The organism is Streptomyces sp. NPDC051907 (genome assembly GCF_040681075.1).
In the GTDB taxonomy this organism is placed as follows: domain Bacteria; phylum Actinomycetota; class Actinomycetes; order Streptomycetales; family Streptomycetaceae; genus Streptomyces.
Genome location: NZ_JBFAYB010000009.1, coordinates 114,857 through 170,878 on the forward strand (window position 1 = coordinate 114,857; position 56,022 = coordinate 170,878).

Genomic DNA, 56,022 nt, shown 5'->3' on the forward strand with positions numbered 1-56,022 from the left:
GAGCATCGCGCCCCGGTAGCCGTAGCGAGGGGTGTCGGTGACGGTCCCGCCGGCGATCTGCCAGGGGCCCGGCTGGCGGGTGTCCTTCTCCACTGCGGCGGGCAGCAGCTGACGCAGCGTCTGGACGCCGTGGAAGAGCCCCGCGGGCTTGCGGGCCGTGACGGTGACCGCGCCGCGCGAGGACTCCAGGCGGTAGCCCTCCTCGCCCAGGGCGCCCTCGGAGGCGCGCAGCCGCAGTCGGATGCCGCCGGCGCCGTCGACGTCGGTGACGGGCAGGGCGTAGCCGGTGGAGGGGCGCAGGATGCCGGCGAGGTACGTGCCGATGGCGCGGGCCTCCCGGGACCCGTCGTCGACCCGGATCCGGGTGGCGGCGGTCAGGGTGTACGGCGAGCCCGAGGGCCGTACGGAGGCCGGGGCGGGGACGACCTCGCCGAGCGGACGGGCGGCGGGAGCGGGGGCGGCGCCGGCCGAGACCGCGGGCGAGGCGGCGGCGGTGATGCCCGCGGCCGCCACGAGCAGCAGCGAACCGAGCAGACGGGGAAGCGTTCTGGGCTGACTCACAGGCGGGTATCCCTTCGAGGGGCGTCACACTTGTGGTGCAGAGCAACCGAACGGTTGTCATGCGTACCGCGCGGCTCAACTCCGGTCAAGGTGTAGACCACTTACTCACTACGCCAATGCGAGAATCCCCGCATGGCGGAAATCATCCAGAAGGACGGAACGTGGACCTTCGACGGGGACACGGTGCGGATCGTGCCGGGGCGCGACAAGGGCGTGAGCCTGCTGCGCAGAACGCTCGGCGAGATCGCCGTGCCGCTGGGCGCGTTGGCGGGAATCTCCTTCGAGCCGGGCAGGAAGTCGGGGCTGCTGCGGCTGCGGCTGCGCGAGGGCGCCGACCCGCTGCTCCAGATCACCGGCGGCGGCCTGGATGACAATTCCTACCCCTACCGGCTGAACGTGGAGAACGACCGCGCCGGAGTCGCCGAGTACTTCGTGGACGAGGTCCGAGGCGCCCTGCTGCTGGAGGGGACGCCCGACGGCCCGGTCGACGGCTATCTGCTGCCCGGTCCGCCGCTGCCCATCACCGTGGGCGCCGGCGACGGCACGGCCTCCTTCGACGGCCGGACCATCCGCCTGGAGTGGACCTGGCACACGGACGACAAGAAGTCGGCGGGCGGCCCGACCACGCTCGCCCTCGCCGCTCTGCACGCCGTGGAGTGGCTGCCGGCCCGCGGACTGGAGAACGGCTATGTGCGCTTCGTCACCTCTATGAGCGCGCCGAGGATCCCGGCGGACCGCGATCCTCAGGCTGTCGAGCTGAACGGCTTCAAGAAGGACCCGCTCATGGCTCTGCTGGCGTCCGCCGTGGTGGCCCGGATGCCCCATCCGAACGCCCCGGCCCCCGCGGAGCCCGCCGCCCTGGCCCCCAGCGGCGACGATCACGACGCGCTGCTGCGGCGGCTGCGGGAGCTGGGCGAGCTGCATCAGTCGGGGATACTGACGGACGAGGAGTTCTCCACCGCCAAGCAGGCCGTCCTCAAGCGCCTCTGAAGCGCCTCCGCATCGCCTCTGAGGCACCTCTGAGCTCGTCGGCGGCGCTTTTTATGGCCTATTCCCGCAGTCCGTGCCCGGAATCGGGCAGGATTCTTGCAATCACGGTAGGCGACCCTTCAATATCTACGAGTGCTCGAACAACGCCCGCCCAGTCGCCCGTCGCATGACGACCTCGTCGACCACCTCGTCCGCAGCACCGCGCTGCAGCGCGGTGAGGCCGCCCGTGTGGTGCTGGACGTGCTGGCGTACTTCGACGAGACGACGGAGGAATTCGTCCGCCGCCGCCACCGCGAGCTGCAGTCCGGCGGCGAGGTGAACTCAGCGATCTTCGAGCGGATCGCGGCCGAGCTGCCGCACCGCGCCGTGGCGCCGCCGGAGCTCTCGCTCCGCCAGCTGCGCCGCATCGTCTACGGCTGACCACCGGCCGACGGCCCGCGGGCCGAGCACACACCTGAACTATGGAGGGGAAAGACAACCATGTGCGGAATCGTCGGATACATCGGCAAGCGTGACGTCGCTCCGCTGCTGCTGGAGGGGCTGCAGCGACTGGAGTACCGGGGGTACGACTCCGCCGGCATCGTGATCTCCAGCCCGAAGGCCGCCGGCCTGAAGATGGTCAAGGCCAAGGGCCGCGTCCGCGACCTCGAGGCCCGCGTGCCCAAGCGCTTCGCCGGCACCACGGGCATCGCCCACACCCGCTGGGCCACCCACGGCGCGCCGAGCGACGTGAACTCGCACCCGCACCTGGACCCCGAGAACAAGGTCGCCGTCGTCCACAACGGCATCGTCGACAACGCGCAGGAGCTGCGCGCCAAGCTGGCAGCGGACGGCGTCGTCTTCGCCTCCGAGACCGACACCGAGGTCATCACCCACCTGATCGCCCGCTCCCAGGCCACCACCCTGGAGGAGAAGGTCCGCGAGGCGCTCAAGGTCATCGAGGGCACCTACGGCATCGCGGTCATGCACGCCGACTTCAACGACCGCATCGTCGTCGCCCGCAACGGCTCGCCGGTCATCCTCGGCATCGGCGAGAAGGAGATGCTCGTCGCCTCCGACGTCGCCGCGCTGATCGCCCACACCCGCCAGGTCGTCACCCTGAACGACGGCGAGATGGCCACCCTCAAGGCCGACGACTTCCGCACGTACACCACCAGCGGCACGTCGACGAACGCCACCCCGGAGACCGTGGAGTGGGAGGCCGCCTCCTTCGACATGGGCGGCCACGACACGTACATGCACAAGGAGATCTCCGAGCAGCCCGACGCGGTCGACCGCGTGCTGCGCGGCCGGATCGACGACCGCTTCTCCACCGTCCACCTGGGCGGCCTGAACCTGGACGCCCGCGAGGCCCGCGGCATCCGCCGGGTCAAGATCCTCGGCTGCGGCACCTCGTACCACGCCGGCCTCATCGGCGCCGGGCTGATCGAGTCCCTGGCCCGCATCCCCGCGGACGCCGAGCCCGCCTCCGAGTTCCGCTACCGCAACCCGGTCGTGGACCCCGACACCCTGTACATCGCGGTCTCCCAGTCGGGCGAGACGTACGACGTGCTGGCCGCCGTCCAGGAGCTCAAGCGCAAGGGCGCGCGCGTCCTGGGCGTGGTGAACGTCGTCGGCTCGGCCATCGCCCGCGAGGCGGACGGCGGCACCTATGTGCACGCCGGTCCCGAGGTCTGCGTCGTGTCCACCAAGTGCTTCACCAACACCGTGGTCGCCTTCGCGCTGCTCGCCCTGCACCTGGGCCGCATACGCGACCTCTCCGTCTCCGACGGCAAGCGGATCATCGAGGGCCTGCGCAAGCTGCCCGCGCAGATCAGCGAGATCCTCGAGACGGAGGAGGAGATCAAGAAGCTGGCGGCCGAGTACGCCGACGCCAAGTCGATGATGTTCATCGGCCGGGTGCGCGGATACCCGGTGGCGCTGGAGGCGTCGCTGAAGCTCAAGGAGATCTCCTACATCCACGCCGAGGCGTACCCGGCGTCCGAGCTCAAGCACGGTCCGCTGGCGCTGATCGAGCCGGCGCTGCCGACGATCGCGATCGTGCCCGACGACGACCTGCTGGAGAAGAACCGCGCGGCCCTGGAGGAGATCAAGGCCCGCAGCGGCAGGATCCTGGCGGTCGCGCACCGCGAGCAGGAGAAGGCCGACCACACCATCGTGGTGCCGAAGAACGAGGACGAGCTGGACCCGATCCTGATGGGCATCCCGCTGCAACTCCTCGCCTACCACACGGCGTTGGCGCTCGGCCGGGACATCGACAAGCCGCGCAACCTGGCGAAGTCCGTCACCGTCGAGTAGTCGTACCCACTCGGACCCAGCCGGACCCAGCCGGACCCAGTCGGACCGCCCTTCGGGGCATGAGAACGCCCCCTGCGCGTGCCACCAGCGCGCAGGGGGCGTTCCCTTCTATAAGCCGGCGCCGCCCAAGCACCGGCTTGCAGCTGCCTCAGCCGGTGGCCGTCACTCCCCGGCCGGCAGCGCGCCCGGAGAGGGTCGGCCACTTGGCGAGCGCCGCGGTCGCGCCGTACCAGGCCGCCAGGCCCGCCACCGCGCCGACCCAGCCGCCCGCCTTGGCCAGCCCCTCGTTCTCCGCGAACGAGGCGATGCCGAGCAGGAGCAGCGAGACGAACAACAGTCCGTACACGCCCTGCCCGAACACGCCGCTCCCCGCGGAGGCGGCCGTCAGGGTCAGTGCGAGCAGCGCCCACAGCAGCAGGAAGAGCCCTGCCGCCTCGGCGGAGACCTCGGAGCCGACTCCGGTCCCCCAGGTGAACCAGAAGGCGCCGAGCCCGGCGAAGGCCGTGCCCGTGCCGGCGCTGCCGGCGCGGAGCTCGAGCAGTCCGACGACGAACAGCGCCACGCCGCCGACCCAGGTCGCGACGGCGGAGGCGTCGGACGCCGCGACGTTGTCGAGCACGCCGGTGTGGCCTATGCCGAACGCCAGCAGGGTGAGTCCGAGTGCGAGGTGGCCGAGAGTGGAAGTCGTAGCGCTTCCCGCGGAGACGTCTTTGTCCACGGCGGGCTCCCTTCGTGTCCTGTGCAGTTGTGCTGCTGCAGCTGTGCTGCTTCCCAGGACCCTTATGTACCCTTCACAAGCGCACAATCAACCACTACGCGTCGGTAGACTTCCGCACTCCGCCTACGAATTGACGCTGCCTCACCTGGGACGACGCCGGGATCACAGGACGGCCACGGCGGGACGAAAACGGGATAACGAAGAGCGGCGAGGCGTTTACGCCGGGCCTGTCGTGTCGACATGGCGCGCAGGTACCCTCCGTTGGAATCCGATGTCCTGTGGGAGGCCGGCATGAAAGCACTCGAGGGCCTCAGGAAGGCAAGGCAGCTGCTGGGGAGGAGCCCGGACCGAGGCAGGATGAAGATTCGCTGCGTCGACAGGGGCTGGGAGTTGGAGCGTGTGTGGCAGCCCGGCAAGGAGGAGTGGTTCTTGAACGGGGAGCCCATTTCCGAGCATGAGGCACGCACCCGTCTTCAGGAGGCGGGACTGGTCGATACGGTTCGCTGGTGAGTGCCCAGGAGCTGAACTCACCGACCGCGTCAGGACTGTGTTGAGCGGTGGTCAGGCCTACTCGAGGGCTGCTTCGACGATGGAGCGGGCGGCTTTCGCGTAGCGGACGGCGGTGTCCGCGCTCCGTCTCCCCAGCCGGCTCGTCCCTGCCCACGCACTGGGCGAGAGCCGGTAGCGGACCTTGTCGTGCGCCAGGCCCACCACCGATCCGGGGACCGATCACGACCACCGGCCCGAGAGAACCGCCCCTACGGGATCACGACCACCGCGCCGAGAGGCCCGCCGCTACCGGATCACGACCACCGGTCCGAGAGGCCCGCCGCTACCGGATCACGACCACCGGTCCGAGAGGCCCGCCGCTACGGGATCACGACCACCGGACGCTGCGCGCGCCGGGCCAGCCGGCCCGCCACCGAGCCGAAGATCCGGCCCACGATGCCCTGCGTCGAGCCGACGACGATCGCGTCCGCGGAGTACTCCCGCCCGACCTCCTCGAGCTCGTGGCAGATGTCGCCGCCGCGCTCGACCAGGATCCACGGCACCTCGGCCAGATAGTCCGCGCACGCCAGCTCCAGACCGAGCACCTCGGTCCGGTGATCGGGCACGTCCACGAAGACGGGAGGCTCGCAGCCCGCCCAGACGGTGGTCGGCAGCCGGTTCGCGACATGGACGATGATCAGGCCCGAACCGGACCGTCTCGCCATTCCGATCGCGTAAGCGAGCGCCCGCTCACTGGAGGTCGATCCGTCGAAGCCGACGACGACTCCATGCCGGAAGGCGGGATCGCAGGAATGACATGTCTCTTCCGCCGCTTGCAGGTCCGAAAAGGAATCGGCTACCTGCTTGCGGTCCGCGGGTTCGGGGAATTCGTGACCGGCCATCGGTGTCTCGGCGAAGAAGGTCCTCTTGGGAGGGATCGTCAAGGAAAGGTGCGTCTGTCGGCATGGCGGCGGAGCTGTGTCCGGGAATCATCTTCCCAAGCCCTTACCCCAAGGGTACGGCGACACTCCTCCCCTGCCCAGAGCCTGCCGCCCACCCGTCGCCGCCCATCACCCCGCCGTGGAGCGCTGCGCGCTACGGGCTCGGTTGCCGCGGCGTCCCAGGGAGCATGCCCCAGCCCGTCTCGTATGGCAATGCCACTTGGCGTCTACAGCCGTCTACGACCGGTGCCGCAAGCGGCCTGTGCGGACCGTCCGGGGGGCGTCGGCGGCCGTCCAGTGACCGCGGGGCCGCGCCCCTCGTTGGCACCTCGGTCCCCCCGCCGCCCCCAGGGAGCATCCGTGCCCGCACCCCCGTCCGAACCGACCCCTCCGTCGTCCGAGTCCGCGAGCGAGGTCGTGCGCTGGGCGGCCTTCAGCTGTCTGCTCGTCCCGGTGGTGCTGGTCGTGTACGGAGCGTCCGTGGGCGGGGCGGCGGCCGCGGCGCTGGGCCTCGCGGCCGTGACGGCCGCCTGCCGGGTGCTGCTGCGCCAGTCGGAGCGCAGCGCCGCCCGGGCCCTCGCCCACGCCCGCGCCGAGGAGTCGGCGCCCGGGCACGGCCGGCGCGCCAGACCCGCGCCCGCGGCGCGCAGGAGCCCCCGCCACGGCTCGGGAACTACGCCTGGGGACTGACGGGTTCGCACACCCGCACCCGTATGTTTTCAGCCAACTTCGGTCTACCGGCCAGTCCTTGTCGAAATGGCCTGCCAACCCCCTTGTCACCAGGAAAGAAAGGACTATTCGCGGCGTTCGCACCCTACGGGGACGGGCCATGCGTGCGAGGCGGCCTTCCCTGGGCGGCCCGCGAGTGGAACGCTTCGTGATCGAATGCTTCGCGCCAAGTTGCCATGTCGACATAGCGGGGCATGCCGAACTTGTCACGGCGGCGCCACCGGACGCAGTAGATTCGATCATGAGTATCGACGGCTGGGGACTCGTGCAAAACCGAGGGGAAACGTGCAGGAGCGAAAGGCCCGACAAGAACGGGGAGACGCGAACACCGAGGGGGGCTTAGCGTCATGAGTCAGGACTCCGCCGCGCCGGAGGCAGTACGGAAGCTCTCCGGGCGCCGGCGCCGGGAGGTCGTCGCGGTACTGCTGTTCAGCGGCGGCCCGATCTTCGAAAGTTCCATCCCGCTCTCAGTGTTCGGAATTGACCGTCAGGACGCTGGAGTTCCCCGCTATCGACTGCTTGTCTGCGGTGGCGAGGAGGGCCCGCTGCGGACCACCGGCGGGCTGGAACTGACCGCGCCTTACGGCCTGGAGGCAATCAGCAGGGCGGGCACCGTCGTAGTGCCCGCGTGGCGGTCGATCACATCGCCGCCGCCGCCCGAGGCGCTGGACGCGCTGCGGCGCGCACACGAGGAGGGCGCGCGGATCGTCGGCCTGTGCACGGGAGCGTTCGTGCTCGCCGCGGCCGGCCTGCTCGACGGCCGCCCGGCGACGACGCACTGGATGTACGCGCCGACGCTGGCCAAGCGCTATCCGTCGGTCCACGTGGATCCACGGGAGCTCTTCGTCGACGACGGAGACGTGCTGACCTCCGCCGGAACGGCGGCTGGAATCGATCTCTGTCTGCACATCGTGCGCACGGATCACGGCACCGAGGCGGCCGGGGCGCTCGCGCGCAGGCTCGTCGTGCCGCCGCGCCGCAGCGGCGGGCAGGAGCGCTATCTGGACAGGTCTTTACCAGAGGAAATCGGGTCGGACCCGCTGGCCGAGGTCGTCTCGTGGGCGCTGGAGCACCTCCACGAACAGTTCGACGTGGAGACGCTGGCGGCCCGGGCGTACATGAGCCGGCGCACCTTCGACCGGCGATTTCGATCGCTGACCGGGAGCGCGCCGCTGCAGTGGCTGATCACCCAGCGGGTGCTGCAGGCGCAGCGGCTGCTGGAGACCTCCGACTACTCGGTCGACGAGGTCGCGGGCCGCTGTGGCTTCCGCTCGCCGGTGGCGCTGCGCGGCCACTTCCGGCGGCAGCTGGGCTCGTCCCCGGCCGCCTACCGGGCCGCGTACCGGGTCCGCCGCCCGCAGGGCGACCCCGCCCCGGCGGCGGTCGTGGAGGCGGTGGTGCCCGCGCAGGCGTCCGCGATGAGCAGGCGAGCGGCGGCGGCCGCGGGTCCGGGCGGCCATACGGCCACCTCGTCCGCACCGGTGGAGCTGGGCATGACCAAGCCCAATTCCGACGCGTACGCGTCAGGCCATAGCCGCCCGAGCCTCCCCGGCCAGCGGAGTGCGCCATAAGGTAGGACGCATGAACGACCGCATGGTGTGGATCGACTGCGAGATGACCGGGCTCTCGCTGTCGGACGACGCACTCATCGAGGTGGCCGCACTGGTCACCGACTCGGAACTGAATGTGCTCGGCGAAGGGGTGGACATCGTTATCCGCCCCCCGGACGCCGCGCTGGAGACGATGCCCGAGGTGGTGCGCCAGATGCACACCGCCTCGGGACTCCTCGACGAGCTGGCGGGCGGAACCACGCTCGCGGCCGCCGAGGAGCAGGTCCTGGCGTACGTACGCGAGCACGTCAAGGACCCCGGCAAGGCCCCGCTCTGCGGAAACTCGGTCGGCACAGACCGCGGTTTCCTGCTGCGCGACATGCCGACGCTGGAGGACTACCTCCACTACCGGATCGTCGATGTCTCCTCGGTCAAGGAACTGGCTCGCCGCTGGTACCCGAGGGCGTACTTCAACAGTCCGGAGAAGAACGGCAACCACCGGGCGCTGGCGGACATCCGCGAATCCATCGCGGAGCTGCGCTACTACCGCGAGGCGGTGTTCGTGCCCCAGCCCGGACCCGACTCGGACAGCGCGAAGGCGATCGCCGCGAAGTACGTCCTGCCTGCTCAGTGAGGCAGGAGTGACACAGGAATGACGCAGGACCAGGGCCGAGAAAGGGCTCACGTCAGGGCCACGTAAACCCTGGCGCGAGCACCCTCTCGGACCCTGTACACTTTTTCTCGGCCGGTCGGAAACGACCGGTCGTGGTGGGTATAGCTCAGCTGGTAGAGCACCTGGTTGTGGTCCAGGATGTCGCGGGTTCGAGTCCCGTTACTCACCCTGAACGATCAGCCCCTGACCTGGGAAAACAGGTCAGGGGCTGATTTCATTCCGGCCTGGTTGGGAACGATGGCCGAACGGGGCCCGCGAATCGCCCGCACTCTCCCCCTCCACGGCGACCCGTCCGAAGGCACGCACACAGGGGCGTGAGCCGTATCTCGCTGGTCGGGTCCGTCTGCCAGGCAAGGGGCGCCCGGCGAGGCATCGTCGGCCCACCAGTCCGCAGGGCGAGCCGGGTCTGATCGTTCCGACCGGTCCGACAGGCCTTCAGGGTCGCTGCCCGACGCCGGTACGGCCGGTACTGCCCCTGGCAAGCGCCACCACATCCACCACCGTTCGTCACGTCGAGTGACGGGCTCTTGACGCGCTGCTCCGGCGACATGAAGGTGCGTAGAACAGCGTGGAATCCCTTCGCCCGAGGAGAGTGCAGTGGCCCTAAAGTTCCTTGGCATCATCCCCAACACGCCCACCGACGAGTCCCCAACGATCTGGCTCGACGAGGAAACCGGAGACCTTCTGATCCAGTCGTACAAGGCGACAGAGGATGAGGTACGGGCATGCCAGGAGATCGGCTCCATCCCGGGGCACTCCACCGATGTACCCGATCACGAGACGATCATTAGGCTTCCGGCCGTCATGCTCCAGTACATCCCCCGTCACGACCGTGAAGAGGTAGGAAGTGCAGCCACCGGCGCGTAACGCACTGGCCCAAGCCCAACGCACGGCGGTGCATCTGGAGATGCGCGACAGCTACATGCTCGACGACCCTGAGTTCATCGCCTGGCAGCAGGGCAAGCGCCTCGACCCCGACGACCGCGTCTCATGGTGGGGTGGCTGGCACGACGTTGTCCAGGAGGCGACCGCCCGGGGCGTCGCCGTCCGGCGTGCCCGCATCGTGTCCGAGCCGGTCAGCGACTACGTCCGGTACGAGTACGACGGAACGTTCACCAACATCGCAGCAGGCGAGCAAGTCCGCTGGCTGTCTCGGCGCCGTACGACGGATCTCGCGCTGCCAGGTACGGACTTCTGGGTCTTCGACGACGAGACCGTCCTCTTCCACCACTTCACCGGCGACGGTCAACTCGCAGAGGACGGCCGCGAGTACGTCTCCCTGCCCGTGCTGGCGAAACTGTGCGGCGACGCGTTCGAGTCCGTGTGGCAGCGGGCCGTCCCTCACGCCGAGTACCGGCCCGTCTGATCCCGCGCACGCCGTGGTCAGTTCGGCATCGTCGTCAGTCGAGCAGGCCCGACAGATCCTCGCTGACCGCCTTAGCGAGATCCGCCGGGATGCTCGGCTGAGCGGGCGCGACCTCGCCCGCACCTGCGGCTGGTACCCGTCCAAGGTGTCCCGCATCGAGAACGCTCGAACTTCTCCGTCCTCCGAGGACATCCATGCCTGGTGCGGCGCGTGCGGAGCGGAGGACCAAGCTGCGGACCTCGTCGAGTCGTTGCGCGCCGTCGAGGGGATGTTCGTCGAGTGGCAGCGGATGGAGCGCCGTGGTCTGCGTCAGGCGCAGTTGGCTGTTCGGCCGCTCTATGAGCGCACCTCGCGATTTCGCTCCTACTCCTCATGGTTCGTGCCCGGCCTCATCCAGACCCGCGCATACACGGAGTCTGTGTTGCGCGCCGTGCAGCGCCGGCGGGTCACCGTCGACGATGTGGACGCCGCAGTCGACGCCCGGATGGAGCGTCAGCGCGTAGTGCACGAGGGGGGCCGCACGTTCGCGTTCCTCGTCGAGGAGTCCGTGCTGCGGTCGGGCATGGGCGGCAGAGAAGTCATGGCCGGCCAGCTCGGCCAGATGATCACCGTAGGCTCGCTGCCCAACGTCAGCCTGGGCGTCATCCCGATGCGGCCGGACCGCACACGGATGCCGGTCGAAGGATTCTGGATCTACGACTCGACGCAGGTGAACGTCGAGTTGGTCTCCGGCTATCTGACGATCACACAGCCGCGCGAAGTCGCAACGTACGCAGACACGTTCCAAGAGCTGGCCGATCTCGCCGTGTACGGCGGGGAGGCACGGACTGTGATCGCACAGGCTCTTCAGTCTCTGGGCTGAATCGGCGTGGAACCTCGTAGAACTTTCTGGTGTGGACTCGGCCGACGTCCGTACGTTCCAGAGCATGGATTCACTCGCCCGCCCCTCGGGGGCCTCCGACGCGGGACTGTCCGAGTGGTGCGACTGGCATAGGGACTGGTCCGGGTCGACGCTGGAAGTGCGGTCGATCGAGCGCCCGTCCGGCCCGCCCTTCCCTCTGCGTGCGTGCACCCCGCGCCGGAAGCGGCACGCTCTCGTCGCGGCTGGCGATGCGCTGCAAGGGGCCGCGACATGACGCCGTACACCAGCCCGGGCCGCGTGGTGATCCCCTGCTACTGCTGGATCAAGAAGCCCGGCACCGAGACGCGCTGCCGCCAGAAGCCGGGGCACGCGGGCCCGCACTACAACGGCATCCGGCGTGTGGAATGGCCCAACCGTGGACCGGAGCCGCAATGACCACGGTGGTCGAGCTGGCGCGGCCCGGCCGCAAGCACTGCCAGTCCACGCCGATCCCGCCCGCCAGGGATCTGACTTGGGAGCAGTACGCCGGCCGGACGTGCGTCGTCTGCGGCAGGCGCCTCACGTCCGATGCCGTCTCGCGTGGGTGGGCGCGGGGCAGGCAAGGCGTCCACGTCCTGGACGTCGAGGTGTGGGCATGCCCGTAGGACCGCCCACGGGAGGCGAAGCCGTGAACGGCGAGGACCGGCGCTGCCTGGACGGGCCCCTCTGGGAATGAGACCCCGCTGGCGGGCGGCAGGGCCCGTCGGCGGCTCAAGGGCTCCGGTCCGCCTGCACCCCCGTTGTGGGCGGGCCGGGTCCTGCTCCCGCACCGTCACACCCCACTGAACTCCCGTCCCGGCCGAGGTTTCCTGGCCGGAGTCGTCGGCCGGGACGGGCCTGGGCCCAGCCCTCATGGGCGAGCCCGAGCAAGTGCACGACAACGAGGAGACGGACTCCTCGTTGAGAGCACACCTGGAGGTCACCATGCGTTATCGCCTCGATGTGGTCAAGAACAGCGGCGGCGACGAGGACGACGGCAAGGGCGGCAACCCGCCCACCGGCGACGGCGACGACGGCCGCGATTACAGCAGCTGATGTCCACTGCGTGACGCACCACCGGCCCGGCATCCCCACGCGGCGGTGCCGGGCCACCCATCGAACGAGGGGCCGAGTCATGGCAAGAACGATGACGGGCGTGGGCAGGGTGACCGTGCTGCCGCTCCTGCACATGTGGCCGGACCAATACTGCGCGCTCGCGTACACCGCGACCGGAGAACTCGGCGACACCGCCATCGTCGGCTACGTCCCGATCCCTGGAATCCCGGACGTTTCCCTGATGGACGTCGCAGCCCGGCACGAGCCGCAGCGCCTGTACGGCTCCTCGGGCGGGCCCGGCTTCGCCGAGGCGTGCTGGATCATCTGCACCGGCTGGAGCGGCCGCGGCGTGCCGAAGCGCGGAACGGTAGAGCTGACCGGGGCATGGACACTTCACCCGGACCGGACCATGAGCCTGGGGAAATCGATGTACGGGTACGACCGCCTGCACGTCGGTCGGCTCACGCTCGACGACGGCGAACTGATGCGCCTGGCGCAGAACGTCCTCGGCGGCACCTGCACATAACCCCGATCTTTGGCGCCTCAGAGCCAGTACACATCGGCACGCTCGTCGTCCGCGCGCTCGACAGCGCACGCCCCTGCCCAGCCGCGGCGGCCAAGGCGCGCCGAAGTCCGCCGAGTTGCCGCAGCTCAGGACGAGTCGCGGACCACCAGCTCCGTCGGGACCACGATCTGCGGAGGCTCGGTGGAGCGGGCCGTGATCTCCTGGAGCAGGACCTGGGCCATCGTGCGGCCCATCTCCTCGATCGGCTGGCGCACGCTCGTGAGCGGCGGGTCCATGTGGCGGGCGACCGCCGAGTCGTCGAAGCCGACCAGGGAGACGTCCTGCGGAATCCGGCGGCCCGCCTCGCGCAGCACCTGGCGCGCGCCCGCCGCCATCACGTCGGAGCCAGCGAAGACGGCGTCGAGGTCCGGGCGGCGCTCCAGCAGCTCCCGCATCGCCCGTACGCCGCCCTCCTCGGTGAAGTCGCCCAGCGCGGTCAGCCGCTCGTCGACCGTCAGGCCCGCCGCCGTCAGCGCCTCGCGGTAGCCGTCCAGGCGGCGCTGCGCGCCGTAGACGTCCAGGCGGCCTGTGATGGTGGCGATGGAGCGCCGCCCGCGGGCGAGCAGATGGCCGACCGCCGCCCGCGCGCCCTCGAAGTTGTCGGAGTCGACCGCCGGCAGCGTCTCGTCCTCGGAGCGGCGACCGCTGATCACGGCCGGGATCTCCAGCTGCTCCAGCAGGTCGGGCAGCGGGTCGTCCGCGTGCACGGAGACCAGCAGGACGCCGTCGACGCGATGGGCCGCCAGATACTGCGCCAGCCTGCGGCGCTCGCGGTCGCTGCCGGCGAGGGTGAGCAGCAGCTGCATGTCCGTGTCGGCGAGGGCCGCGCCGACCCCGCGCACGATGTCGGAGAAGTACGGCTCGGCGAAGAAACGGTCCTCCGGCTCCGGGACGACCAGGGCGATCGCGTCGGTGCGGTTGGCGGCGAGCGCGCGGGCGGCGCGGTTGGGGACATAGCCGAGCTCGGCGACGGCCGCCTCCACCGCGGCGCGGGTGCGCTCGCTGACCCGCGGCGAGCCGTTGATCACGCGGGAGACCGTGCCGCGGCCCACTCCGGCGCGTGCGGCCACTTCTTCGAGGGTGGGCCGGCCGGTGCCCCGTCCGCCGTTCCCCGTTCGGATCGTCCGAGACACCATGCAAACCTCCCGAGGCTTCCCAGGCCGAGAACATAACGCGTCCGATGCCTTGACACCCCCTCGGGGAGACGCGACCCTTCAACACATCACGTATGGGAGCGCTCCCACAGTACCTGACCCATACACATCCCGCACGTTCCCCGCCCGAGCCGCAGATGCTCAACGTACGGGCGACGCACGCCAGTTGGCCGGGGGGTCGGCACGTCAGGGCACAAGGAGGACGCAGTGCGCAGGACAGTAATCCTGGCGGTCGTGGCCGCTCTCGGAGCCGGTCTGCTGGCCGGCTGCGCCGAGGACGGCGACGACTCCGCTCCCAGCTCCTCGAACGGCGGCGGAGGCGGAGGCAAGGGCAAGACCACGCTCACCGTGGGGGTCTTCGGCGCGTTCGGCCTGAAGGAGGCCGGTCTCTACGACGAGTACATGAAGCTCAACAAGAACATCGTGATCAAGCAGACCTCCATCGAGCGCAACGAGAACTACTACCCGCAGCTGCTGACCCACCTCGGCAGCGGCAGCGGCCTCGCCGACGTCCAGGCGGTCGAGGTCAACAACATCGCCGAGATCACCGCGACGCAGTCCGGCAAGCTGGTCGACCTGGGCAAGACGCAGGGCGTCGCGAAGGACTCCTTCCTGGACTGGAAGTGGGCGCAGGGCACCTCCAAGGACGGCAAGACCGTCGCGCTGGGCACGGACATCGGGCCGCAGGGCATCTGCTACCGCAAGGACCTGTTCGCCAAGGCCGGACTGCCCTCCGACCGCGAGGCCGTGGGCAGGCTGTGGGCGGGCGACTGGAACAAGTACCTGGAGGCGGGCAGGCAGTTCAAGGCCAAGGCGCCCAAGGGCACGGCGTTCGTCGACTCGGCGTCCGGCGTGATGGCCGCGATCACCGGCGGCAACGAGAACCGCTTCTACGACAAGGACGGCAAGGTCGTCTACAAGACCAACCCGGCCGTCAGGGAAGCCTGGGACATCGCGGCCGAGTTCGCGACGGAGGGGCTGACCGGCAAGCTCCAGCAGTTCACCCCGGGCTGGGACCAGGGCTACGCCAACGGCGCCTTCGCCACCGTCTCCTGCCCGGCCTGGATGCTCGGCTATATCCAGGACAAGGCCGGCGCCGCCGGCAAGGACAAGTGGGACGTGGCCGCCGCGCCCAAGCCCAGCAACTGGGGCGGCTCCTTCCTGACCGTCCCCGAGGCCGGCAAGAACAAGGAGGAGGCCGCCAAGCTGGTGGCCTGGCTCACGGCCCCCGCGCAGCAGGCGAAGCTGTTCGCCGAGCGCGGCAGCTTCCCCAGCGCCCAGGCTGCGTACGGCCTGTCCGAAGTCTCCGGCGCGAAGCACGAGTTCTTCGACGACGCGCCCATCGGGCAGATCTTCTCGAAGGCCGCCGAGGGCATCCCGGTGCAGATCCTCGGCCCGAAGGACCTGATCATCGCGCAGAACCTGGCGGACATCGGCATGCTCCAGGTCGACCAGAAGGGCCGCTCCCCCCAGCAGGGCTGGGACGCCGCCGTGAAGGCGATCGACAACGCGCTGGACCAGTGAGCATGAAGTCCACGGCTCCAGCGGCAGCCGCGCCCTCCTCGGGGGAGGAGGGCGCGGCCCGCCCGCGCACGCTCTCCCCCTCCGCCGCCGACGAGCGCCGCCGGGCGCTGCGCAGCCTCCGCTACCGGCTGGACCTGAAGTGGAGCCCGTACGCCCTCGTCGCGCCCTTCTTCCTCTTCTTCCTGGCCTTCGGCCTCTTCCCGCTCCTCTACACCGGCTGGGCCTCGCTGCACCGGGTCGAGCTGACCGCGCCCGACGACATGGAGTGGGTGGGGCTGCGCAACTTCTCCCGGCTGCTGGAGGACGACTTCTTCTGGAACGCGCTGCAGAACACCGTCACCATCGGGCTCATCTCCACCGTCCCGCAGCTGCTCATGGCGCTGGGCATCGCGCATCTGCTCAACTACCGGCTGCGCGGCTCGATGTTCTTCCGCGTGGCCGCGCTGACTCCCTACGCCACCTCGGTGGCCGCCGCGACGCTCGTGTTCGTCCTCCTCTTCGGGCGCGACTACGGAATGGTCAACTGGGCGCTCGGCCTGATCGGAGTCGACGACGTCGACTGGCAGAACGGCGACTGGACCTCCCAGATCGCCGTCTCCACGATCGTGATCTGGCGGTGGACGGGCTACAACGCGCTGATCTACCTCGCGGCGATGCAGGCCATCCCGAACGACCTCTACGAGTCCGCCGCCCTCGACGGCGCCTCGCGCTGGCAGCAGTTCCGCCATGTCACGATCCCCTCGCTGCGGCCCACCATCCTGTTCACCTGCGTGGTCTCCACGATCGGGGCGACGCAGCTGTTCGGCGAGCCGCTGCTGTTCAACGGCGCCGCGGGCGCGACCGGCGGCTCGGACCACCAGTTCCAGACGCTCGGGCTCTACCTCTACGAACAGGGCTGGGTGAACCTCCATCTCGGCCGCGCCTCGGCCATCGCCTGGGCGATGTTCCTGATCCTGCTGGTGATCGGCGCGGTGAACTGGCTGCTCGCCCGCCGGCTGAGCAAGAGCTCATAAGGGGACGACGACATGACGAGACTGCTCAGCGCCCAGCGCGCCGGACGCCATCTGCTCAGCGCCCCGCGCGCCGGACGCCAGCTGCACGGCGGCCGGATCACCTATGCCGTACTGATCCTCTTCACCGCCGGCTCTCTGTTCCCCCTGGTGTGGACGGCGGTCGCGGCCTCCCGCACCAGCTCCCGGCTCGCCCAGACTCCCCCGCCCTTCTGGTTCGGCGGCAATCTCCTCAAGAACCTCGAGATCGCCTGGACCGATGCCAACATGGGCACGGCTCTGCTCAACACCACGATCGTCGCCGGGACGGTCGCCGTCGGGACCGTGCTCTTCTCGACGCTCGCCGGCTTCGCCTTCGCCAAGCTGCGCTTCCGCCTCAAGAACCTCCTGCTCCTGCTGGTGATCGGCACGATGATGGTGCCGCCGCAGCTCAGCGTCGTGCCGCTGTACATGCTGGTCGCCGAGCTCTCCTGGACCGACCAGCTCCAGTCGGTCATCCTGCCCACGCTGGTCTGCGCCTTCGGCGTGTTCTTCATGCGGCAGTACCTCGTCGAGGCGCTGCCCACCGAGCTGATCGAGGCCGCCAGGGTCGACGGCGCGAACAGCTGGCGCGTGGTGTGGCACATCGTCTTCCCTGCCGCGCGTCCCGCCATGGCCGTGCTGGGGATGCTCACCTTCGTGATGACGTGGAACGACTTCTTCTGGCCGATCATCGCGCTGACCCAGAACGGCAGCCCGACCGTGCAGGTGGCGCTGACCGGCCTCGGCCGCGGCTATATCCCCGACCAGTCGGTGATCATGGCCGGCGCCCTGCTGGGGACGCTGCCGCTGCTGATCGCCTTCGTCGTCTTCGGCAAGCACATCGTCGGCGGCATCATGCAGGGCGCGGTCAAGGGCTGACGCCTCCGCTCCTCATCCCCCCCTGTTCTCACCGGTTCTCACGTCTCCGTAGGGAGCTCGCCCATGCCTGCCAGCTTTCCGCCCGCCTTTCTGTGGGGCACCGCCACCGCCGCGTACCAGATCGAGGGAGCGGTCCGCGAGGGCGGCCGGACGCCGTCGATCTGGGACACGTTCAGCCATACGCCGGGGAAGGTGGAGGGAGGCGACACCGGGGACACGGCCGTCGACCACTTCCACCGCCGCGCGCAGGACGTCGCGATGATGGCGGACCTCGGCGTCAACGCGTACCGCTTCTCCGTCTCCTGGCCCAGGGTGCAGCCCACCGGCCGCGGGCCCGCGGTCCAGCGCGGACTCGACTTCTACCGGCAGCTGGTCGACGATCTGCTGGAGCACGACATCCGCCCCGTGCTGACCCTGTACCACTGGGACCTGCCCCAGGAGCTGGAGTCCGCGGGAGGCTGGCCGGCCCGCGACACGGCGTACCGCTTCGCCGACTACGCCCGTATCGTCGCCGACGCGCTCGGCGACCGGGTGGATATGTGGACCACCCTCAACGAGCCCTGGTGCAGCGCCTTCCTGGGATACGGCTCCGGCGTCCACGCACCCGGCCGCACCGACCCCGTCGCCGCCCTGCGCGCCGCCCACCACCTCAACCTGGCCCACGGTCTGGGCGCCCAGGCGCTGCGCTCGGCGCTGCCCGCCCGGGCCCAGCTCTCCATCAGCCTCAACCCGAGCGTGGTCAGGGCGAGAAGCCAGAGCCCCAGCGACCTCGACGCGCGCAGGCGCATCGACGCGCTCGCGAACCGCGTCTTCGACGGGCCTCTCCTCAAGGGCGCGTATCCGCGGGACCTGTTCGAGGACACCGCGCACCTCACCGACTGGTCCTTCGTCCACGGCGAAGACCTGGCCGTCATCAAGCACCCCCTCGACTCGCTCGGCCTGAACTACTACGCACCAGCAGTTGTATCGGACGCCACTGACAATCGCCCCGACGGCCGCTCCGAGCGCAAGGACGGCCACGGCGCCAGCGACCACTCCCCCTGGCCGGGCGCGGACGCGGTCGCCTTCCACCAACCCCCCGGCGAGCGCACCGAGATGGGCTGGAGCGTCGACCCGAGCGGCCTGTACGACCTGCTGCGGCACTATGCCCGCGAGGCCCCAGGCCTGCCGCTGATGATCACCGAGAACGGCGCCGCGTACGACGACAAGCCGAACGCTGACGGCTCGGTCCACGACCCCGACCGCGTCCGCTATCTGCACGGCCATCTCTCGGCCGTGCAACGGGCGATGGCCGACGGCGCGGACGTACGCGGCTACTTCCTCTGGTCCCTGATGGACAACTTCGAGTGGGCCTACGGCTACGGCAAGCGCTTCGGCGCGGTGTACGTGGACTACGAGACGCAGGTCCGCACGCCGAAGTCGAGCGCCCACTGGTACGGCGAGCTGGCGCGGACGGGAGTGCTGCCGCCTCCGCCGGAGGCCTGAGAGACGCACAGGCCGTCCCCCGCGCGTGCGCGGCGGGAGACGGCCTGGCCGGCCTCGCGTCCGTACGGAGACGGAGGCGGAGGCGGTGTGTGGAAGCGGTACCTGGAAGCGGCGTACGGAGGCAGTGCACGGAAGCGGCGTACGGCCTACCGTGCTGACGGCCTACCGCGCTGACGGCCTACCGCGATAACGGTTACCGCGCTTGCCGCGTCCGCCGCTTACGGCGCGACCAGCATCACCTCCGCCCCCAGCCGGTCGGCGCGTGTGTCCGTGTACATCGTGGTCTCGCCGTCCGTCCAGCGGACCAGGAGATCGTCGGCCAGACCGTTGGCGGTGTAGTTCCCGGCGGAGATGACCGCCGCGTGCTTGCCCCACGTGTCGTTCGCGTTCAGCACGCGCTTCTCCACGCCGAGTCCCCCGGTCGTGGTGCCGACGTAGTTGTCGACCTCGCCGTCCGACCAGCGGATCATGAGGTCCCACTTGTGGTTCCCGGCGAACTGCCCGCTGGTGAGCAGGGTGGCCTTCTTCCACTCCGGGTCGGCGTCCCGCAGCTTGTGCTCCTGGCCGAAGGTCCCGGCGCTCACATTGGTGAAGAGGCTGAGCTCCCCGTCCCTCCAGCGGACCATCAGGTCGGTGACATAGGTGGCGGCGTTGAAGCGTCCCGCCGATATCTGCTCGGCGTACTTCCAGATCGAGTCCTTCGCCGCCATCTGAGTGCCCTCGTGGTCGAGGCCCTGGGCGCTCACGTCCGGGTAGAGCGTGACCTCGCCGTCGGACCAGCGCACCAGCAGGTCGAACTGGTTGCCGCCGGTGAAGTCGCCGCCGGTGACGGTGGCGGCGTACTTGCCCCACAGGCCGTTCGGCGCCAGCAGCCGCCGCTCGGGGTGGAAGCCGCCCTTGCCGTCGCCGGGGTACAGGGTGACCTCGCCGTCCGTCCAGATGACGATCAGGTCGCTGTGACCGGTGCCCGAGAAGTCACCGGAGGTCATCACCTTGGCGTGCTTCCAGAGCTCTCCGTTGCCCGGCAGATAGGGGCCGTCGTTCGTCGGCACGTACGGCGGGCGCTTGATCTCCTGCGTGCCCGCGACGGCGTCGTTGTAGAGGGCCTGGGCGTCGTCGGCGTACAGCGGCGCGTACGTGATCCAGTCGACGTTCTGGTCGTTGCCGCCGCCGTTGTAGCCGCCGGTGTTGCCGATGACCTTGCCGGTGCGGGCGCCGGCGTCGTAGTCCGTGATCCACGGGCCGCCGGACACGCCGCCGGAGAAGCCGTCGCAGGACATCTGCATCTGCCGGAAGCCCTGCAGACGGGAGGTGGCGACGTCACAGCGGATGGCCTGGTGCTTCGGGTTCTTCGCCTCGCTGCTGGGGTAGCCCACCACGGTGGCGTTGTGGCGGTAGCCGGAAGCCCGGGTGAAGGTGAGCGCCCCGGTGACGTCCTCGGCCTTGCCCTTGCCGTTGGCCGCGACCCGTACGAAGGCGAAGTCCAGGTCGGAGACCGGCTTCTTGGTGTTGTGCTCGTACCGCGGGTCGATATAGACGCTGTTCACCGGGAAGACGCCGCTGGGCTGCTTCTCGGCGGAGGAGCCGTGGCGGTACTGCGGCACGAAGATGCCGTGCGCGGCGCCCTTCAGGCCGTCGGCGCAGTGGGCGGCGGTGAGGACGAGGTCCTTGTTCGCGCTGCGGACGACGCTGCCGGTGCAGGAGGTCGCCTTGCCGCCGAGGGGTTTCTTGTCGTAGAAGAACGTGCCCACCATCGGCAGGCCGCCGAAGTACTGCCCCTTCTTGGTGCCGGGAGGCGCGTCGGCGGCCGGCGCAGCCCGCATTCCCGACTTCGCGGGGGCTCCCGAGGGCGCCTCGCCGCGTGCGGCGTCGACCGGCACGGCTTCGGCCATCCGCTCAGCCGTCCAGAACTTCTCCTCCGCGGTCAGGGACGGCGCCGGGGGAGGGTCGGCGGGAGGGGTCGGCGTCGCGGAGGGCGAAGCGCTCGGCTCGGCAGTCGGCTTGGCGGACGGTTTGGCAGTCGGCTTGGCGGACGGCTTCGCGGACGGCGGCTGAGAAGGGGCCGCGGGGGGCGAGGTGGAGGGCGGCGCGGACTCTGAGGCGACCGGGGCCTGCGGAGAGCGTAAAGCCGTCGACGGGGTGGGAGTGGGATTGCCGGTCGCCGCGAGGGCGGGACCGGAGCTGAGTGCACCCGCGCAGAGGATCAGCGCAAGAGCAGGCAACCAACGTGAACGCAACACACTGTCTCTCTAGTAGAGGATCAAACGTCCTTGGCAGAGCGACACTTGCACACGTGATCAACATAGGGCGTTCGAATATCGCAGAAGGGGAGGCGACTTGAACCGCTCACGCGCCACGGCCGCGGTCGCGCTGTCCCTCTGCTGTGTGGTGGGCGCGGTCGCCCCGGCCGCGGCGGCGGACGTCCTGCCGTACGCGCCCAAAGACACACGCCCGGTCCGGATCGGAGACGTCCTGACGGTGGCGGTGCCCGCCGGAGAGGTCGCCAACGGGCTCCCCGTCCGCTCGAAGGCATTCCTCGCCGACGGCGTCCTGCGCATGCACGCCCCCCGGCTCACCGCGACCGTCGCCGTCACGTGCGAGGCGAAGCCCGGCGTCTACGAAGTCGAGCTCGGCACGGAAGGCGCTCTGCCCTACACACGCGTACGCGTCGAGGAGGCGGACGAGGCCGCACGGCGCGAGTGCCGTACCAAGCTGAGCGATCTGCCGCCCGTCTCGCAGGAAGAGCGCTGGGACGACGGCGCGCCCTGGCCGCAGAGCCCCTGGGACGTACGAGAGGTGCCGGCCGGCGGCCGGATCACCGCGAGCGACAGCGGTGCGGTGGACGGCGAGGACTCCCTCAGCTCGCCCGGGTTCGCAGAGAAGGCCGTGCTGCGCGGGGGGAAGAACGTCCTCACGGCGGACGCGACCGTCTCCTGCGACGCGAAGCCCGGCCTGTACTCCGTCCACAAGAACGGCGAGAGGGAGGTCTGGGCGCGCTACCGGGTCACCGCCGCCACCAGCCGGTGCGCGTCCTCGTCCTCCCCCACTGCTGTGGCGCCCTGGGCGGTCGGCGGCACAGGCGCGCTCGCGGCGGGCCTGGGCGCGTTCGTCCTGGTCCGGCGGCGCCGGCGTCAGTCATCGACGACGTCGGAAAGCCCTGGGGATACCCCCACCCCTGAGTGACCGGCCAGCGGGATGTCCCCCCGCAGGGCGTCGAGCCGATCATGGCAGTGCCGGATCGCTCCGGCTCGACGACTTACGGGGAAGGCACGATAAATGCAGCTCAGGAAAGCTACCGCGGCAGCCGCCATGCTCGCGGTCACCGCCGGCGTCGCTCTGCCGCTCGCCTCCCCGGCCGGGGCGCAGACCGTGCGCCCGCCGGCCGGGGTGTGGCAGGTCGACGGCTACGGCGAGGTGTTCACGATCGACGCCGGCCGGCTGCAGGAGTACGAGGTCACCGGCCTCAGCTGCGTCAAGGGCATCGGCGCCAAGCGCGCCGGCGGGCAGGGCGGCACGGCTCGGTACGCCGACGGCAAGGGCTTCGTGTTCACCGTACGGTCCACGGACCGGCCGGGCCGCGCCGCGCTGCACATCGACGGATCGCCCGGCGACCGCGCGCTGCGCCGTATCGACGCCCTGCCCGCAGACTGCCTGAAGTCCGCTCCCACCGGCCCGGTCGCGGCCTTCGACGTCTTCTGGCAGACGTTCGAGGAGAACTACCCCTTCTTCGCCGCCAAGGGCGTCGACTGGCACGCCGTGCGCGAGCGCTTCCGCCCCCGCGTCGACGCCCGGACCACCGACGCCGAGCTCCTCGCCGTCTTCAAGGAGATGGTCTCGCCGCTGAACGACGCGCATGTCTCGCTGAGCGCGGGCGCGACCGGGTCCATCAAGATGACCCGGCCGGGGACGGTGATGCCGGGACCGGATCTGGACGAGAAGGTCGTTGCGCACATCGAGAAGCGCGACCTCAAGGGCGGGAAGCTGAGGCAGTTCGCGAACGGCCGCGTCTCCTACGCCGAACTCCCCGGCCGTCAGGGCTATCTGCGGGTCACCGGCTTCGGCGGGTACGGCACGTCCCGCGAGTTCGCCGCCGACAGCGCAATCCTCGACGAGGCCATGGACGCGATCCTGGCCTCGTCGGGCACGGCGGGGCTGCGCGGCCTGATCATCGATGTGCGCGTCCACGGCGGCGGCTCCGACCAGCTCGGTCTTCAGCTCGCCGGACGCTTCACCGACCGGCCGTACTTCGCCTACGCCAAGCGGAACCGGAACGACCCGGCCGATCCGACCCGGTTCACCCGCCCGCAGCCGCAGTACGTACAGCCGGCCGACGGACCGCGCTACACCGGCCCGATCGCCGTGCTGACCGGCGGCTCGACGGTCAGCGCCGGGGAGTCGTTCACCCAGGCGATGATGGAGCGGCCCGGCAGGACCGTCAGGATCGGCGAGCACACACAGGGCGTCTTCTCGGACGTGATGGTGCGCAAGCTGCCCTGCGTCTCGAAGCTCAAGGCGTCCTGCGACTGGAAGCTCAGGCTGCCGAACGAGGAGTTCCTGAACCGGGACGGCGCTACCTTCGACGGGTCGGGCATCCCGCCGCACCTGCGCGAACCGGTCTTCACCGACGAGGAGTTCGCGAAGAACCGGGACTCGGCGTTCGACCGGGCCGTCGCCCTGCTCGGCCGCCGCGGCGGGCGCTGACCGCGACCGCCATGGGCTCGTCCGTCCCGGCGGGCTACGGCGTGCGCGTGAAGGAGCGGCGGTAGGAGCGGGGCGGCACTCCTCGGCGGCGTACGAACTGGGCACGCAGGACCGAGGCGCTGCCGAAGCCGACCTGGCGGGCGATCTCCTCGACCGGGAGGTCCGTGGTCTCCAGGAGCTCCTCGGCGCGGCTGAGCCGCAGGCTGAGCAGCCAGGCGTGCGGGGTGGAGCCGGTCGACGCGGCGAAACGGCGGGCGAAGGAGCGGCGGCTCATCAGGGCGCGCCGGGCCAGCTCCTCGACGGGCAGCCGCTCGTGGAGGTGCTCGCGGGCCCAGGCGAGCACCTCGGCGAGACGCTCGTCCTGGCCGTCCTTGGGGACGGGGGCGGCCAGGTACTGGGCCTGGCCGCCGTCGCGGTGCGAGGGCAGCACCAGGTCACGGGCGATGGCGTTGGCCGTCGCGGCGCCCCACTCCCGCCGCAGCAGATGCAGGCAGAGGTCGAAGCCGGCGGCCGCTCCCGCGCCGGTGACGATCTGGCCCTCGTCGACGTACAGGGCGTCGGCTGAGACGGTGACGTCCGGGTGCCGTTCGGCCAGCAGCTCGGCGAACCGCCAGTGGGTGGTGGCGCGGCGGCCGTCGAGCAGGCCCGCGGCGGCGAGCGCGAAGGCGCCGACGCAGTGGGAGGCGACCAGCGCGCCGCGCCGGTGCGCGGTGTTCAGCGCGTCGAGCACGGCGGGCGCCGGCGGCGTGCGGAAGTCGGCCCAGGGCAGGGCGATCACCAAGTCGGCGGCGGCCAGCCGGTCCAGGCCCGACTCGACGGCGAGCGGCAGCCCGACGTCGGTGCGGACCCGTCCTGGCCGGTCGGTGCACAGGGCGAAGTCGAAGCGGGGCAGTCCCCCGCCGCGCACGTCGAACACCTCGGCGACGATGCCGGCTCCGAGCATGCCGACGCCGGTCGGGGCGTAGGCGGCTACGGAGACGAACGAGGTCACGTCGGCAGTGTGACACGGCCGGACAGTTGGCACGTTTCCTGCGATCGGTGGCATTGAGGCCACTCGTGCGGCCCGCGCCCGCCAGGAAGACTCAAGGCATGACAGACGCACCGACCGGCAACAGCGCCGAGTACACGATCCTGACCACCGGCTACACCCTCTCCACCGGCCCCGGAGTCGCCGCAACCGTCTCCTACGTCCGCGACGCGGACCGGCATGTGATCGTCGACCCGGGCATGGTGGCCGGCCGCGACCGGATCCTGGGCCCGCTGGCCGAGTTGGGGCTGGGGCCGGACGACATCACCGACGTGGTGCTCAGCCACCACCACCCCGACAACATCATGAACGTCGGCCTGTTCGGCCGGGCCCGGGTCCACGACCACAAGGCGATATACGAGAACGACCAGTGGACCGACCGGGACGCGGAGGGCTATGAGCTCACCCCGTCGCTGCGGCTGGTGCGCACCCCGGGGCACACCCCCGAGGACATCACTCTGCTGGCGGGCACGGACACGGGTGTGGTGGCGTTCGTGGGCGACCTGTGGTGGCGGCCCAACGGCCCGGTGGAGGACCCGGTGGCGGCGGACCAGCAGACGCTGCGGAACTCCCGGCTCCGGGTGCTGGAAGCCGCCGATGTGATCGTGCCCGGACACGGCGGCGCGTTCAAGGCGGACGAGACGGCCCCGCTCTAGCCGGTGGGCGCCCTCCCCCGGAACACGCGTGTCCCGGCCGGATGGGGGGTGAGTCCGGCCGGGACGCGCGCTGGGGGGTGGGGGCTTACGAGGGCCACGGGGGTGGCGGCTTACAGGGGTGTCGGCTTATGGGGGCGTGCCGTCTGCTCGCGGGCGGCGGGGCCCGCTACTTGCTACTTGTAGGCGGAGAACGCCTTCGTGAACGCCAGCGGCTCCTGGAGGATCGAGCTGCACGTCGCGTCGGCCGCCGGCTTCTCGCCGCCCGCGCACTGCTTGTCGCGGGTCGAGGACCACATCGACAGCCAGCCCAGGTTCTTCGACTGGGCGAACTCGACGAGCTGCTTCGCGTCCTCGACCTTGAAGATCTCGGTGACGACGTCGTTGACGCCGATCATCGGGGTGACGGCGACGGTCTTCCACGCGTCCGCGTCCGACAGCCCGAGCACACCCTTGATCTGCCCCTGGGTCGCGGTCGCCGCCTGGATCGCGTAGTCGCCCATGTCGTCGCTGAAGGCCGGTCCGTAGTCCATCGCCATGATGTTGACGGCGGAGACCTTCACACCGCTCTTCTTGGCGTCGGCGACGAGGTCGACTCCGGGCTGGGTCAGCCCGGTGGGCATGACCGGCAGCGTGAAGGAGACGTCGAGTCCCGGGTGGGCCTTCTGGAGCTGCGCGATGGCCTGCGAGCGGCGGGTGTTGGCGGCGGTGTCCGGCAGGGCGGCGCCCTCGACGTCGAAGTCGACCTTGGTGAGCTGGTACGCGTCGACGACCTTGCCGTACGCCTTCGCCAATTCGTCCGCCGAGGAGCAGTTCAGCGCCAGCTCGTGTCCGGCGGCGCCGCCGAAGGAGACCCGCACGTCGCCGCCCTTGGCGCGCAGCGCGCCTATCTGGGCCGCGACCTTGTCGTCGGCGAGAGCGGTGACGCCGCCCCAGAGCGGGGCGCAGCCGCCGCCGGAGGTGATGAAGGCGAGGTTGAACTCCTTGACCCCGGTCTTGGCGGCCGTGTCCAGCATGTCGTACGCCGGGTAGAGCGAGGTGTCGATGTACGGCGCGTAGCGCGGCGCGCCCGCGGCGGGCTTGGTGGGCGTCGGAGTGGGGGTGGGGGTCGGGCTCGCGGTCTTGGTCGGCGTGGGGGTCGGCGTGGCGCTCGGCGGCGTCGGGGTGGGGGTGGGCTTCGGCTGCTCGGTGGGACGGCCGCTGGGCTGCGGCGTCGCGCCGTCGTCGAGCGAGCACTTGACGGTGTTGATCAGACAGGACGTCGGGTCTCCCGCCGCGCCGCTCGCGGAGGTGACGAAGCCGACGGTCACGGAGGCGCCGGGCGCGAGCTCCTTGTTCCAGCTGGAGGGCTTCACGGTGACGTGCCGGCCCTTGACGGTGTGCTCGCCGTTCCAGAGCGAGCCGATCGTCGTCCCGGCGGGCAGGTCGAACTCGAGCGTCCAGTCCGACTGCGCCTTGCCGGTGTCGTTGGTGATGACGTACTGACCGGTGTAGCCGCCGTTCCAGGAGCTGGTCTTGGTGTACGCGGCGCCCACCGCGGCCGCCTGGGCGGTGCCGGTCAGCGCGAACGCCGCGCCGCCGACGACCGCTGCCACGACGACCGCGCCGACGGCCTTGGTCTTGCCGCTCGCCGTGCGACGGTGCGTACTGCTGCCCATTGCGTGCCTGCCTCTGCGTTACGGGGGTGGGGGGTGTGGCAGCACGCTAGCGGCCGCGAAACGGACAAAAGCCCGTATCGGGGCGGGGGTCGGCGTTCTTAGGGCGCGCTTAAGGAAGCGATGGGGACCGATTAATGGTGGAGACCAGTGAGGGGGCCAGGCGCCCGCCGCAGGGGGGGCGAAGCGGTCAGACGGAGGTCTTCCGCTTGAGCCTCGGCCGCACGCGGTCAGACGGAGGTCTTCCGCTTGAGCCTCGGCCGCACGCGGTCAGACGGAGGTCTTCCGCTTGAGCCTCGGCCGGCGGACCCTTCCCCGGTGCCCGCGCCTGCGCTCGCCGCCCCCGTGCTCCCGCGGGTCGAGCCCGATCCAGATCCGCACCTCGGTGCCGCCCAGCACCGAGCTGCCGATCCGTACGTCTCCGCCCGTGGACTCCGCGACCCTGCGCACGATGTCCAGTCCGAGGCCCGTCGAGCCGTCCCTGCCGCCGCTGTTGCCGCGGGCCAGCGCCGCCTCCGGGTCGGCTATGCCGGGGCCCGCGTCCGAGACCAGGACGATGACCGCGTCGTCGCCGTTGTGGACGTCGACGGAGAAGGCCGTGCCCTCGGCGGTGTGCCGGAAGACGTTGCCGAGCAGCGCGTCGAGCGCGGCGGCCAGCTCGGGGCGGGCGACCGGGATCCGTACGGGCCGGTCGACGCCCGCGACCCGAACCTTGCGGCCCTCGTCCTCGGCGAGCGCCGACCAGAAGTCCATCCGCTCGCGCACGACTTCCGCCGCGTCGCAGCCCGCGCCGGGTCCGGTGGCCGCGGTCTGCGGCTTGGCGTCCCTGGCCGTACGGATGATCGTGTCGACCTCGCGCTCCAGCTGCTCGACCGCGGCCCTGGTCTGGTCGGCCGCGGGACCGCTGCCGAGCGAGGCGGCGTTGAGGCGCAGCACGGTGAGCGGCGTACGGAGCCGGTGCGAGAGGTCGGCGGCCAGCTCGCGCTCGTTGGCGAGGAGCTGGACCACCTGGTCGGCCATGGAGTTGAAGGCGATGGCGGCGGAGCGGAGCTCGGTCGGCCCCTCCTCGGGGACGCGTGCGCCCAGCTTGCCCTCGCCGAGTTCGTGGGCGGCGCCCGCGAGGCGCTGGGCGGGCTGCACCATGCGGACGCCGAGGCGGTCGGCGACCGCGACGGAGCCGACGATCAGCGCGAGGCCGACGCCGGCGAGGACCAGCCATGCGGTGTCGACGCCGTTGGAGACCTCGCCCTCGGGGACGAAGACCTCGACGACGGCGATCTGGCCGGTGCCGATCGCGGTGGGCTGGAGCAGGGCGGAGCCGCCGGTCACATCGGTGATGGTGGCGCGGCCGAGGCGCTGGGTGGTGGCGATGTCCTTGACCGCGGCGCGGCGGGTGCCGATCTCCAGGGGCTGGCCGGCGGGCTCGTCCTCGGCGGCCGGGATGTGCACGGCCATGCGTCCGGCCGAGCCGACCGGGGTGGACATCACGGCCCGCTCCAGCGGTGCGCGCTCGGCGGTGATGGAGAGGGTGGGGCCGATGGTGGCGGCCTGCCGCTCGGCGTTGGAGAACGCCCGGTCGCTGGCCATCTCCTTGATGACGAGGCCCAGGGGCAGCGCGAAGGCGAGCACGACCATGGCCGTGACGGCGAGGGAGACCTTGATCAGCGCCCATCTCATGCCAGGTGTCCGTTTCTCACGAGCGATACCCGTTCGACTCCGGCCCGCGGGGCGGCCGTCCGTGGGGAGGCCGTCCGTGCGGGGGCTGTCCGTGGGGAGGCTGTCCGTGCGGGGGCTGTCCGTGGGGAGGCTGTCCGTGCGGGGGTTGCCCGTGGGGAGGCTGCCCGTGGGGCGCGGGCCCCTGGTCGGGCCCTGGGGGCGGCGGACCCTGGGGCGGCTCCAGTTTGACGCCCACGCCCCGCAGCGTGTGCAGATACCGCGGTTTCGCCGCCGTCTCGCCCAACTTCCGTCGCAGCCATGACAGATGTACGTCGATCGTCTGGTCGTCGCCGTAGCTCTGCTGCCAGACCTCGGCGAGCAGCTCCTTGCGCGGCACGACCACACCCGGCCGCCCGGCCAGGAACGCCAGCAGGTCGAACTCCCGCCGGGTCAGGTCCAGCTGCGCCCCGTCCAGCTCCGCCTGCCGCCGCAGCGGGTCGATCGACAGCCCGCCGACCTGGATGACCCGCGAGGGCGGGGCCTCGCCGACGGCCGCGCGCGAGCGGCGCAGCACGGCCGCCATCCGGGCCGACAGATGCTCGACGGAGAAGGGCTTGATGAGGTAGTCGTCGGCGCCGTCGTTGAGGAGCCGCACGATCTCCGTCTCGTCGTCCCGTGCCGTGGCGATGATCACAGGCACGTCGGTGATGCCGCGCAGCATCTTCAGGGCCTCGGCCCCGTCCAGATCAGGCAGTCCGAGGTCGAGGATGACGACGTCGAACCGGAGATGAGCCACCTCGCGCAGCGCCTCCAGGGCGGTGCCGACGCTCCGTACCGTGTGGGAGGCCTCGGTCAGGTGCCTGATAAGGGCGGAGCGCACGAACTGGTCGTCCTCGACCACGAGCACACTTGCCATGGGCGGCACCGTACGCCATGTGGAGTACACCAGTCCCCCTAGGGACATCTGTGGGGCTGGTGGTGCAGTATGGCCGGGATGCATCGAGGACTCGTACATGCGCTGGCGTGGTCGCTGTCCACCGGCGCGGCGATGACGCTGTCGTGGTGGGGCGTCCACACCGTCATGTCCGGAACGGCCTACGACCGTCCGCGGGCGCTGCCGATCGCCGCGGACGGCGCCACCGCGCAGGCCGCGAAGCCGCAGCCCTCGTCCACGAAGTCCCCGCCGAGCCCGTCGCCTTCGAAGCCCGCGTCCTCGGACAAGGACGGCAAGCCGTCCGCGACTCCCCCGGCCAAGAAGCCCGGCAAGAGCACGCCGCCCGGCGCCGCGCCGTCCTCGTCCGCGCCCGTCTCGTCCGGCGATGTGAAGAGCTATACGGTCGACGGCGGGCGGGTCGTCTTCGACATCGGCAAGTCGTCCGCCGAGCTGGTCACGGCGACTCCGTCGGCCGGCTGGCAGATGCAGGTCTGGAAGCAGCCGACGTGGATCCGGGTGACGTTCACCAAGGACGGGCGCGAGGTCTCGGTCTTCTGCACCTGGAACGGCCATCCGCCGATGGTCCAGTTCGACGACCGCACCCCCTGACCGCCGCTCTGACCGCACTCCCTGGCGGCCGCCCTCTGGGGGCCGCGGCTCAGCGGAAGACCGCGGGCGGCGGCGCGGGCGAGGGCTTGGCGCTCGCGTCGGTGACCGCGGCCGCGCCTCCGGTGAAGTCCGCGAGGGCCTTGCCGTGTTCGACCCGGCCGGGGTGCGGGTCGCCCGCCACGCGGCGGGTCAGCTCGGCGACGGGAAGCGGGAGGTCGGAGGCGAGCAGCACGGCGTTGCCGAAGCGCCGGCCGCGCAGCACGGTCGGGTCGGCGGCGAGCGCGAGCTCGGGGAAGACGGCGGCGGCGGTGGCGACTTGGGCGCGGATGTGCGCGAGCGGCGGGCCGTCGGCGAGGTTGGCGGCGTAGTGCCCGCCGGGCCGGAGCGCTCTGCGGACGTCGGCGAGGAATTCGGCGCTGGTCAGATGCGCGGGGGTGCGGGCGCCGCCGAACACATCGGCTATCACGAGGTCCGCCCAGCCGTCCGGGATCTTGCCGAGCCCGGCGCGGGCGTCGACGGAGCGGACCCGTATACGGGCGCCCTGGTCCAAGGGGAGCTCCCTGCGCACCAGTTGGACCAGGGCCGCGTCCAGCTCGACGATCTGCTGGGTGGAGCGCGGGCGGGTGGCGGCGATATAGCGGGCGAGCGTGAAGGCGCCGCCGCCGAGGTGGACGACCTGGAGGGGCTTGCCGGGCGGCGCGACGAGATCGATGACGTGGCCGAGGCGGCGCTGGTACTCGAAGGAGAGATAAGCGGGGTCGTCGAGGTCGACATGGGACTGCGGAGCGCCGTCGATCAGCAGCGTCCAGCCCCGCGGCCGCTCCCGGTCGGGGATCAGCTCGGCCGTCCCCCCGTCCACCTGCTCGACGACGGGATCGGGGCCGCCCTTCGTACGCTCGGCTCGCCGCTTGGCGCCGGCGCCCCCTTTCGACGCTCCTCGACGCTGCACTGGCTCGTTCCTCGCTCGCTGGGTCTCGTCGGCGGCGGCGCGCCCCGCGGCCCGCTCACCGTCCCGGGCCCCCGGCGCGTCGGCTGCGAGCCGACCGCGGGAACCCCGTCACCCAGCCATTATCAGCGCATACGCAGTCGTCGGCTCATACGCAGTTGTCGCCTCATACGCAGTTGTCGGCGGCCTCGATGAGACGGGCGGCCTCGCCCAGCGCCTCGCGGAGCACCACGGGGTCGGTGACCGGGTCCCCGTCGTGCGGCGGGAGGAGCCAGCCGCTGCCGAGGACCGGGGGCTCGGCCGGGATGCGCAGGCCACGCCCGGAGGTCTGGGTGCAGGCGCTGCCCGGCATGTCCCAGCCGTCCGCGGTGCCGGGCGGCACCAGGAAGCCGAGGGTGTCGCAGGCGCCGTCGTGGAGCACGGGCCCGACGGCGGGGGCGAGGCCCCGGCGGAGGATGTCCACCGCCTCGAGCCCCTGCCGCGCGGGGACGGTCACCAGGTCCCAGGGCACGGCGACGGCACCGTCGCGCGGCGGGGCGCTGCCTTCCTGGGTGGGCCGGTGCCGAGCAGTCGTCGCAGTCGTCGTCGCAGTCGTCCGTGAGCCGTTATCGGCGCTGGTCTCCATGCCGACCTCCAACAAGGGGATCGCCTCCTCGCTCGAGTGGAGACGCGTACCGCGCCTCCACCGGGTTCAACGCCCCATCGCGTCAAGGGCTACGGCGGCGCGCCGCCGCAAAGGATGGCAGTTCATGGCAGATCGTGGGTGAGATATCCCTTTTGTAGCCAAACCCTGTGTGAGCGCCCCATCACAGCAGGTACGTTCTTGCTCCGCCGGAACACGGCTGAACGCAAGAGAGGGCTCGGCCATGGCGTCTTCGTCACAGGCATCACGGGCAGTTCCCAACCTCGCCTTCCGCCGGCTGCGCGGTCAGCGCTCGCCGGGGGAGTTCGCGGCCGCGGTGCGCAAGGCCGCCCGGGAGATCGGGGAGCAGGTCTCGTGCGACGCCCGCTATATCGGGCGGGTCGAGGCCGGCGAGATCCGCTGTCCCAACTACGCCTACGAGCGCGTGTTCCTGCATATGTTCCCCGGCTCGACTCTGACGGATCTCGGCTTCACGGCGCGAGAGCGGGTACGCGGTCGCAGAGCGGCCGCGCCGGCCCCCCGGCCGTCGCTGCCGGCGACCGAACTCTTACGCCCCCACAACCACATCGTCACCATCGGCAACACAGGCAATGACAGCGACATCGACGAGGAGAGCGACGTGCTGCGTCGCGCATTCATGACGAGCGGCTCCGCCACCGTGGCGGCCGCGTCCCTCGGGCTCGGCCTCACCGTGCCCGCACAGCGCCGCGTCGGCGAGCGCGAGGTGATGGCCGTCGAGGAGGCGGTCCGGCGGATCCGGCTGCTCGACGACCGGCACGGCGCGGACGGGCTCTACCGGCAGGCCGCGCAGCCGCTGCGGGCGGCGTACGCCCTGCTCGACGCGGGCGCGACGGCGCGCGGCTCGACCGCGGACCGGCTGCACTCCGGCGCCGGCGAACTCGCCATCTCGGTGGGCTGGCTGGCCCATGACTCGGGCCGCTTCGACGACGCGCGCTCGCACTACGCGGAGGCGCTGGCGACCGCGCGGGTGGCGGGCGACGCGGCGCTGGAGGCGCACGCGTTCTGCAACACGTCCTTCCTGGCCAGGGACGCGGGCCGGTACCGCGAGGCGGTGCGCTCGGCCCAGGCGGGCCAGCGGGCGGCGCGGCGGCTGGGCTCGCCGCGGCTGATGAGCCTGCTGTTCATGCGGGAGGCGGGCGGCTGGGCGGGGCTCGGCGACCGCACGGCCTGCCAGCGGTCGACGGCGCGGGCGCAGGACAGCTTCGACCGGGGGCCTAGCGAGGCGGACCCGGAGTGGATGTCGTTCTTCGGGGAGCCGGAGCTGGAGGCCCTGGAGGCCCAGTGCTGGGCGGCGCTGGGCGAATGGGCCCGCGCGGCCGGGCACGCCCGCCGGGCGACGGACCTCCAGGACGGCCGCTTCACCCGGAACCTGGCGCTGTACCGCGCCGAGCTGGCGGGGGACCTGACGCGGGCGGGCGCGCCCGACGAGGCCGCCGCGGCCGGGCACCAGGTGCTCGACCTGCTGGACGAGGTCCAGTCGTCCCGCATCCAGGCGATGCTCGCGGACACGGCCCGGATGCTGACGCCGCAGCGACGGGCGCGCGGCGTCTCGGCCTTCCTCGACCGACACGCGGGGACGCTGCGCCGGGTGTGAGGGAGTGACGCCCGGCGGGGACTCTGCACCGGGTGCGACGGGATGACGCCCGGCGGCCCGCCTAGTACCGCGTCCGGCGGGGACGCTGCACGGCTGTCACGGCATGACGCCCGGCAGCGAACGCCGCACCGGGTGCAAGAGCCTGACGCCCGGCGGCGCTGCACCGGGTGGGAGGGCGTGACGCCAGGCGGCCCGCCCCGTACCGCGCCCGGCTCGCAAGCCCCGTACCCCGCCCGGCTCCAGGCTCCGTACCCCGCCCGGCCCCAGACCCCGTACCGCGTCCCGCCCCAAACCCCGTCCTATCCCTCGTTCTCCATGTGGCCCGTGTCGTTCCAGCGCTCCATCGCGGGGTCTCCGTACGCCCAGCCCAGCACCGACAGCGACGTCGGGTCGAGCCGGATGCGCGCCGCGAACGACGGCTCCAGGCCCAGCCACCGCGCGCCGAGCACCCGCAGGATGTGGCCGTGCGCGAAGACCAGCACATCGCGGTCGGCCGAACGGGCCCACTCGACCACCTGGTCCGCGCGGGCGCCGAGCTCGGCCAGCGTCTCGCCGCCGCGGACCCCGTCGCGCCAGATGAGCCAGTCGGGGCCCGCGAGCTCCCTGATCTGGGGCGGCGTCAGGCCCTCGTAGTCGCCGTAGTCCCACTCCATCAGGGCGTCCCACTCGCTCGCCTGGTCCCCGAACCCGGCGAGCGCGCAGGTCTCGCTGGCCCGCGCCAGGGGGCTGGTGCGCACCTCGACGCCCGCCAGGCCCGCCCAGGGGCCCCGGTGGAGCCGCTGCCCCAGCCGCTTCGCGCCGCTGCGGCCCTCGTCGAGCAGCGGGATGTCCGTCCTGCCGGTGTGCCTGCCGAGCAGCGACCATTCGGTCTGGCCGTGCCGGGCGAGCAGGATGCGCGGTGCCATGAGCGGGCTCTCCCTGAAGTTCACATGCGATGGCCTTCCATCATCTCCCACCTGAACGGAAGGCAACCTCCCGGGCGATCTCGACGTCTTGTACAGGTCGGCGCCCGCCTGCGGAGCCGACTCCTCTACACCGTACGGTTGCACCGTGACCGATGGCCGACCGACCACACACTGGAGAGACGTTCGGATGACGCAGACCGCGCCACGCCATCGGCCCCGCTGGTGGACCGAACTGCCGCTGATAGCCGTCGTCTACGCCGCCTACTCGGCGGGCCGGCTGCTCGCCCGCGGCGACGTGAACACCGCGGTCGACCACGGCCTGGGGATACTCCGGGCCGAGAAGGCACTCTTCCTCGACCTCGAGACCCCGCTCAACCGGCTCTTCACCGACGTCCCGGCCATCGGCGTCCCTGCGGACTTCGCGTACGCCTCCCTGCACTACCTGGTCACCCCGGCGATCCTCGTCTGGCTCTTCCGCCGCCGCCCCGCCGGCTACCGGGCCGCCCGCACCTGGCTGATGCTCTCCACCCTGCTCGGCCTGGTCGGCTTCACGCTGATGCCGACCTGCCCGCCCCGGCTGCTGGACGCCTCGCACGGCTTCGTCGACACCATGGCGCAGTACAGCTCCTACGGCTGGTGGGGCGCCGAGGCGAGCGCGCCGCGCGGCCTGGGCGGGATGACCAACCAGTACGCGGCGATGCCGTCCCTGCACGTCGGCTGGGCCCTGTGGTGCGGCGTGATGCTGTGGCGCCACGGCCGTACGCCGCTGATGAAGACCCTGGCCGTCGCCTACCCGCTGATCACCGTGATCGTGGTCATGGGAACGGCGAACCACTACTTCCTGGACGCCGTCGCCGGAGCGGCCGTGATGGGCGTCGGCGCGCTGGCCGCCCGGCCCGCGATGCGGCTCGTCGACCGCCTGCGCACACGCTTCTCACCTGCCTCTTCGACCTCCGAGCCCTCGATTGTCAGTGCCGGATGCGAGACTTCCGCGGGTGAGCGAATCCCTGGACAGCGGACCTCCTCCGCAGGCGCCGACGACACCACTGCGGCAGCGGCTCGCTGAGCTGCGCGGCCCCGCCGCGCAGCCCCACCCGCTCGACGCCCGGGCGCTGGCCGCCCTCGCGGCCAACCCCGGCTGCAAGCGGCGTGCGCTGCTGGACGGGGCCGGGGTGGACAAGGCGGCGCTGGCGGAGGCGCTCGGGTCGCCCGCGACGTTCGGGCAGTCCCAGTTCGCGTTCATCCGGGGCAACGCCTTCGAGGCGAAGGTCAAGGCCGACGGCGGCACGGAGCTGCTACGGCTGCTGGGCGTGGCGGATCCCGCCGGGGCCCAGGTCCCGGATCTGGCGGCGGCAGGCCCCCAGGGCCGTGCCGCCCGCACCGCGCTGGCGCTGCGCGAGGCGACCGCGGCCGGCGGCTGGTCGCTGCTCGACCACCCGATGCTCGCGCTGGAGGTGGCGGGCTCCCCCGCCTATCTGGAGCCGGACGCGGTGGTCGTCCATCCCGACGGGCAGTGGACGGTCGTCGAGATCAAGTCCTTCCCGATGGTCGACGCCTCGGCGGACGCCTCGAAGGTCGGCGCGGCGGCGCGGCAGGCCGCGGTGTACGTGCTGGCGCTGGAGCGGCTCGCCGCGCTGACGGACGGCGCGCGGGTGGCGCACAGCGTGCTGCTGGTGTGCCCCAAGGACTTCTCCAATCTGCCGACCGCCTCGGTCGTCGACGTACGCAAGCAGCTGTCGGTGACCCGCCGGCAGCTGGCCAGGCTGACCCGGGTCGAGGAGATCGCGGCCGCGCTGCCGCAGGGGGCGACCTTCGATCTGGAGCGTCCGGCCGAGGAGTTGACGGCCGCGGTCGAGTCGGTGTCCGCGGCGTACGCCCCGGAGTGCCTGGCCGCGTGCGAGCTTGCCTTCCACTGCCGTGACCGGGCGCGCGCCGAGGGAGCGGTCGGCGCGCTGGGGCGCGGGGTGCGGGGCGAGCTGGGCGGCCTGACGACGATCGGGGACGTCCTGGCCGCGGCGCGCGGCGCCGCGGGCGACCCGGACGACCCGACGGTCGCGGCCCTGAGAAGGGCGGCGGCCCTGCGCACCGAGGCCCTCGCGGCGGCGGGCGTCCCCGGCGCGCGCGGGGCGAGCGGGGCCGAGGCGCGGGAGGCCGAGCGCGGGGCGAGCGCCGACGAGGCGCTGGAGGCCGCCGGATGTCGCTGATCTCCACCCTCGCCCGGCTGGAGGCCGTCGAGTCGGGGCGGGCCACCGCGCTGGCGACCGTGCGCCACCGGCATCTGGGCGAGCGTCCCCTCGTCCTCGTGCCGCTCACCACCGCCGGCGAGGCGGGCGCCCCGCTCGGCGCGCTGGTCGGCACCGACCGGGACGCGCCGCGGCTGCTGGCCGTCGCCCAGCCGCGCGACCGGGATCTGCGGTTCGCCTTCCTGGCCGAGCTGGCCGAGGCGGTCCTGCCGCACCTGGACGGGTACGCCGACGACGTCGAGCCGGCCGAGCGCAGCGAGACCGATCCGGAGACCGGCAAACGGGTCAAGGTCGAGGTCGAACTGTGCGCGGACGCGCCCCAGTTGATCGTGCCGAGCCGCGCGGGCGTGGAGTTCGTACGGCTGCTGGGCCGGTCGATGCGCTTTCGTCGTACGGCCGAGGAGGAGCCGGACTCGCCCTACCCGGCCCCGCCGCGGGTGCCGCTGCTCGGCCGCTGGCTGACGCACTACGGCGAGCGGGCCAGGGTCCCCGGGTCCTCGCTGCTGCTCGCCGCGACCGACCTGCTCAACCGGCACTGGGCGAGCGGCCAGTCCAGCCTGGAGGACCAGCATCTGGGCGCGCTGCTCGCCTGGATCGACCCGCCCGAGGGATCCTCGGGCGCCGAGGCCGCGCTCCGGGCCGAGCTGGCGCGGGACCGGGCCGGGCAGCTGGTGTGCCCGCCGGCGGGCCCGGCCACCGACCCGGCGTTCGACAACAAGCTGCTGGCCCCCGCCATGGAGCGGTACGACCGGGCGCGCTCGGGCCTCGCGGCCGCCGAGGACGGCGGGGCTGCGGACGAGCAGCTGGCCCGGCTGGCCGGCGCCGAGCGGGAGATCCGGGCGCTGCTGGAGAGCCGGATGCGGCCGACGTGGGACGCGGTCTGGCGCGGCCTGGATCTGCTGCGGGAGCTGCCCGAGGGGTCCCGGGTCGCGGACCGCTGGACGCGCGACCGCTGGTCGTTCACCGCCCACCGGGACCGGGTGCGGGCGGGCGAGCCCCCGCAGCCGCGCCGCGACGACGCGGTGACGGCCGCGCAGAAGCTGGCCTCGCGGGAGACGGCGCAGGCGCAGCTGGAGGCGCAGGAGGCGCTGGACGACCCGCTGGTGCTCGCGGGTCGCAGGCTCGCGGGCGAGGCGTTCACGGGCGAGGTGGTCGAGGTGACGATGGCCTGGTCGGAGTCGAAGCGGCCGAGCCCTCGCCCGCTGGTCGCCTTCCGCACGGACGACCGCCCGCAGCTGGGCGAGCGCGCGAAGGCGTACCGCTCGCTGGAGGGCAAGCCGCAGACCGCCGAGTTCGTACGGTACGAGCCGGACGGCACGCTGCTGCTGCGGCTGACCGACCGCATGGGCCGCTCCAAGGACCCGGCGCCGGGGTCGGTTCCGGAGAAGGGCGAGCGGATCGCCTGGACGCTGTTCGAGCACGACCAGCGCGGCGGGCCCAGGCTCCCCGACCCGGAGGAGACGCCCTGGACCCACGGCGGCCCGCCGGGCGCGGACGCCGAGAGTCCCGACCCCGTGACCCCGGAGGACCTGCTGTGACGTTCGACCCGTCGGCCGCGGCCGCCCGCGCCACCGCCGGCATCCTCGAGGACACGCTCCACGGGACGCACCGCGGAGTCGTCGTGGACTCGCCGCCCGGCGCGGGCAAGTCGACGCTGGTGGTGCACGCGGCCCGGGAACTGGCGGCGGCCGGGCGGCCGTTGATGGTCATCGCGCAGACCAACGCCCAGGTGGACGACCTGGTGGTCCGGCTCGCCGAGAAGGACCCGGACCTGCCGGTCGGCCGGCTGCACAGCAACGACGCCGATCCGTACGACAAGGCGCTCGACGAGCTGGACAACGTCCGCACGTCCGCGAAGGCCGGGGACCTCGCGGGCCTCGACGTCGTCATCTCGACGGCCGCGAAGTGGGCGCATGTGCAGGGCGTGGAGCCCTGGCGGCACGCCATCGTGGACGAGGCGTACCAGATGCGCTCGGACGCGCTGCTCGCGGTCGCCGGGCTCTTCGAGCGGGCGCTGTTCGTGGGCGACCCGGGGCAGTTGGACCCGTTCTCGATCGTGGGCGCCGAGCAGTGGGCGGGGCTGTCGTACGACCCGTCGGCGAGCGCGGTCTCCACGCTGCTCGCGCACAACCCCGATCTGCCGCAGCACCGGCTGCCCGTCTCGTGGCGGCTGCCGGCGTCGGCCGCGCCGCTGGTGTCCCAGGCGTTCTATCCGTACACCCCCTTCCGCAGCGGCACCGGCGAGGGCGCGCGCCGGCTGTCCTTCGCGACGCCGTCGGACGGCTCGGGCCCGGACCGGGTGCTGGACGAGGCGGCGGAGTCGGGCTGGGGGCTGCTGGAGCTGCCCGCCCGCCACACGCCGCGCACGGACCCGGAGGCGGTACGGGCGGTGGCGCTGGTGGTGCGCAGGATGCTGGACCGCGGGGGCGCGGCCGTCAGCGAGCGGTCCGAGGACCCGGCGCCGGTGACGGCGGACCGGATCGCGGTCGGCACGGCGCACCGCGACCAGGCGGCCGCGGTACGGGCGGCGCTGGCGGAGCTGGGCGTCTTCGAAGTGACGGTGGACACGGCGAACCGGCTCCAGGGCCGGGAGTTCGACGTCACGGTGGTGCTGCATCCGCTCTCGGGCCGCCCGGACGCGACGGCGTTCCATCTGGAGACGGGCCGGCTGTGCGTTCTGGCGTCGCGCCACCGGCACGCGTGCGTCGTGGTGTGCCGGGCGGGGGTGACGGACCTGCTGGACGAGCATCCGTCGACGGAGCCGGTCCAGCTGGGGGTGACGGTGAAGTTCCCGGATGGCTGGGAGGCGAACCATTCGGTGCTGGCACATCTGGCGGAGCACCGGGTGACATGGAGGCCATGAAGGCCGCGCGCCCCCACGCCGGACGGAGTCCGGCACGCCGCCGGAGGCGGCCGACAGAAACAGCCCGGACGGCTGGGAGGCGAATCATTCGGTGCTGGCGCATCTGGCGGAGCACCGGGTGGCGTGGAAGCCGTGAAGGCCGCGCGCCCGCACGCCGGTGCCGTGGAGCCGTGGCCGTGACGCGCACTTGCGGTGGGCGGGACAATGGGCGGTGGTCATCGGAGCAAGGAGGACGTACACATGGCGGAACCCGAGCGGAGTGAGCGGAAGCTGCGACCCGCGCCGCTGCTCTTCGAGCCGTCGGAGGCTGCCGCCGACCCCGAGCACTTCTTCGACCTGGAGTCGATGGAGGACCCCAGGGAGCTGCTGGCCCGCGCGACCGAGCTGACGCTCGCCTTCCGCGCCGCAGCCGACCGGGCCCTGGAGTTCCAGGCGGTCGCCGCGGCGCAGCTCGCCGACCCGAGGCGGTTCGACCGGCTCACGCCGGAGGACATCGCCGATCGGGCGGAGTGGACCCCGGACTACGCGCGCAAGATGATCGACTTCGGCCGCGACCTCCTGCGCGACTCCACGCCCTAGCCGCCTCCGCCGCCCCCGGTGTCACCCGTATGGCATATGACGGGGGCGCAAGATACTCCTCCCCCACCCGTCTTGTCTGGGTTTTCGCAAACTCTCTGAAACGACTTGGTCACTCCAGGTAAATCTGGACGACATGAGCGCATGGCTGCGAGACGAGACCTCGACGAACCCGGGCGCCGCCGACCCCGAGCGCCGCACGGACGTCTTCGCCCTTCTGCGCGAGGAGGGCCGCCACCACGTCGCGCACGTCACATCGCCCGGGGCCGGGTGGCTGACCTCGGCGGGGGACCGGCCGCGCTCCCTGCTCGCCCTGTGGGAGACCCGGCCCACCACGCCGGGCGTGCTGCCCTGCGGATCGGTCTTCGACGTGGTGAGCGTGGACTCGATCTTCGGCCGGCGCATGCTCGACCAGCTGTGGGAGGAGGGCCCGGGCTCCGGGCCCGTCGCCGTCCACCGCGGCCGGATGATGCTCTTCGCCGCCCCCGGCACCGCACAGCGCCTGCCGTCGCTGCTGCACTGGGAGGAGTGGGGCGACTGCGTGCCGCCGCTGATGTACCACGGCGCGGGAGACGCGGTGACCGTCCCGCCGCTGACCCCGGGAGCCGCCGCCGCGGCCTCCGAGCCCCGCTGGCTGGTGGCGCCCGACACCCGTCAGCCGTGGCTGCCGGGGCCCGAGGTGCTGCTCTGGGCATGCGTGCGGGCGGCCCGCGCGGCGTCCTCCGCGGAGGTCCGTATATCGATTTTTCCTCCCGCGGATCAGGATGCTAAGGTCTACGACGTCAGCAGGCGCCGCTAGCTCAGTTGGTTAGAGCAGCTGACTCTTAATCAGCGGGTCCGGGGTTCGAGTCCCTGGCGGCGCACAGACGGAAGAAGCCCCTCGCGAGAGCGAGGGGCTTCTTCGTTTCCGCCACCTCTGCGCTTCGCTTCCGCCACCTCCGCGCTTCGCTTCCGCCGTCTCCGCGCCCGCCGTCCTCGCCCGCGCCCGCGCTACACCGTGCTGATCTTGACCGTCCACGCGCCCGTGCGCGTCCGGTCCACCACCTGCACCCGGGTCCGGATCCCCCGCTCCCCGGGCAGCGTGAACGTCTCCCCCACCCGCAGCGGCGCGTCCGCGAGCGGCGGGAAGACCGAGGTGTCCCAGCAGGCCTCAGTCCTCGGATGCGTGTCCACCACCTCGATCGGGCCGCCGCCCGAGGCCGTCTCGGCCTGCACGCGGTAGATCAGCACGCCCTCCGTACAGGTCGTCTCGTCGTTGCCGGTCGCGCCCCGCGCCTCGATCGCCACGGCCGTGTCCTTCCCGGTCCTGACGACCGCGAGCCGGGTGCCGACGCTTCCGCCGCGGGCGGGCGCCGCGGCGAGCGGCTCCAGGGTGACCAGCCCGGGCTGCATCACGCACCGCACCTCGTCCCGCTCCAGCCAGCCGAGCTTCCACTTGTGCCAGCCGAAGAGATCCGGCGCGAGGCCGAACTGGCTGCCCATCACGTCCCAGTCGCCGACGTAGGTGTCCCAGTCCCCCTTGCCGTCGGTCGGCCGGTGGTAGAGGTCGGGCAGGTCGAATACGTGTCCGGTCTCGTGGGCCAGCACATTGCGGTCGGGCGGATGGCGCTCGAAGACGGTGACGACCCGCCTGATGTCCGTGTCGTCGGCGTTCAGCGCGTCCTCGAAGTTGACGACCTTCGTCGCGTCGGAGTCGACGCCCGGCGCGTCCGGGTCGGCGACCAGGTAGACGATGTCGTACCGCGAGAAGTCCACGGTCGGGTCGGCCGCGGAGATCGCGTCGCGCAGATACGACGAGCGCTGCGCCGAGCCCCAGTCCCGCTTTATCCCGTACGAGGTCGAGGTGTCGGGCATCTCCACCCAGCCCGGCTGGGGGTGCGCGCGCAGCGCGAAGCGCCCGTAGGAGGCACGCTGGAAGAAGGCGCTGGTGGCCGGGAAGTGGTCGGCCGCCAGCTCGTGCGGCTGGACCAGCGGCACGGAGTCCGGGAACGACAGGAAGATCATGACCGCGTCCAGGTCGGCCGACGGCCGGGGGTAGGAGGTGTTCCAGGTGTCCAGGCCGACGGAGTGGTGGGCGGGGCTGCGGGGCAGCGCGCAGGGCCCGGCCGAGGTGTCCGCCACGGCGGGGCCGGCCACCAGGGACGTCGCGGCGAGGGCCGTGAGGGAGGTGAGAGCGGCGGCGGCGCTGCGCAGACGCGCGCGTTCCACCCCCACGGGTGCTCCCTCGGGTGACTGCTGACCCTCCACGTAGACCTCCGGCTGCGGAATGCGGGACACCACACCCACCCTGTGGTGATTTGTGGTGACACGCCCTGTTCCACTGAACCACTCGGGTGACCGACCCGACACCGGGCCGAGACGGAGCCGAGATGGACCGACACTCCGAAGGCTCACGGAAAGTCACATTCGGTCAGGAGGCAAGCGCGCCCAGTTCAGACCCGTGCAGAAACGATCGGGCGTGGGGCCGGTACGGGCCGCTCGAAGGGGGCATAGCTGGAACGGCCTAGGGGCCTGCCTCTATGATCGGCACACTTTCCCGGCGACTTTTCCGATCTTTCAAGGAGTTTTTCCCCGAAAACCTCGCCGACTGCCTGGCCGGCTGTCCCCGACCACATGTGTACGGACCTGTACGAGACAACTGCACTGCGGGAGTGAGCGGTGAGCCGAACCTCCGAAGGACCAGGGCCCGTGGGAGTCACCATGACCGGCAGCGCACGAGCATCGGTCACTGAGCGTCACCATGTCGGCCGGAGCGCAGCCGAACTGCGCGACTACCGGGCCGCGTTCAACGCCGCGCACCTCGCGATGGCCGTCGTCGACCACGAGGGGCACGTCGTCACGGCGAACGACGCCATGGGCGCGCTGCTGGGCATGGACGCCGTCGCGCTGCTGGAGAGGTCCGCTGCCGAGCTCGTCGACCTCGCCTCGGACGGCCGCACCTGGCACGCGTACCGCGAGGTCCTGCGCGGCCGGCGCTCCCGCTTCCGCTGCACGCGACGGCTCAAACACGCCGACGGGCGCTCGCTGTGGGCCGAGGTCACCGTCTCGCCGGTGCCCGACAGCCGCCATGTGCTGCTGTCAGTCGGGGACATCAGCGACCGGCGCGAGCTGCACGCGCGGCTTAGGCACCTTCAGATGCACGACCCGGTGACCCGGCTGCCCAACCGCACCCTGTTCTTCGAGCGGCTCTCGGCGGCGCTGGAGTCCTCGCCGTACGACCACGGCTCCACCGGCCGGATCGGCCTGTGCTACCTGGACCTCGACGGCTTCAAGGCGGTCAACGACACGCTCGGCCACCGGGTCGGCGACCGGCTCCTCGCGGCCGTCGCGTCCCGGCTCACCGAGTGCGCGGACAGCGACGGGTATCTGCGCAACGGCGGGCATCTGGTGGCCCGGCTCGGCGGCGACGAGTTCGCGATCCTCGTCGAGGACTCGACCGGCACGGAACAGCTGGCGGACCTCGCCCGTTCCGTGCTGGTGGCGCTCCAGCAGCCGTTCGACCTGGCCGGGCAGCGGCTGTCGGTCTCGGCGTCGATCGGGGTCGTGGAGCGCTCGGTGACGGGGACGAGCGCGACGGGGCTGATGCAGGCGGCGGACACCACGCTGTACTGGGCGAAGGCGGACGGCAAGGCCCGCTGGACGCTCTTCGACCCGGAGCGCAACGCGCACCGGATGACGCGTCAGGCACTGGCCTCGACGCTGCGACCGGCCGTCGAGCGCGGAGAGTTCGCGCTGGAGTACCAGCCGCTGGTGGGGATGGCGGACGGGGTGACGCGGGGCGTGGAGGCGCTGGTGCGCTGGAACCACCCGCAGTTCGGCACGCTCGCGCCGAATCGGTTCATCGCCATCGCGGAGGAGGACGGGTCGATCGTGCAGCTGGGGCGGTGGGTGCTGCGTACGGCGTGCCGCCAGGCCCGCCAGTGGCAGCAGGACCACCCGGACGCGCAGCCGCTGTTCGTGAGCGTGAACGTCGCCGTACGCCAGGTCTGGGACTCCGACCTGGTCGCGGACGTCGCGGAGATCCTGGCGGAGACGGAACTCGCGCCGCGTCTGCTGCAGTTGGAGCTCACCGAGTCGGCGGTGATGGGCTCGGCGGGCCGACCTCTGCAGGCGCTTCAGGCGCTCAGCGACATGGGCGTGCAGATCGCCATCGACGACTTCGGGACGGGGTACTCGAACCTCGCCTATCTGAGCCGGCTTCCGGTGTCGGCGCTGAAGCTGGACGGGTCGTTCGTCCGCGGCTTCCAGGACGAGGCGCATCCGAACCCGGCGGACGAGACGATCGTGGAGGCGATGGTGCAGCTGGCGCACCGCCTGGGGCTGACGGTCACGGCGGAGTGCGTGGAGACGGCGGGCCAGGCGTCCCGGCTGCGGCGGATCGGCTGCGATACCGGGCAGGGGTGGCTCTATTCGCGGGCGGTGACGCCGGAGCGGATCGGGGAGCTGATCGGGGTGGGAGCGTTGGCCGTGTGAGGGGAGCGGGGGGTGTGCGCGGGCTGCCCGCGGGGCGCTGCCCCGGACCCCGGTCCTCAATCGCCGGACGGGCTGAATTTCCCCGGTCCTCGAACCCTGGGCGGGCTGAACTTGCCCGATCCGCAAGCGCCGGGCGGGCTGAGTTTCCCCGATCCGCAAGCGCTGGACGGGCCGAGGGCGCCCACACTCCACGTCGAGGGCGTTCTTGTCTGGGTGTGATCTCTGGGTGAGGATCGGTTCCATGAACCGTGTCTACGACGATGAGCGACTGGCCGGCGCCTACGAGCGTGGCAACGAGATGCCCGAGGCCTCGCTGCGGGCCTGGGTCGAGTTGATCGCTTCCTACGTGCGGCGGTCGTCGCCCTCCATCGTCGAGATCGGGTCGGGAACGGGCGTCTTCTCGGCCGCGATGGCTCGCGGGATCGCGGGAAGCGAGGTGACGGGCGTCGACGCGTCCGAGGCGATGCTCGCCGAGGCTCGACGGCATCATCCGCATCCCGCGGTGCGGTATCTGTCGGGGGAGGCGGATGCGGTGCCCGCTGCTGTGGGCGTCTTCGACCTGGCCATGCTGTCCCGCGTGATCCACCACATCCCCGACCGCGCGCGAGCGGCCCGGGAACTGGTCCGCGTGTTGCGCGTCGGCGGGAGAGTGATCGTTCGCACCACGTTCCGCGAACGGCTGGACGCGCTGGTGTACGACTACTGGCCGCGGCTCCGGACGATCGACGAGCGGCGTTTCCCGGGCGAAGAGGAAGCGGTCGCCGACTTCGTCTCTGCCGGGCTCGCCCTGGACGAGGTCACCTCCTTCGCCCAGCCGGTCGCGGCGAGCCTGGCGGAGTACCACGCCAAGCTGGTCGGCCGGCCTCAGTCGAAGTTCACCCATCTCACCGACGAGGAGTTCCACCAGGGCCTTGCCCGCCTGGAGGCCGCGGCCTGGAGCGAGGCGTCGGACAATCCCCGGCCAGTACTCGAACGCTACGACGTGGCCGTGTTCTCCCGCTCGTGACAGACGCTTCGTCGCCTCAGGCGGCGGAACCCCAAGCGGCGTACGGGTCGGGGTCAAGCAACGCCGGACGGGCTGGACTTCCCCGGTCCGCGGGGCTCTTGGCTCAGCGGGTCCGGTAGTCGACCAGTTCCACGACGACTCGGTGCGCGCTGCCGCAGGCCTTGTACGACCATTGGCCGATGCCCTTCCACGGGCCGTACACCTTGTACCTGTTGCCGGTGACGCCGTCGCGGCAGGTCACCAGGACCCTGGCCTGACCCGTGCCACCCCGGCAGATCGCGCCGCCCGTGTTGCTGTCCGGCTTGCTCACCTGGCAGGAGTGCGGCTCGGCGCTCGCCGCGGACGCTCCGGCGAGCTGGCCGGTCAGCGCCAGGCCGCCGAGCAGTGCGGGCGTGAGTGCCAGCGAGAGCAGTTTCTTCCGGTCGCGCACGGCATTCCCTCCCGTAGGCCGGCCCGGCCCCACGCCGAGCCGCCCAGAACGCTACCGACCCGTCTTCGAGAACCGCTTGAGTCGCTTGAGCGGTCTGCCGGGACGTCGGTCGCCGGCGGGCTCCAGAGGAGTCCCGCCGGCGGCCGGGTCAGGTCAGGTCAGCAGGCGCCGAGGTCCTGCCAGACTCCCCACTCGCCCGTGCTGCCCGGCTCCTCGCCCTTGGTCCACCACTTGGGCTTCCAGGTGCGGCCCTTGTGGGAGACCGGGGCGCTGTTGCCGGTGTACTCCGTCGTCGCGTTCCACGCCGGGGCCGTGCAGCCGGTGGGCGGGTCGGTCGGCGTAGGGGTCGGAGTCGGGGTCGGCGTGGGGTCCGGGTCCGGGGTCGTCGGGGACGAGCCCACCGCGGTCACGATGTCGTCGAACAGCGTGGTGTTCGCGTCCAGTCCGAGCAGCGAGTACATCATCGCCCCCGCCAGACCCCGCTGGTGGCCGTAGTCCGCCCGCGCCTGGATCGCGCGCTTGTCCAGGCCCGTGAAGAACTCGCCGTCCTTGTAGAAGTACGCGGCCTTCGCCTCGTCGTCCCAGTACGTCGTCGCCGCGTTGTCGACGGTCCCGCCGAGCTCCTTGTAGTGCGCGATGCCCGCCTGCTGGCTCACCGGCCGTGCGGCCGAGGCGCCCGTCGCGGACTGCGCCAGGCCGTTCTTCGCGCCCGCGGGGACGCCCTTCCAGCCGCGGTAGTAGAACTCGTACCCCAGCGTCAGCTTGTTCGCGGGGAAGCCGCCCGCGATGCCGTACGCCGCGTTCCCGTCGATCCAGGAGTCGATCGCGTTGTCGATCGAGTACTTCTGCGTGCCGGGCGCGATCGGGTCCGTCGGGTCGGAGGCGGGCGAGTACAGCGGCGACTGGTGGTAGGTCGGTCCGTCCGCGTCCCAGGCGCCGTGCATGTCGTACGTCATGATGTTCGCGTAGTCGAGGTACGCGCCGATCTTGTCCGTCTCGATGTGCTTGATCTTGTCCTGGCCGGCCGGGAGCGCCGCCGTCAGCAGGTACTTCTTGCCGCCGTGCGCCGCGCCGTACGCGTCGAGCTGCTTGCGGAACTCCGCCAGGAGCAGGGTGAAGTTCTGCTTGTCCTCGGGGCCGTAGTGGTTGCCGAGGTGGCCGTCGGGCGAGCCCGGGTACTCCCAGTCGATGTCGATGCCGTCGAAGATCCCGGCCGCCGTGCCCGGTCCGCCGAAGCCGCCGTCGACCGGCAGGTCGCCGGCGATGTACTGCTTGACGCAGGACGCCACGAGCTTCTTGCGGCTCGCGTCCGTCTTCGCCGCGTCGTGGAAGTACTTGGAGTACGTCCAGCCGCCCAGCGAGATGTTGATCTTCAGCTTGGGGTACTTCGCCTTCAGCTCCTTGAACTGGTTGAAGACGCCCACGATCGGCTGGTTCCAGGTGTCGGCGACGCCGTCCACGCTGTCGGCCGCGGAGAAGCTGCGCTGATAGTCGGCGTACGAGTCGCCCGCGCCGTCGCCCGCGTTGGGGTTGCCGTCGTCGCCCGCCGCCTTGTTGGCCTCGAAGCAGGTCAGCTCGGTGGGGTGGATGTTGCCGAAGGAGTAGTTGACGACGTCGAGCTTGCCCGCGATGCCCCTCGTGTCCAGGTGCTTGGGGTAGAAGGCGTTGCCGTACACGCTCCACTGGTCGTAGTAGGCGATCTTCACCCCTCCGGACGAGGGCGCGGCGACGTCGGCCGCCTGGGCCGAGCCGAGGCCGACGGTCGCGGCCAGGGCGCCGGCGGCGAGCGCGACGCTCGTGAGCGCGGCGATCAAGGATCTACGGGGGTGCACGGGCGGCCTCCGAAGGGGTGCGCGGTACGGGAGTTGCTGAATTGATAGCCGTCGCGCAAACACCGCGTCAATGGTCTGAACCAAACGAGGACTAGACCAATTTGGTGGAGAAATCGCCTGTCAGAGACGTGCGCCGACACACGAAACCGCTCGCCACCATCGGTGACGAGCGGTTTAAGTCCGGTTTAAGCCCCCGCTAAGCCCTGGTCCGCAGGCAGTTCAGGATTGGACCACTCCGTCGTGGCCGATACCCGGCAGACCGTACGCGTCGGCGATCAACTCATAGCTGCGCAGCCGCGCGTCGCCTCCATGGGCGTTGGCGGTGAGCATCAGCTCGTCCGCTCCGGTCCGCTTCTGGAGGTCGTCGAGACCCGTGCGCACCGCGTCCGGCGTGCCGTGCACGACGTTCCGCAGCCAGCCGTCAGCGAACTCGCGCTCCATGGCGCTGAACTCGTACGCCTCCGCCTCCTCGGGCGTCGGTATCAGCCCGGGGCGGCCGGTGCGCAGCCGGACCATGGACAGCGCGCCGGTCAGCACCTGGCGGCGGGCCTCCCGCTCCTCGTCGGCGGCCAGCGCGGAGACGCCGATCAGGGCGTACGGCGCGTCGAGCACCTGCGAGGGCCGGAAGGACTCGCGGTAGAGGTCGAGCGCGGGGATCGTGTTCTGCGCCGAGAAGTGGTGGGCGAAGGCGAACGGCAGCCCCAGCACGCCCGCCAGCCGGGCGCTGAAGCCGGAGGAGCCGAGCAGCCAGATCGGCGGGCGGGCCGAGGGGCCCTGGACCGGGCCGGGCACGGCGTGGATACGGGCGTAGGGGTGCCCGTCGGGGAAGTCGTCGTCCAGGAACCGGGTCAGCTCGGCGAGCTGCTGCGGGAAGTCGTCCGCGCCCTCGGCGAGGTGCTCGGCGCGCCGGAGCGCGGCGGCGGTCGCGCCGTCCGTGCCGGGCGCGCGGCCGAGCCCGAGGTCGACGCGGCCGGGGGCGAGCGCCTCCAGCGTGCCGAACTGCTCGGCGATCACCAGCGGCGCGTGGTTGGGCAGCATCACGCCGCCCGAGCCGAGCCGGATGCGCTCGGTGTGGGCGGCGAGGTGGGCCAGGATCACGGCCGGGGAGGAGGAGGCGACGCCCGGCATGGAGTGGTGCTCGGCGACCCAGTGGCGGTGGAAGCCGCGGCGCTCGGCGAGGCGGGCGATGTCCACGCTGGTGCGCAGGGCGTCCGCGGCGGTGCGGCCGACGCCGACGGTGACCAGGTCCAGCACGGACAGGGGCACGGGCGCGGCGCCGACCGCGGTACCTCGAATCGCGTCGCCGACGGCCGTGCCTGGAGTCGCGGCGCCGACCACCGCGCCTCCCATCGCGGCGCCGACCGCCGCGCCTCGAGTCGCCTCGCCGCTCGCGTCCGCGTGGTTCGCGTCGTCCACCGTTCAACCTCCTGCGCCTGACATCACGTACGGCACAGGAGAACAGGAGGGTGTCTCCGTTTTATTCCCGGCGGGCCGCTACGGCCGGTCGGGACGGGCGAACAGCGTCCCCAGACCCGGCCCCCACGCCCGCCGCTCCGCCAGCCGCAGGCCCTCCCACACCGTCACCTGGTTCGCCGTGAGGACCGGCTTGCCCAGCGCGTGCTCCAGCTCGCTCAGATACGCGGCGGTGTGCAGCGCCGTGTCCGGCAGCAGCACGGCCTCCGCCTCCGGATGATCGCCCGCCCGCGCCAGCTCCAGCACCTCATCGCGGCCCCAGGTCCCGACCTCCGCCGCCGTGACGATCCCGCTGGCCCGGTCGGCGACCACCTCCGCCCCGGACGCCTTGAGGAAGGCCGAGAACAGCGCGGTCACGTCCTGCGGATAGGTCGCGGCGACCGCGACGCGCTGGAGGCCGAGGCGCCGCAGGGCGTGCACGAAGGCGAAGGACGTGCTCGACGCCGGAAGCCCCGCCGCCAGGGCGAGCGAGCGGATCTGCTCGTGGGCGCCCTCCCAGCCGTACACGAAGGACCCGCTGGTGCACGCCCAGACCACCGACTCCGCCCCTTCGAGCCGCAGCTCGGCCACCCGCGCCTGGAGGCGCTCCGCCGAGCCCATCCGCAGGAGGGCGTCCACGCGGTGGGCGTCCTCGCCGATGTCGGTGTGCAGGACGGGCAGTCTGATGTCGGTGTCGAGGAGCACCTCGAAGCGGCGGTAGTCGTCCTCGGCGGAGTGTCCGGGGTAGAGAAGTCCGACCGTGGTCATGTCCAGCCTTCCTGCTGTTCGTCGGGCTGAGCCTGCGGATGGGCCCCCGGCGCCTGCGCGGCCGGCGGGGGCGTCGGCGCCGGGGGCGCGTCGGGCGCCTGCGACGGCTGGAGCAGCAGCCCCTGGTACGGGCCGACGGCGTGCACGCCGATCGCGCGCAGCGCCGCCCACATCGTCACCTGGTTCGCCGAGAGCACCGGCATGCGCAGTTCCGCCTCCAGCTGCGGGATCGCGTCGTACGTCGGCAGATTCGTACAGCTGATGAAGAGCGCGTCCGCCGCGCCCACCACCGCCTGGCGCGCCATGTCCACCACCGAGCGGTACGGCACCTTCCAGATGTGCCGCGTCAGCCCGAGGAAGGCGCGTCCGGTCACGGTTGCCCCGGCTTCCGCCAGATACTCCTCCAGCGACTGGGTCACCGACTCCGTATAGGGCGTGACCAGGGCGATACGCGAGGCGCCCAGCTCTTCGAGCGCCGCGAGCAGCGCCCCGGACGTGGTCAGCGAGGGGACGTCCCCCGCCGCGGTCATCGCCTCGCACATGGCCTGCTCCCCGGCGAGGCCGCCCACGAAACTGCCCGACGTACAGGCGTAGGCGACCACCTCGGGCTCGGACGCGCCCAGCGCCCGCACCGCGTCGCGCAGCGTCTCGTGCTCGCTGACCAGGCGCGCCAGATCGAGGGAGACTTCGACGGGCACATACGGGGTACGCGTCAGGCGCAGCGAGACATCGTCGGGGACCCAGCGCCACAGCTCCCGGTCCAGGGCGAAGTCGAACGGGGCGACCACGCCGACGCCGTGCTGCGGCTGTGGCCCGCCGAGAAAGGAGACGTCCATCGCAGCCCCCATTGACGTGTTGTTGACGACGGTAGGTTCGGGCGCCAGCGTGGGTCAATCCGTACAAGCCAGACTTTCCCGCTGCCCTGCCGGCACGGGACGCTCCCCCGACGAAACGGCTTGAGCCTGATGTCCGTACCCACCCTTCTCGTACTGGCCGCGGACCCGCCGCCGCGTCTGGGCCGCCTGACCGGGCGGGCCCAGGTCGTCACCGTGGACGAGCGGTCCCTGGCCGACCGACTCCCTTACGCCGACGTGCTGTTGGTGTGGGACTTCACCTCCGACGCGGTCCGCGAGGCATGGCCCGGCGAGGGCCCGAGACCGCGCTGGGTGCACACCCCGAGCGCCGGCGTCGACCGGCTGCTCTGCCCCGAGCTCGTCGCCTCCGACACGGTGCTGACCAACGCCCGAGGCGTCTTCGAGGAGCCGATCGCCGAGTACGTCGCCGGGCTGGTGCTCGCCATGGCCAAGGACCTGCCCGGGACGCTGGAGCTCCAGCGGCAGCGGCGCTGGCGGCACCGCGAGGGGATGCGGCTGGCCGGAAGCCGGGCGACCGTCGTCGGCGCGGGGCCCATCGGGCGGGCCGTCGCCGGCACGCTCACGGCCCTCGGCGTCACCACGGCCGTCGTCGGCCGCACCGCCCGCCCCGGGGTCCACGGCGCGGAGGACCTCGACCCGCTGCTCGCGCGCGCCGACTGGGTCGTCTGCGCGGCGCCGCTGACCGACGCGACGCGCGGGATGTTCGACGCGCGGCGGTTCGGGCTGATGCAGCCGTCGGCCCGCTTCGTCAACGTGGGCCGGGGTCCGCTGGTCGTCGAGGAGGACCTGGTCGCCGCGCTGAGCAAGCGGTGGATCGCGGGCGCGGCCCTGGACGTCTTCAGCGACGAGCCCCTCGCGCCGGGGAGCGAGCTGTGGGACGTGCCGGGCCTGATCGTGTCGCCGCATATGAGCGGGGACACGGTGGGCTGGCGGGACCGGCTGGGCGAGCAGTTCGTGGAGCTGTACGAACGGTGGCTGGCCGGAAAGCCACTTTTGAACGTGGTGGACAAGGAACGTGGGTACGTCCCCATGCATGACTGATCCGCTGACTGACCTCACCGCACGTCAACTGCTGGCCGGCTACGACAAGGGCGACTTCACCCCCGTCGACGCGACCCGCGCGGCGCTGGAACGGATCGAAGCGGTGCAGCCGCTGGTCAACGCCTTCACCCGGGTCGACGCCGACGAGGCGCTGGCCCAGGCGGAGGCGTCCGCCGAACGGTGGCGCAGGAAGGAGCCGCAGGGCCGGCTCGACGGAGTCCCGGTCACCGTGAAGGACGTGCTGCTCCAGCGCGGCGGGCCGACGCTGCGCGGCTCCAAGACGGTGCGCACGCAGGGGAGCTGGCACGAGGACGCCCCGTCGGTGGCCCGGATGCGCGCGCACGGCGCGGTCTTCCTGGGCAAGACGACGACCCCGGAGTTCGGCTGGAAGGGCGTCACCGACTCGCCGCGCCACGGCGTGACGCGCAATCCGTACGACCCCGCGCGGACCTCGGGCGGGTCGAGCGGGGGCAGCGCGGCCGCCGTGGCGCTGGGCGCGGGTCCGCTGTCGATCGGCACGGACGGCGGCGGCTCGGTCCGCATCCCCGCCTCCTTCTGCGGGATCTTCGCGCTGAAGCCGACGTACGGGCGGGTGCCCATGTATCCGTCGAGCCCGTTCGGGACGCTCGCCCACGCCGGCCCGATGACGCGGGACGCGGCCGACGCAGCGCTGCTGCTCGACGTCGTCAGCGGCGAGGACTGGCGGGACTGGTCGCATCTGGGCCCGGCGACGGGCGTGCGCCAGAGCCTCGCGGAGGGCGTGAAGGGGCTGCGGATCGCCTACTCGCCGTCCTTCGGCGGCCAGGTGGCGGTGCGGCCGGGCGTCGCGGCGGCGGTACGGCGGGCGGTGGGGTCGCTGGCGGACCTCGGGGCGTACATCGAGGAGTCCGACCCCGACATCGCCGACCCGGTGGAGGCCTTCCACACCCTGTGGTTCAGCGGGGCGGCCCGGCTGGTGCAGCACCTCGGCCCAGAGCAGCGGGAGCAGCTCGACCCGGGGCTGCGGGAGATCTGCGCGATCGGCGCCCGGCGCAGCGCGCTGGACTATCTGGCGGCCGTGGACGCCCGGATGGAGCTCGGGCGGCGGATGGGGCGGTTCCATGTCTCGTACGACCTGCTGGTCACCCCGACGCTGCCGATCACCGCGTTCGAGGCGGGAGTCGAGACGCCGGCCCGCTCCGGGCACCGCCGCTGGACGGGCTGGACGCCGTTCACGTACCCGTTCAACATGACGCAGCAGCCGGCCGCCACCGTGCCCTGCGGGGTGGACGAGAGCGGGCTGCCGGTGGGCGTCCAGCTGATCGGGGCGCGCCACGCGGACGCGCTGGTGCTGCGGGCGGCGCACGCGCTGTACGAGTCGGGGGCGGCCCGGCTGCCCCGGCCCCGGCTCGGGGGCTGACCGCGCGAGCCGGGGCGGGGCAGGACTGGGCAGGGCTGAGGGGGCTCGGCGTCACGCGCGCCGGAAGCTGAGCGTCTCCCCCAGCGCGCCGGCCCGCCACAGGTCCTGGCACGCCTCGGCCATCTCGTCGAGTCCTTCGACCACCGCGCCCCACACGATGCCCGGCACCCAGCCGGTGTCGCCGTTGAGCAGCAGGTTGTTGCGCTCGTAGAACAGGGCGAGGTCGACGACGGTAGGGCGGCCGGCGTGGGCCGCCTGCTGCCCATAGCCGTACGAGTCGGCGCCCAACTGCGCATCGGAGAAGGTGAAGTAGCAGAGGTCTCCCGGAATGGGAGTCACCGTGGGGTTCTCCAGCGGCGGCTCCTGCTCCGCGAAGGCCGGAAGCAGGGCGTAGATCTCGTTGCGGGCGTACTTCGCGTGGTAGACGTCCCCCGTGAGCGGCAGCGCGTCCCACACCGCGGCGCAGGTCAACGGCGCTTTGTCGGCCAGGAGTTTCGCCGTGCAGCGCACCTGGCGCTTGTCGAGCGAGACTTCGACGAATCGGTCGGTCATGAATTCTCCTCGCTTTCTCCTTGTTTTCTCACATCTTTCGACGCGGTTTCTCGACGCTCTCTCTCATCGCGCTCTCGGCGTCTCCTTCCGGCGCTGGAAATCATGGGCATACCCGGATGCGTTCCGGGTACGCGCGCACCCATGGCTCCACGACAGGGGAACACCAGACACAGATCAGCATCCGGAATCCGGCGGCGCTCGCTGCTCGCCGGCGCGGCGGCGCTGGGCGCCGTCGGCGCCGTGGGCGCGACGAGCGCGTGCAGCCGGGTGGCCACCGCCGACTCCGGAGACGGAGGGCGGCTGCTGGAGCAGCTGCGCGCGAAGAAGTCCGTGCGGCTGGGGCTGGCGGGCGAGCAGCCCTACAGCTATATCGGCAAGGACGGCGAGATGACCGGCTCCGCGCCGGCCATCGCCAAGCGGATCTTCAAGGAGCTGGGCGTGGCGGACGTCCAGCCGTTTCCGACTGAGTTCGGCTCGCTGATCACCGGTCTGAACTCGCTGCAGTTCGACGTGGTGGCGGCCGGTATGTACATCAACCCGCCCCGCTGCGAGCAGGTGATCTTCGCCGATCCCGAGTACCAGATGCTCGACGCCTTCATCGTGCCGAAGGGCAATCCGAAGAATCTGCGCAGCTATAAGGACATCGCGCGGACCGGCGCCCGGATGGCGACCGGCGTCGGCTATGCGGAGATCGACTACGCCAAGGAGGCCGGGGTCGAGAGCATCACGACCCTGCCCGACCAGCTGGCGGGTCTGCTCGCCGTGGAACAGGGCCGTGTGGACGTGTTCGTCGGCACCGCCGTCACGGTCCGCAACGTCGTGCGCGAGACCGAGAGCGACAAGGTCGAGGCGACCGCGGAAGTCACTCCGTACGTCAAGGGAAAGCCGGTTGTCGACGTCGGCGGATTCGCGTTCCGCAGCCCGGAGACGAACCTCCGCGACGCGTTCAACCGCGAGCTCCACAAATTGAAGAAGAGCGGCGAGCTCCTGGAGATCATGCGGCCCTTCGGATTCACGAAGGACCAGATGACGACCATCACCGCCAAGGAGAAGTGCAAGCCATGAGCGAGATAAGCCCGGGTTTGTGGGAGCTCCTGCTGAAAGGCGTCTGGATAACGGTCCAACTGACCGTTATGAGCGCCGCTTTCGGCGTGGTCGTCGCCTTCGTCATCGGCCTCGCCCGCGCCCACCGCCTGAAGTCCGTGCGATTCGTCGCCGGCGTCTACTTCGAGATCTTCCGCGGCACCTCCGCGCTGATCCTGATGTTCTGGATCTTCTTCGTGCTGCCGCTGGGCTTCGGCTGGCAGCTGGTGCCGATGTGGGCCGCGGTGCTCTCGCTGGGCCTGACGTACGGGGCGTACGGCTCCGAGGTCGTACGCGGCGCGATCAACGCCGTCCCGCCCGCGCAGCGCGAGGCCGGGATCGCCCTCAGCTTCACCCCCGCCCAGCAGCTGCGGAAGATCATCCTGCCGCAGGCCTGGCCGGAGATGATCCCGCCCTTCAACAACCTGCTGATCGAGCTGCTCAAGGGCACCGCCCTGGTCTCGATCATGGGCGTCTCCGACATCGCCTTCGGCGCCTCGCTGGTCCGCAACGCGACGGGCCAGAGCGCTCCCGTCTACACGGTCATCCTGGTGATGTACTTCGTGATCGCCTTCGCTCTGACCCGCGGCATGCGCGCCCTGGAGCGCCAGGCGAAGGCCGGTATCGGGCAGCAGCCCGCGAAGTCGGCCGCCCCCGCCCGCAGGCCCGGCCTGCGCCGGCGGAGCGAGGTCTCGGCCGCCGCGGGAGGTGAGCGCTGATGAAGTGGGACTGGTCCGCAGTAGAGGACTTCCTGCCGAGGTTCCTGGACGGCCTCCTGGTCACGCTCCAGGCACTGGCCCTGGGCGCGCTGCTCGCCTTCGCGCTCGGGCTCGTCTGGGCGCTGGCGCAGCGCTCGCCGCTGGCCGCCGTGCGCTGGCCGGTGGCCGTGTTCACCGAGTTCGTCCGCAACACCCCGCTGCTGGTGCAGCTGTTCTTCCTGTACTACGTGCTGCCCGAGTGGGGGGTGACGCTCTCCGCGATGGTCACCGGCGTCCTCGGCCTCGGCCTGCACTACTCGACGTACACGGCGGAGGTCTACCGCGCCGGCATCGACGGCGTCCCCAAGGGGCAGTGGGAGGCGGCCACCGCGCTCAGCCTGCCGCGCACCCGCACCTGGGGCGCGGTGATCCTGCCGCAGGCGATCCGCCGGGTCGCGCCCGCCCTGGGCAACTACGTCATCGCGATGCTGAAGGACA

53 protein-coding genes, 2 tRNA genes and 1 pseudogene (2 of these 56 only partly in view) are annotated in these 56,022 nt (G+C 71.6%); 37 read left to right on the forward strand and 19 right to left on the reverse strand.

The genetic code is table 11. The features are described 5' to 3' along the window. Window positions 1-561: the beginning of a beta-N-acetylhexosaminidase gene (locus AB0M39_RS08805; protein WP_365361690.1), read on the reverse strand. Its footprint begins 1,053 nt before the window's first position; 561 of the gene's 1,614 nt are visible here — the first part of the coding sequence; the start codon lies at window positions 559-561; its stop codon lies beyond the left edge, outside the window. A 132-nt stretch (window positions 562-693) separates the two neighbouring features. Here AB0M39_RS08805 and AB0M39_RS08810 point away from each other — a divergent pair, with 132 nt between their 5' ends. The 3 genes from AB0M39_RS08810 to glmS all read left to right on the forward strand — a co-directional run bounded on the left by AB0M39_RS08810 (window position 694) and on the right by glmS (window position 3,849). Next, window positions 694-1,551: a DUF4429 domain-containing protein gene (locus tag AB0M39_RS08810; RefSeq protein ID WP_365361692.1), complete on the forward strand. Its 858-nt coding sequence runs from the start codon at window positions 694-696 to the stop codon at window positions 1,549-1,551. 132 nt (window positions 1,552-1,683) lie between these two features. After that, on the forward strand, window positions 1,684-1,971 hold the full coding sequence (locus tag AB0M39_RS08815; RefSeq protein ID WP_365361694.1) for a hypothetical protein: 288 nt from the start codon (window positions 1,684-1,686) through the stop codon (window positions 1,969-1,971). Between the two features lie 60 nt (window positions 1,972-2,031). Continuing rightward, on the forward strand, window positions 2,032-3,849 hold the full coding sequence (glmS, locus tag AB0M39_RS08820; RefSeq protein WP_365361696.1) for a glutamine--fructose-6-phosphate transaminase (isomerizing): 1,818 nt from the start codon (window positions 2,032-2,034) through the stop codon (window positions 3,847-3,849). Window positions 3,850-3,997: 148 nt separating this feature from the next. Here glmS and AB0M39_RS08825 read toward each other — a convergent pair whose 3' ends face one another. After that, window positions 3,998-4,567: a GPR1/FUN34/YaaH family transporter gene (locus tag AB0M39_RS08825; protein WP_365361698.1), complete on the reverse strand. Its 570-nt coding sequence runs from the start codon at window positions 4,565-4,567 to the stop codon at window positions 3,998-4,000. Between the two features lie 869 nt (window positions 4,568-5,436). After that, window positions 5,437-5,958: a universal stress protein gene (locus tag AB0M39_RS08830; protein ID WP_365361700.1), complete on the reverse strand. Its 522-nt coding sequence runs from the start codon at window positions 5,956-5,958 to the stop codon at window positions 5,437-5,439. Window positions 5,959-6,357: 399 nt separating this feature from the next. Between AB0M39_RS08830 and AB0M39_RS08835 the strand changes: the two genes are divergently transcribed. From AB0M39_RS08835 to AB0M39_RS08885, 11 genes are all read left to right on the forward strand, one after another. Continuing rightward, entirely contained in the window at window positions 6,358-6,687 is a 330-nt protein-coding gene (locus tag AB0M39_RS08835) for a hypothetical protein (RefSeq protein WP_365361702.1), read from the forward strand. A gap of 386 nt (window positions 6,688-7,073) precedes the next feature. Then, window positions 7,074-8,297: a helix-turn-helix domain-containing protein gene (locus AB0M39_RS08840; protein WP_365361704.1), complete on the forward strand. Its 1,224-nt coding sequence runs from the start codon at window positions 7,074-7,076 to the stop codon at window positions 8,295-8,297. Window positions 8,298-8,307: 10 nt separating this feature from the next. Beyond that, the gene (gene orn / locus AB0M39_RS08845) at window positions 8,308-8,910 is read left to right on the forward strand and encodes an oligoribonuclease (RefSeq protein ID WP_365361706.1); all 603 of its coding nucleotides are present in this window, start codon (window positions 8,308-8,310) and stop codon (window positions 8,908-8,910) included. Between the two features lie 134 nt (window positions 8,911-9,044). Beyond that, a tRNA-His gene (locus AB0M39_RS08850) sits at window positions 9,045-9,117 on the forward strand. A gap of 429 nt (window positions 9,118-9,546) precedes the next feature. Then, window positions 9,547-9,816: a hypothetical protein gene (locus tag AB0M39_RS08855; RefSeq protein WP_365361708.1), complete on the forward strand. Its 270-nt coding sequence runs from the start codon at window positions 9,547-9,549 to the stop codon at window positions 9,814-9,816. Beyond that, window positions 9,797-10,315, forward strand: a complete 519-nt coding sequence (locus AB0M39_RS08860; protein ID WP_365361710.1) for a DUF6879 family protein — start codon at window positions 9,797-9,799, stop codon at window positions 10,313-10,315. Before AB0M39_RS08855 ends, AB0M39_RS08860 begins: the two co-directional genes overlap by 20 nt. A gap of 13 nt (window positions 10,316-10,328) precedes the next feature. Next, window positions 10,329-11,177 carry a helix-turn-helix transcriptional regulator gene (locus AB0M39_RS08865; RefSeq protein WP_365361712.1) on the forward strand — a complete coding sequence of 283 codons (849 nt, stop codon included), beginning with the start codon at window positions 10,329-10,331 and terminating at the stop codon, window positions 11,175-11,177. A 270-nt stretch (window positions 11,178-11,447) separates the two neighbouring features. After that, window positions 11,448-11,612, forward strand: a complete 165-nt coding sequence (locus AB0M39_RS08870; protein ID WP_365361714.1) for a hypothetical protein — start codon at window positions 11,448-11,450, stop codon at window positions 11,610-11,612. Beyond that, a complete protein-coding gene (locus AB0M39_RS08875; protein ID WP_365361716.1) occupies window positions 11,609-11,821 on the forward strand; it encodes a hypothetical protein in 213 nt (70 codons plus the stop codon). Before AB0M39_RS08870 ends, AB0M39_RS08875 begins: the two co-directional genes overlap by 4 nt. A 265-nt stretch (window positions 11,822-12,086) precedes the next feature. After that, a complete protein-coding gene (locus AB0M39_RS08880; protein WP_365361718.1) occupies window positions 12,087-12,251 on the forward strand; it encodes a hypothetical protein in 165 nt (54 codons plus the stop codon). A gap of 109 nt (window positions 12,252-12,360) precedes the next feature. Continuing rightward, window positions 12,361-12,777 (forward strand): hypothetical protein, encoded by a 417-nt coding sequence (locus AB0M39_RS08885; protein WP_365361720.1) that lies wholly within the window; start codon window positions 12,361-12,363, stop codon window positions 12,775-12,777. Between the two features lie 125 nt (window positions 12,778-12,902). Here the strand turns inward: AB0M39_RS08885 and AB0M39_RS08890 are convergent, their stop codons facing one another. Further along, on the reverse strand, window positions 12,903-13,952 hold the full coding sequence (locus tag AB0M39_RS08890) for a LacI family DNA-binding transcriptional regulator (protein WP_365361722.1): 1,050 nt from the start codon (window positions 13,950-13,952) through the stop codon (window positions 12,903-12,905). A gap of 225 nt (window positions 13,953-14,177) precedes the next feature. On the opposite strand from AB0M39_RS08890, the gene AB0M39_RS08895 reads away from it, so the two are divergent. The 4 genes from AB0M39_RS08895 to AB0M39_RS08910 all read left to right on the forward strand — a co-directional run bounded on the left by AB0M39_RS08895 (window position 14,178) and on the right by AB0M39_RS08910 (window position 18,889). Further along, entirely contained in the window at window positions 14,178-15,494 is a 1,317-nt protein-coding gene (locus AB0M39_RS08895) for an extracellular solute-binding protein (protein ID WP_365361724.1), read from the forward strand. A gap of 2 nt (window positions 15,495-15,496) precedes the next feature. Further along, window positions 15,497-16,507: a sugar ABC transporter permease gene (locus AB0M39_RS08900; protein WP_365361726.1), complete on the forward strand. Its 1,011-nt coding sequence runs from the start codon at window positions 15,497-15,499 to the stop codon at window positions 16,505-16,507. Window positions 16,508-16,519: 12 nt separating this feature from the next. Next, window positions 16,520-17,404, forward strand: a complete 885-nt coding sequence (locus AB0M39_RS08905) for a carbohydrate ABC transporter permease (protein ID WP_365361728.1) — start codon at window positions 16,520-16,522, stop codon at window positions 17,402-17,404. Between the two features lie 63 nt (window positions 17,405-17,467). Beyond that, window positions 17,468-18,889: a beta-glucosidase gene (locus AB0M39_RS08910; RefSeq protein ID WP_365361730.1), complete on the forward strand. Its 1,422-nt coding sequence runs from the start codon at window positions 17,468-17,470 to the stop codon at window positions 18,887-18,889. Between the two features lie 218 nt (window positions 18,890-19,107). Here the strand turns inward: AB0M39_RS08910 and AB0M39_RS08915 are convergent, their stop codons facing one another. After that, on the reverse strand, window positions 19,108-20,781 hold the full coding sequence (locus AB0M39_RS08915; protein WP_365361732.1) for a trypsin-like serine protease: 1,674 nt from the start codon (window positions 20,779-20,781) through the stop codon (window positions 19,108-19,110). Between the two features lie 445 nt (window positions 20,782-21,226). On the opposite strand from AB0M39_RS08915, the gene AB0M39_RS08920 reads away from it, so the two are divergent. Both AB0M39_RS08920 and AB0M39_RS08925 read left to right on the forward strand, forming a co-directional pair. Further along, window positions 21,227-22,072, forward strand: a complete 846-nt coding sequence (locus AB0M39_RS08920; protein ID WP_365361734.1) for a hypothetical protein — start codon at window positions 21,227-21,229, stop codon at window positions 22,070-22,072. 93 nt (window positions 22,073-22,165) lie between these two features. Continuing rightward, window positions 22,166-23,590: a S41 family peptidase gene (locus AB0M39_RS08925; RefSeq protein ID WP_365361736.1), complete on the forward strand. Its 1,425-nt coding sequence runs from the start codon at window positions 22,166-22,168 to the stop codon at window positions 23,588-23,590. A 34-nt stretch (window positions 23,591-23,624) separates the two neighbouring features. Here the strand turns inward: AB0M39_RS08925 and AB0M39_RS08930 are convergent, their stop codons facing one another. Beyond that, the gene (locus tag AB0M39_RS08930; RefSeq protein ID WP_365361813.1) at window positions 23,625-24,533 is read right to left on the reverse strand and encodes a helix-turn-helix domain-containing protein; all 909 of its coding nucleotides are present in this window, start codon (window positions 24,531-24,533) and stop codon (window positions 23,625-23,627) included. Between the two features lie 146 nt (window positions 24,534-24,679). Here AB0M39_RS08930 and AB0M39_RS08935 point away from each other — a divergent pair, with 146 nt between their 5' ends. Beyond that, complete coding sequence (locus tag AB0M39_RS08935) at window positions 24,680-25,273, forward strand: MBL fold metallo-hydrolase (RefSeq protein ID WP_365361738.1); 594 nt, start codon at window positions 24,680-24,682, stop codon at window positions 25,271-25,273. A gap of 173 nt (window positions 25,274-25,446) precedes the next feature. Here the strand turns inward: AB0M39_RS08935 and AB0M39_RS08940 are convergent, their stop codons facing one another. The 3 genes and pseudogenes from AB0M39_RS08940 to AB0M39_RS08950 form a co-directional block, all read right to left on the reverse strand. Further along, a complete protein-coding gene (locus AB0M39_RS08940) occupies window positions 25,447-26,928 on the reverse strand; it encodes a cellulose binding domain-containing protein (protein ID WP_365361740.1) in 1,482 nt (493 codons plus the stop codon). 267 nt (window positions 26,929-27,195) lie between these two features. Next, window positions 27,196-28,602 (reverse strand): HAMP domain-containing sensor histidine kinase, encoded by a 1,407-nt coding sequence (locus AB0M39_RS08945; protein WP_365361743.1) that lies wholly within the window; start codon window positions 28,600-28,602, stop codon window positions 27,196-27,198. A gap of 211 nt (window positions 28,603-28,813) precedes the next feature. After that, window positions 28,814-29,497, reverse strand: a pseudogene (locus tag AB0M39_RS08950) (response regulator transcription factor); the annotation flags it as partial. A 69-nt stretch (window positions 29,498-29,566) separates the two neighbouring features. Between AB0M39_RS08950 and AB0M39_RS08955 the strand changes: the two are divergent. Next, window positions 29,567-30,124 (forward strand): hypothetical protein, encoded by a 558-nt coding sequence (locus AB0M39_RS08955; protein ID WP_365361745.1) that lies wholly within the window; start codon window positions 29,567-29,569, stop codon window positions 30,122-30,124. Between the two features lie 49 nt (window positions 30,125-30,173). Here the strand turns inward: AB0M39_RS08955 and AB0M39_RS08960 are convergent, their stop codons facing one another. Then, window positions 30,174-30,983: a fused MFS/spermidine synthase gene (locus tag AB0M39_RS08960; RefSeq protein ID WP_365361815.1), complete on the reverse strand. Its 810-nt coding sequence runs from the start codon at window positions 30,981-30,983 to the stop codon at window positions 30,174-30,176. Between the two features lie 253 nt (window positions 30,984-31,236). Then, entirely contained in the window at window positions 31,237-31,695 is a 459-nt protein-coding gene (locus AB0M39_RS08965; protein ID WP_365361747.1) for a hypothetical protein, read from the reverse strand. A 241-nt stretch (window positions 31,696-31,936) separates the two neighbouring features. Here AB0M39_RS08965 and AB0M39_RS08970 point away from each other — a divergent pair, with 241 nt between their 5' ends. Beyond that, entirely contained in the window at window positions 31,937-33,328 is a 1,392-nt protein-coding gene (locus tag AB0M39_RS08970) for a tetratricopeptide repeat protein (protein ID WP_365361750.1), read from the forward strand. 299 nt (window positions 33,329-33,627) lie between these two features. On the opposite strand, the gene AB0M39_RS08975 is transcribed toward AB0M39_RS08970, so the two are convergent. Further along, on the reverse strand, window positions 33,628-34,233 hold the full coding sequence (locus tag AB0M39_RS08975; RefSeq protein ID WP_365361752.1) for a histidine phosphatase family protein: 606 nt from the start codon (window positions 34,231-34,233) through the stop codon (window positions 33,628-33,630). Window positions 34,234-34,420: 187 nt separating this feature from the next. Here AB0M39_RS08975 and AB0M39_RS08980 point away from each other — a divergent pair, with 187 nt between their 5' ends. The 7 genes from AB0M39_RS08980 (at window position 34,421) to AB0M39_RS09010 (ending at window position 40,778) form a co-directional block, all read left to right on the forward strand. Further along, window positions 34,421-35,299 carry a phosphatase PAP2 family protein gene (locus tag AB0M39_RS08980; protein WP_365361754.1) on the forward strand — a complete coding sequence of 293 codons (879 nt, stop codon included), beginning with the start codon at window positions 34,421-34,423 and terminating at the stop codon, window positions 35,297-35,299. Then, entirely contained in the window at window positions 35,229-36,437 is a 1,209-nt protein-coding gene (locus tag AB0M39_RS08985) for a hypothetical protein (RefSeq protein ID WP_365361756.1), read from the forward strand. Before AB0M39_RS08980 ends, AB0M39_RS08985 begins: the two co-directional genes overlap by 71 nt. Then, complete coding sequence (locus AB0M39_RS08990; protein WP_365361758.1) at window positions 36,428-38,014, forward strand: hypothetical protein; 1,587 nt, start codon at window positions 36,428-36,430, stop codon at window positions 38,012-38,014. Before AB0M39_RS08985 ends, AB0M39_RS08990 begins: the two co-directional genes overlap by 10 nt. Next, entirely contained in the window at window positions 38,011-39,339 is a 1,329-nt protein-coding gene (locus AB0M39_RS08995) for an AAA family ATPase (protein WP_365361760.1), read from the forward strand. Before AB0M39_RS08990 ends, AB0M39_RS08995 begins: the two co-directional genes overlap by 4 nt. Before the next feature lie 240 nt (window positions 39,340-39,579). After that, window positions 39,580-39,918: a hypothetical protein gene (locus AB0M39_RS09000; protein ID WP_365361762.1), complete on the forward strand. Its 339-nt coding sequence runs from the start codon at window positions 39,580-39,582 to the stop codon at window positions 39,916-39,918. A gap of 133 nt (window positions 39,919-40,051) precedes the next feature. Continuing rightward, a complete protein-coding gene (locus tag AB0M39_RS09005; protein ID WP_365361764.1) occupies window positions 40,052-40,714 on the forward strand; it encodes a bifunctional DNA primase/polymerase in 663 nt (220 codons plus the stop codon). Beyond that, window positions 40,705-40,778: transfer RNA gene (locus AB0M39_RS09010), tRNA-Lys, on the forward strand. Before AB0M39_RS09005 ends, AB0M39_RS09010 begins: the two co-directional genes overlap by 10 nt. 127 nt (window positions 40,779-40,905) lie before the next feature. Here AB0M39_RS09010 and AB0M39_RS09015 read toward each other — a convergent pair. Beyond that, on the reverse strand, window positions 40,906-42,162 hold the full coding sequence (locus tag AB0M39_RS09015) for a M6 family metalloprotease domain-containing protein (protein ID WP_365361817.1): 1,257 nt from the start codon (window positions 42,160-42,162) through the stop codon (window positions 40,906-40,908). Between the two features lie 453 nt (window positions 42,163-42,615). On the opposite strand from AB0M39_RS09015, the gene AB0M39_RS09020 reads away from it, so the two are divergent. Next, entirely contained in the window at window positions 42,616-44,388 is a 1,773-nt protein-coding gene (locus AB0M39_RS09020; protein WP_365361766.1) for an EAL domain-containing protein, read from the forward strand. Window positions 44,389-44,629: 241 nt separating this feature from the next. Beyond that, window positions 44,630-45,394 carry a class I SAM-dependent methyltransferase gene (locus tag AB0M39_RS09025; RefSeq protein WP_365361768.1) on the forward strand — a complete coding sequence of 255 codons (765 nt, stop codon included), beginning with the start codon at window positions 44,630-44,632 and terminating at the stop codon, window positions 45,392-45,394. Between the two features lie 103 nt (window positions 45,395-45,497). Here AB0M39_RS09025 and AB0M39_RS09030 read toward each other — a convergent pair whose 3' ends face one another. The 5 genes from AB0M39_RS09030 to AB0M39_RS09050 all read right to left on the reverse strand — a co-directional run bounded on the left by AB0M39_RS09030 (window position 45,498) and on the right by AB0M39_RS09050 (window position 50,712). Continuing rightward, window positions 45,498-45,824, reverse strand: coding sequence for a hypothetical protein (locus tag AB0M39_RS09030; protein WP_365361770.1), 327 nt, complete (start codon window positions 45,822-45,824; stop codon window positions 45,498-45,500). A 158-nt stretch (window positions 45,825-45,982) separates the two neighbouring features. Further along, entirely contained in the window at window positions 45,983-47,656 is a 1,674-nt protein-coding gene (locus AB0M39_RS09035; protein ID WP_365361772.1) for a glycosyl hydrolase family 18 protein, read from the reverse strand. A 219-nt stretch (window positions 47,657-47,875) separates the two neighbouring features. After that, entirely contained in the window at window positions 47,876-49,006 is a 1,131-nt protein-coding gene (locus AB0M39_RS09040; protein WP_365361819.1) for an LLM class flavin-dependent oxidoreductase, read from the reverse strand. Window positions 49,007-49,150: 144 nt separating this feature from the next. Further along, window positions 49,151-49,876: a decarboxylase gene (locus AB0M39_RS09045; protein ID WP_365361774.1), complete on the reverse strand. Its 726-nt coding sequence runs from the start codon at window positions 49,874-49,876 to the stop codon at window positions 49,151-49,153. Then, entirely contained in the window at window positions 49,873-50,712 is an 840-nt protein-coding gene (locus tag AB0M39_RS09050; RefSeq protein ID WP_365361776.1) for a decarboxylase, read from the reverse strand. The genes AB0M39_RS09045 and AB0M39_RS09050 overlap by 4 nt, the downstream gene beginning before the upstream one ends. Before the next feature lie 129 nt (window positions 50,713-50,841). Here AB0M39_RS09050 and AB0M39_RS09055 point away from each other — a divergent pair, with 129 nt between their 5' ends. Then, window positions 50,842-51,792 (forward strand): D-2-hydroxyacid dehydrogenase, encoded by a 951-nt coding sequence (locus AB0M39_RS09055; RefSeq protein WP_365361778.1) that lies wholly within the window; start codon window positions 50,842-50,844, stop codon window positions 51,790-51,792. Next, window positions 51,785-53,191 (forward strand): amidase, encoded by a 1,407-nt coding sequence (locus tag AB0M39_RS09060; protein WP_365361780.1) that lies wholly within the window; start codon window positions 51,785-51,787, stop codon window positions 53,189-53,191. The genes AB0M39_RS09055 and AB0M39_RS09060 overlap by 8 nt, the downstream gene beginning before the upstream one ends. Window positions 53,192-53,242: 51 nt before the next feature. Here AB0M39_RS09060 and AB0M39_RS09065 read toward each other — a convergent pair whose 3' ends face one another. Further along, window positions 53,243-53,743, reverse strand: a complete 501-nt coding sequence (locus tag AB0M39_RS09065) for a DUF3830 family protein (protein ID WP_365361782.1) — start codon at window positions 53,741-53,743, stop codon at window positions 53,243-53,245. Between the two features lie 141 nt (window positions 53,744-53,884). Between AB0M39_RS09065 and ehuB the strand changes: the two genes are divergently transcribed. The 3 genes in view from ehuB to ehuD are tightly spaced (each overlapping or abutting the next) and all read left to right on the forward strand, a layout consistent with a single transcriptional unit that may run on beyond the window. Further along, window positions 53,885-54,808 (forward strand): ectoine/hydroxyectoine ABC transporter substrate-binding protein EhuB, encoded by a 924-nt coding sequence (gene ehuB / locus AB0M39_RS09070; RefSeq protein ID WP_365361784.1) that lies wholly within the window; start codon window positions 53,885-53,887, stop codon window positions 54,806-54,808. Beyond that, window positions 54,805-55,545, forward strand: coding sequence for an ectoine/hydroxyectoine ABC transporter permease subunit EhuC (gene ehuC, locus AB0M39_RS09075; RefSeq protein ID WP_365361786.1), 741 nt, complete (start codon window positions 54,805-54,807; stop codon window positions 55,543-55,545). The genes ehuB and ehuC overlap by 4 nt, the downstream gene beginning before the upstream one ends. After that, window positions 55,545-56,022 carry the 5' portion of an ectoine/hydroxyectoine ABC transporter permease subunit EhuD gene (gene ehuD / locus AB0M39_RS09080; RefSeq protein ID WP_365361788.1) on the forward strand. Its footprint extends 173 nt past the window's final position, so 478 of the gene's 651 nt are visible here — the first part of the coding sequence; it begins with the start codon at window positions 55,545-55,547; its stop codon lies beyond the right edge, outside the window. The genes ehuC and ehuD overlap by 1 nt, the downstream gene beginning before the upstream one ends.

Bases quoted from the DNA above. Each gene is read 5' to 3' on its own strand.
- AB0M39_RS08870 (WP_365361714.1), top strand. From the start codon at position 11,448: ATGACGCCGTACACCAGCCCGGGCCGCGTGGTGATCCCCTGCTACTGC.
- AB0M39_RS08930 (WP_365361813.1), bottom strand. From the start codon at position 24,533: ATGCTCGGAGCCGGCATCGTCGCCGAGGTGTTCGACGTGCGCGGCGGG.
- AB0M39_RS09045 (WP_365361774.1), bottom strand. From the start codon at position 49,876: ATGACCACGGTCGGACTTCTCTACCCCGGACACTCCGCCGAGGACGAC.
- glmS (WP_365361696.1), top strand. From the start codon at position 2,032: ATGTGCGGAATCGTCGGATACATCGGCAAGCGTGACGTCGCTCCGCTG.
- AB0M39_RS09050 (WP_365361776.1), bottom strand. From the start codon at position 50,712: ATGGACGTCTCCTTTCTCGGCGGGCCACAGCCGCAGCACGGCGTCGGC.
- AB0M39_RS08830 (WP_365361700.1), bottom strand. From the start codon at position 5,958: ATGGCCGGTCACGAATTCCCCGAACCCGCGGACCGCAAGCAGGTAGCC.
- AB0M39_RS08940 (WP_365361740.1), bottom strand. From the start codon at position 26,928: ATGGGCAGCAGTACGCACCGTCGCACGGCGAGCGGCAAGACCAAGGCC.
- AB0M39_RS09055 (WP_365361778.1), top strand. From the start codon at position 50,842: ATGTCCGTACCCACCCTTCTCGTACTGGCCGCGGACCCGCCGCCGCGT.
- AB0M39_RS08890 (WP_365361722.1), bottom strand. From the start codon at position 13,952: ATGGTGTCTCGGACGATCCGAACGGGGAACGGCGGACGGGGCACCGGC.
- AB0M39_RS08910 (WP_365361730.1), top strand. From the start codon at position 17,468: ATGCCTGCCAGCTTTCCGCCCGCCTTTCTGTGGGGCACCGCCACCGCC.
- orn (WP_365361706.1), top strand. From the start codon at position 8,308: ATGAACGACCGCATGGTGTGGATCGACTGCGAGATGACCGGGCTCTCG.
- ehuB (WP_365361784.1), top strand. From the start codon at position 53,885: ATGGCTCCACGACAGGGGAACACCAGACACAGATCAGCATCCGGAATC.
- AB0M39_RS08980 (WP_365361754.1), top strand. From the start codon at position 34,421: ATGACGCAGACCGCGCCACGCCATCGGCCCCGCTGGTGGACCGAACTG.
- AB0M39_RS08900 (WP_365361726.1), top strand. From the start codon at position 15,497: ATGAAGTCCACGGCTCCAGCGGCAGCCGCGCCCTCCTCGGGGGAGGAG.
- AB0M39_RS09040 (WP_365361819.1), bottom strand. From the start codon at position 49,006: ATGGGAGGCGCGGTGGTCGGCGCCGCGACTCCAGGCACGGCCGTCGGC.
- AB0M39_RS09000 (WP_365361762.1), top strand. From the start codon at position 39,580: ATGGCGGAACCCGAGCGGAGTGAGCGGAAGCTGCGACCCGCGCCGCTG.
- AB0M39_RS08810 (WP_365361692.1), top strand. From the start codon at position 694: ATGGCGGAAATCATCCAGAAGGACGGAACGTGGACCTTCGACGGGGAC.
- AB0M39_RS08945 (WP_365361743.1), bottom strand. From the start codon at position 28,602: ATGAGATGGGCGCTGATCAAGGTCTCCCTCGCCGTCACGGCCATGGTC.
- AB0M39_RS08905 (WP_365361728.1), top strand. From the start codon at position 16,520: ATGACGAGACTGCTCAGCGCCCAGCGCGCCGGACGCCATCTGCTCAGC.
- AB0M39_RS08965 (WP_365361747.1), bottom strand. From the start codon at position 31,695: ATGGAGACCAGCGCCGATAACGGCTCACGGACGACTGCGACGACGACT.
- AB0M39_RS09060 (WP_365361780.1), top strand. From the start codon at position 51,785: ATGACTGATCCGCTGACTGACCTCACCGCACGTCAACTGCTGGCCGGC.
- AB0M39_RS09020 (WP_365361766.1), top strand. From the start codon at position 42,616: ATGACCGGCAGCGCACGAGCATCGGTCACTGAGCGTCACCATGTCGGC.
- AB0M39_RS08955 (WP_365361745.1), top strand. From the start codon at position 29,567: ATGGCCGGGATGCATCGAGGACTCGTACATGCGCTGGCGTGGTCGCTG.
- AB0M39_RS08970 (WP_365361750.1), top strand. From the start codon at position 31,937: ATGGCGTCTTCGTCACAGGCATCACGGGCAGTTCCCAACCTCGCCTTC.
- ehuC (WP_365361786.1), top strand. From the start codon at position 54,805: ATGAGCGAGATAAGCCCGGGTTTGTGGGAGCTCCTGCTGAAAGGCGTC.
- AB0M39_RS08935 (WP_365361738.1), top strand. From the start codon at position 24,680: ATGACAGACGCACCGACCGGCAACAGCGCCGAGTACACGATCCTGACC.
- AB0M39_RS08975 (WP_365361752.1), bottom strand. From the start codon at position 34,233: ATGGCACCGCGCATCCTGCTCGCCCGGCACGGCCAGACCGAATGGTCG.
- AB0M39_RS08840 (WP_365361704.1), top strand. From the start codon at position 7,074: ATGAGTCAGGACTCCGCCGCGCCGGAGGCAGTACGGAAGCTCTCCGGG.
- AB0M39_RS09065 (WP_365361782.1), bottom strand. From the start codon at position 53,743: ATGACCGACCGATTCGTCGAAGTCTCGCTCGACAAGCGCCAGGTGCGC.
- AB0M39_RS08990 (WP_365361758.1), top strand. From the start codon at position 36,428: ATGTCGCTGATCTCCACCCTCGCCCGGCTGGAGGCCGTCGAGTCGGGG.
- AB0M39_RS08875 (WP_365361716.1), top strand. From the start codon at position 11,609: ATGACCACGGTGGTCGAGCTGGCGCGGCCCGGCCGCAAGCACTGCCAG.
- AB0M39_RS08915 (WP_365361732.1), bottom strand. From the start codon at position 20,781: ATGGCCGAAGCCGTGCCGGTCGACGCCGCACGCGGCGAGGCGCCCTCG.
- AB0M39_RS08925 (WP_365361736.1), top strand. From the start codon at position 22,166: ATGCAGCTCAGGAAAGCTACCGCGGCAGCCGCCATGCTCGCGGTCACC.
- AB0M39_RS09005 (WP_365361764.1), top strand. From the start codon at position 40,052: ATGAGCGCATGGCTGCGAGACGAGACCTCGACGAACCCGGGCGCCGCC.
- AB0M39_RS09025 (WP_365361768.1), top strand. From the start codon at position 44,630: ATGAACCGTGTCTACGACGATGAGCGACTGGCCGGCGCCTACGAGCGT.